At 58.0% G+C, this 57,347-nt stretch carries 50 protein-coding genes; 20 read left to right on the plus strand and 30 right to left on the minus strand.

Annotated elements, in window-relative coordinates:
- Positions 1-1,779 (plus strand): acylase (locus tag GBC55_RS15120; RefSeq protein WP_247266923.1); only part of this gene is annotated, 1,779 nt, incomplete at its 5' end.
- A 72-nt stretch (positions 1,780-1,851) separates the two neighbouring features.
- On the opposite strand, the gene GBC55_RS15125 is transcribed toward GBC55_RS15120, so the two are convergent.
- Positions 1,852-2,856: a FecR family protein gene (locus GBC55_RS15125; RefSeq protein WP_162438145.1), complete on the minus strand. Its 1,005-nt coding sequence runs from the start codon at positions 2,854-2,856 to the stop codon at positions 1,852-1,854.
- Between the two features lie 97 nt (positions 2,857-2,953).
- Complete coding sequence (locus GBC55_RS15130; protein WP_162438146.1) at positions 2,954-7,777, minus strand: DUF6543 domain-containing protein; 4,824 nt, start codon at positions 7,775-7,777, stop codon at positions 2,954-2,956.
- Positions 7,778-7,974: 197 nt separating this feature from the next.
- Here GBC55_RS15130 and GBC55_RS15135 point away from each other — a divergent pair, with 197 nt between their 5' ends.
- Positions 7,975-9,015, plus strand: a complete 1,041-nt coding sequence (locus GBC55_RS15135; RefSeq protein WP_162438147.1) for an Ldh family oxidoreductase — start codon at positions 7,975-7,977, stop codon at positions 9,013-9,015.
- Positions 9,016-9,118: 103 nt separating this feature from the next.
- Here the strand turns inward: GBC55_RS15135 and GBC55_RS15140 are convergent, their stop codons facing one another.
- Positions 9,119-9,436, minus strand: coding sequence for a DUF883 family protein (locus tag GBC55_RS15140; protein WP_162438148.1), 318 nt, complete (start codon positions 9,434-9,436; stop codon positions 9,119-9,121).
- A gap of 164 nt (positions 9,437-9,600) precedes the next feature.
- Here GBC55_RS15140 and GBC55_RS15145 point away from each other — a divergent pair, with 164 nt between their 5' ends.
- Positions 9,601-9,852, plus strand: a complete 252-nt coding sequence (locus GBC55_RS15145) for a hypothetical protein (RefSeq protein WP_162438149.1) — start codon at positions 9,601-9,603, stop codon at positions 9,850-9,852.
- Positions 9,853-9,913: 61 nt separating this feature from the next.
- Here the strand turns inward: GBC55_RS15145 and GBC55_RS15150 are convergent, their stop codons facing one another.
- A complete protein-coding gene (locus tag GBC55_RS15150; RefSeq protein ID WP_162438150.1) occupies positions 9,914-10,831 on the minus strand; it encodes a LysR family transcriptional regulator in 918 nt (305 codons plus the stop codon).
- 85 nt (positions 10,832-10,916) lie between these two features.
- On the opposite strand from GBC55_RS15150, the gene GBC55_RS15155 reads away from it, so the two are divergent.
- On the plus strand, positions 10,917-11,840 hold the full coding sequence (locus GBC55_RS15155; RefSeq protein WP_162438151.1) for a carbon-nitrogen hydrolase family protein: 924 nt from the start codon (positions 10,917-10,919) through the stop codon (positions 11,838-11,840).
- 55 nt (positions 11,841-11,895) lie between these two features.
- On the opposite strand, the gene GBC55_RS15160 is transcribed toward GBC55_RS15155, so the two are convergent.
- The 4 genes from GBC55_RS15160 to GBC55_RS15175 form a co-directional block, all read right to left on the minus strand.
- The gene (locus GBC55_RS15160; protein ID WP_162438152.1) at positions 11,896-12,441 is read right to left on the minus strand and encodes a GNAT family N-acetyltransferase; all 546 of its coding nucleotides are present in this window, start codon (positions 12,439-12,441) and stop codon (positions 11,896-11,898) included.
- A 25-nt stretch (positions 12,442-12,466) separates the two neighbouring features.
- Positions 12,467-12,940 (minus strand): LEA type 2 family protein, encoded by a 474-nt coding sequence (locus GBC55_RS15165; RefSeq protein ID WP_162438153.1) that lies wholly within the window; start codon positions 12,938-12,940, stop codon positions 12,467-12,469.
- 58 nt (positions 12,941-12,998) lie between these two features.
- Positions 12,999-14,471, minus strand: coding sequence for a nucleobase:cation symporter-2 family protein (locus GBC55_RS15170; protein WP_162438154.1), 1,473 nt, complete (start codon positions 14,469-14,471; stop codon positions 12,999-13,001).
- Positions 14,472-14,763: 292 nt separating this feature from the next.
- Positions 14,764-15,672 carry a LysR family transcriptional regulator gene (locus GBC55_RS15175; RefSeq protein WP_162438155.1) on the minus strand — a complete coding sequence of 303 codons (909 nt, stop codon included), beginning with the start codon at positions 15,670-15,672 and terminating at the stop codon, positions 14,764-14,766.
- Between the two features lie 101 nt (positions 15,673-15,773).
- On the opposite strand from GBC55_RS15175, the gene GBC55_RS15180 reads away from it, so the two are divergent.
- Entirely contained in the window at positions 15,774-16,865 is a 1,092-nt protein-coding gene (locus GBC55_RS15180; RefSeq protein ID WP_162438156.1) for a polyamine ABC transporter substrate-binding protein, read from the plus strand.
- A 13-nt stretch (positions 16,866-16,878) separates the two neighbouring features.
- Complete coding sequence (gene speB, locus GBC55_RS15185; RefSeq protein WP_162438157.1) at positions 16,879-17,838, plus strand: agmatinase; 960 nt, start codon at positions 16,879-16,881, stop codon at positions 17,836-17,838.
- A gap of 95 nt (positions 17,839-17,933) precedes the next feature.
- Here the strand turns inward: speB and GBC55_RS15190 are convergent, their stop codons facing one another.
- On the minus strand, positions 17,934-18,983 hold the full coding sequence (locus GBC55_RS15190; protein WP_162438158.1) for an aldo/keto reductase: 1,050 nt from the start codon (positions 18,981-18,983) through the stop codon (positions 17,934-17,936).
- A 146-nt stretch (positions 18,984-19,129) separates the two neighbouring features.
- Between GBC55_RS15190 and zapE the strand changes: the two genes are divergently transcribed.
- From zapE to GBC55_RS15205, 3 genes are all read left to right on the plus strand, one after another.
- Positions 19,130-20,248 carry a cell division protein ZapE gene (gene zapE / locus GBC55_RS15195; RefSeq protein WP_162438159.1) on the plus strand — a complete coding sequence of 373 codons (1,119 nt, stop codon included), beginning with the start codon at positions 19,130-19,132 and terminating at the stop codon, positions 20,246-20,248.
- Between the two features lie 18 nt (positions 20,249-20,266).
- Positions 20,267-20,848, plus strand: coding sequence for a DinB family protein (locus GBC55_RS15200; RefSeq protein WP_162438160.1), 582 nt, complete (start codon positions 20,267-20,269; stop codon positions 20,846-20,848).
- A 95-nt stretch (positions 20,849-20,943) separates the two neighbouring features.
- Positions 20,944-21,435, plus strand: a complete 492-nt coding sequence (locus tag GBC55_RS15205) for a GNAT family N-acetyltransferase (RefSeq protein ID WP_162438161.1) — start codon at positions 20,944-20,946, stop codon at positions 21,433-21,435.
- A 163-nt stretch (positions 21,436-21,598) separates the two neighbouring features.
- Here GBC55_RS15205 and GBC55_RS15210 read toward each other — a convergent pair whose 3' ends face one another.
- From GBC55_RS15210 to GBC55_RS15225, 4 genes are all read right to left on the minus strand, one after another.
- On the minus strand, positions 21,599-21,796 hold the full coding sequence (locus GBC55_RS15210) for a hypothetical protein (protein WP_162438162.1): 198 nt from the start codon (positions 21,794-21,796) through the stop codon (positions 21,599-21,601).
- Between the two features lie 99 nt (positions 21,797-21,895).
- On the minus strand, positions 21,896-24,139 hold the full coding sequence (locus tag GBC55_RS15215; RefSeq protein ID WP_162438163.1) for a TonB-dependent siderophore receptor: 2,244 nt from the start codon (positions 24,137-24,139) through the stop codon (positions 21,896-21,898).
- Between the two features lie 224 nt (positions 24,140-24,363).
- Complete coding sequence (locus tag GBC55_RS15220; RefSeq protein ID WP_162438164.1) at positions 24,364-26,097, minus strand: phosphoethanolamine transferase CptA; 1,734 nt, start codon at positions 26,095-26,097, stop codon at positions 24,364-24,366.
- A gap of 242 nt (positions 26,098-26,339) precedes the next feature.
- A complete protein-coding gene (locus tag GBC55_RS15225; protein WP_162438165.1) occupies positions 26,340-26,531 on the minus strand; it encodes a DUF6026 family protein in 192 nt (63 codons plus the stop codon).
- A 273-nt stretch (positions 26,532-26,804) separates the two neighbouring features.
- On the opposite strand from GBC55_RS15225, the gene gnd reads away from it, so the two are divergent.
- From gnd to GBC55_RS15240, 3 genes are read left to right on the plus strand one after another with little or no spacing between them, the layout of a single operon-like run.
- Positions 26,805-27,785 (plus strand): phosphogluconate dehydrogenase (NAD(+)-dependent, decarboxylating), encoded by a 981-nt coding sequence (gene gnd, locus GBC55_RS15230; RefSeq protein ID WP_162438166.1) that lies wholly within the window; start codon positions 26,805-26,807, stop codon positions 27,783-27,785.
- Positions 27,782-29,305, plus strand: a complete 1,524-nt coding sequence (zwf, locus tag GBC55_RS15235) for a glucose-6-phosphate dehydrogenase (RefSeq protein ID WP_162438167.1) — start codon at positions 27,782-27,784, stop codon at positions 29,303-29,305. The genes gnd and zwf overlap by 4 nt, the downstream gene beginning before the upstream one ends.
- Entirely contained in the window at positions 29,302-30,123 is an 822-nt protein-coding gene (locus tag GBC55_RS15240; RefSeq protein ID WP_162438168.1) for an HAD family hydrolase, read from the plus strand. Before zwf ends, GBC55_RS15240 begins: the two co-directional genes overlap by 4 nt.
- A 143-nt stretch (positions 30,124-30,266) precedes the next feature.
- On the opposite strand, the gene nhaB is transcribed toward GBC55_RS15240, so the two are convergent.
- The 3 genes from nhaB to GBC55_RS15255 form a co-directional block, all read right to left on the minus strand.
- Positions 30,267-31,769 carry a sodium/proton antiporter NhaB gene (nhaB, locus tag GBC55_RS15245; RefSeq protein WP_162438169.1) on the minus strand — a complete coding sequence of 501 codons (1,503 nt, stop codon included), beginning with the start codon at positions 31,767-31,769 and terminating at the stop codon, positions 30,267-30,269.
- 78 nt (positions 31,770-31,847) lie between these two features.
- Positions 31,848-33,137: a hypothetical protein gene (locus GBC55_RS15250; protein WP_162438170.1), complete on the minus strand. Its 1,290-nt coding sequence runs from the start codon at positions 33,135-33,137 to the stop codon at positions 31,848-31,850.
- A 288-nt stretch (positions 33,138-33,425) separates the two neighbouring features.
- Positions 33,426-33,692: a hypothetical protein gene (locus tag GBC55_RS15255; protein WP_162438171.1), complete on the minus strand. Its 267-nt coding sequence runs from the start codon at positions 33,690-33,692 to the stop codon at positions 33,426-33,428.
- A gap of 342 nt (positions 33,693-34,034) precedes the next feature.
- On the opposite strand from GBC55_RS15255, the gene GBC55_RS15260 reads away from it, so the two are divergent.
- Positions 34,035-35,360 (plus strand): sigma-54 dependent transcriptional regulator, encoded by a 1,326-nt coding sequence (locus GBC55_RS15260; RefSeq protein ID WP_162438172.1) that lies wholly within the window; start codon positions 34,035-34,037, stop codon positions 35,358-35,360.
- A 1,026-nt stretch (positions 35,361-36,386) separates the two neighbouring features.
- On the opposite strand, the gene GBC55_RS15265 is transcribed toward GBC55_RS15260, so the two are convergent.
- From GBC55_RS15265 to GBC55_RS15305, 9 genes are all read right to left on the minus strand, one after another.
- Positions 36,387-37,670 (minus strand): transporter, encoded by a 1,284-nt coding sequence (locus GBC55_RS15265; RefSeq protein WP_162438173.1) that lies wholly within the window; start codon positions 37,668-37,670, stop codon positions 36,387-36,389.
- A 46-nt stretch (positions 37,671-37,716) separates the two neighbouring features.
- Entirely contained in the window at positions 37,717-38,502 is a 786-nt protein-coding gene (locus GBC55_RS15270; RefSeq protein WP_162438174.1) for a hypothetical protein, read from the minus strand.
- Positions 38,503-38,535: 33 nt separating this feature from the next.
- Entirely contained in the window at positions 38,536-39,216 is a 681-nt protein-coding gene (locus GBC55_RS15275) for a C39 family peptidase (RefSeq protein WP_162438175.1), read from the minus strand.
- Between the two features lie 62 nt (positions 39,217-39,278).
- On the minus strand, positions 39,279-40,643 hold the full coding sequence (locus GBC55_RS15280) for a heme utilization protein (protein ID WP_162438176.1): 1,365 nt from the start codon (positions 40,641-40,643) through the stop codon (positions 39,279-39,281).
- 55 nt (positions 40,644-40,698) lie between these two features.
- Complete coding sequence (locus GBC55_RS15285) at positions 40,699-41,271, minus strand: adhesin (RefSeq protein WP_162438177.1); 573 nt, start codon at positions 41,269-41,271, stop codon at positions 40,699-40,701.
- 1 nt (position 41,272) lies between these two features.
- Entirely contained in the window at positions 41,273-41,710 is a 438-nt protein-coding gene (locus GBC55_RS15290) for a hypothetical protein (RefSeq protein ID WP_162438178.1), read from the minus strand.
- 331 nt (positions 41,711-42,041) lie between these two features.
- Entirely contained in the window at positions 42,042-42,566 is a 525-nt protein-coding gene (locus GBC55_RS15295; protein ID WP_162438179.1) for an AAA family ATPase, read from the minus strand.
- Entirely contained in the window at positions 42,563-43,126 is a 564-nt protein-coding gene (pnuC, locus tag GBC55_RS15300) for a nicotinamide riboside transporter PnuC (protein WP_162438180.1), read from the minus strand. The genes GBC55_RS15295 and pnuC overlap by 4 nt, the downstream gene beginning before the upstream one ends.
- Positions 43,127-43,355: 229 nt before the next feature.
- A complete protein-coding gene (locus tag GBC55_RS15305; RefSeq protein WP_162438181.1) occupies positions 43,356-44,990 on the minus strand; it encodes a methyl-accepting chemotaxis protein in 1,635 nt (544 codons plus the stop codon).
- 289 nt (positions 44,991-45,279) lie between these two features.
- Between GBC55_RS15305 and GBC55_RS15310 the strand changes: the two genes are divergently transcribed.
- Positions 45,280-46,110: an undecaprenyl-diphosphate phosphatase gene (locus GBC55_RS15310; protein ID WP_162438182.1), complete on the plus strand. Its 831-nt coding sequence runs from the start codon at positions 45,280-45,282 to the stop codon at positions 46,108-46,110.
- Positions 46,107-46,535 (plus strand): DUF1294 domain-containing protein, encoded by a 429-nt coding sequence (locus tag GBC55_RS15315; protein WP_162438183.1) that lies wholly within the window; start codon positions 46,107-46,109, stop codon positions 46,533-46,535. Before GBC55_RS15310 ends, GBC55_RS15315 begins: the two co-directional genes overlap by 4 nt.
- A gap of 15 nt (positions 46,536-46,550) precedes the next feature.
- Here the strand turns inward: GBC55_RS15315 and GBC55_RS15320 are convergent, their stop codons facing one another.
- Both GBC55_RS15320 and GBC55_RS15325 read right to left on the minus strand, forming a co-directional pair.
- Entirely contained in the window at positions 46,551-46,910 is a 360-nt protein-coding gene (locus GBC55_RS15320) for an MmcQ/YjbR family DNA-binding protein (protein WP_162438184.1), read from the minus strand.
- Positions 46,907-47,815 carry a LysR substrate-binding domain-containing protein gene (locus tag GBC55_RS15325; protein WP_162438185.1) on the minus strand — a complete coding sequence of 303 codons (909 nt, stop codon included), beginning with the start codon at positions 47,813-47,815 and terminating at the stop codon, positions 46,907-46,909. Before GBC55_RS15325 ends, GBC55_RS15320 begins: the two co-directional genes overlap by 4 nt.
- 129 nt (positions 47,816-47,944) lie before the next feature.
- Here GBC55_RS15325 and GBC55_RS15330 point away from each other — a divergent pair, with 129 nt between their 5' ends.
- Positions 47,945-48,556: an FMN-dependent NADH-azoreductase gene (locus GBC55_RS15330; RefSeq protein WP_162438186.1), complete on the plus strand. Its 612-nt coding sequence runs from the start codon at positions 47,945-47,947 to the stop codon at positions 48,554-48,556.
- Between the two features lie 177 nt (positions 48,557-48,733).
- Positions 48,734-49,771 (plus strand): dienelactone hydrolase, encoded by a 1,038-nt coding sequence (locus GBC55_RS15335; protein WP_162438187.1) that lies wholly within the window; start codon positions 48,734-48,736, stop codon positions 49,769-49,771.
- Positions 49,772-49,860: 89 nt separating this feature from the next.
- Here the strand turns inward: GBC55_RS15335 and GBC55_RS15340 are convergent, their stop codons facing one another.
- Together GBC55_RS15340 and GBC55_RS15345 are read right to left on the minus strand one after the other, a co-directional pair.
- Complete coding sequence (locus tag GBC55_RS15340; protein ID WP_162438188.1) at positions 49,861-51,048, minus strand: MFS transporter; 1,188 nt, start codon at positions 51,046-51,048, stop codon at positions 49,861-49,863.
- Between the two features lie 215 nt (positions 51,049-51,263).
- Positions 51,264-52,853, minus strand: a complete 1,590-nt coding sequence (locus GBC55_RS15345; protein ID WP_010460520.1) for an ABC-F family ATPase — start codon at positions 52,851-52,853, stop codon at positions 51,264-51,266.
- Between the two features lie 410 nt (positions 52,854-53,263).
- Here GBC55_RS15345 and lpxO point away from each other — a divergent pair, with 410 nt between their 5' ends.
- Positions 53,264-54,163 carry a lipid A hydroxylase LpxO gene (gene lpxO / locus GBC55_RS15350; protein WP_162438189.1) on the plus strand — a complete coding sequence of 300 codons (900 nt, stop codon included), beginning with the start codon at positions 53,264-53,266 and terminating at the stop codon, positions 54,161-54,163.
- Positions 54,164-54,355: 192 nt separating this feature from the next.
- Here the strand turns inward: lpxO and GBC55_RS15355 are convergent, their stop codons facing one another.
- Entirely contained in the window at positions 54,356-55,228 is an 873-nt protein-coding gene (locus GBC55_RS15355; RefSeq protein ID WP_162438190.1) for a Ku protein, read from the minus strand.
- Positions 55,229-55,433: 205 nt separating this feature from the next.
- Between GBC55_RS15355 and GBC55_RS15360 the strand changes: the two genes are divergently transcribed.
- Both GBC55_RS15360 and GBC55_RS15365 read left to right on the plus strand, forming a co-directional pair.
- Complete coding sequence (locus tag GBC55_RS15360) at positions 55,434-55,787, plus strand: hypothetical protein (RefSeq protein WP_162438191.1); 354 nt, start codon at positions 55,434-55,436, stop codon at positions 55,785-55,787.
- Positions 55,788-55,837: 50 nt separating this feature from the next.
- Positions 55,838-56,989 carry a PQQ-dependent sugar dehydrogenase gene (locus GBC55_RS15365; protein WP_162438192.1) on the plus strand — a complete coding sequence of 384 codons (1,152 nt, stop codon included), beginning with the start codon at positions 55,838-55,840 and terminating at the stop codon, positions 56,987-56,989.
- The last annotated feature ends 358 nt before the right edge of the window (positions 56,990-57,347 follow it).

Consider the following 57,347-nt stretch of genomic DNA (forward strand, 5'->3'; position numbering starts at 1 on the left):
CCACCCCAGGCCGTCGCAGCCACCGCCGATTCAGGATCATTCCAGCTAGCCGACTCGCGCCTGCAGCGCTTCGCCCTGGACCGAGGCAGCAACGCCGTCGCCGTCGGCAGCGAACGTTCCTTCAACGGTCGCGGCATGTTGCTGGCCAACCCGCATTTTCCCTGGGTGGGCGGGATGCGTTTCTATCAGATGCATCTGACGATTCCCGGCAAGCTCGACGTGATGGGCGCCGCGCTGCCTGGTCTGCCGATGATCAACATCGGTTTCAACCAGCACCTGGCCTGGACCCACACAGTGGATTCATCCAAACATTTCACTCTGTATCGCCTGCAACTGGACCCCAAGGACCCGACCCGTTACCTGCTCGACGGCCAGTCATTGCCGATGACAAAACAGACCGTGACGGTGAACGCGAAACAAGCCGATGGTCAGGTCCAGCCGATCTCCCATGTGGTTTACAGCTCGCAGTTCGGCCCGATTGTGCAGTGGCCCGGCAAGCTCGACTGGGACACCCAGTTTGCCTATAGCCTGCGCGACGCCAACCTGGAAAACGACCGGGTATTGCAACAGTGGTATGAGATGAACCGGGCGGACAGCCTTGAGGCGTTGCAAGCGTCGGTGCACAAGATCCAGGGCATCCCGTGGGTCAACACCCTGGCGGCGGACGACAAGGGCCAGACGCTCTACATGAACCTGTCGGTCGTGCCCAATGTGAATGCAGAAAAGCTGGCCAGGTGCAGCGATCCACGCGCCGGCTTGCAGATGATTGTGCTTGACGGGTCCAAGAGCGAATGTGCCTGGGACATCGATCCTCAGGCGGCGCAAAAAGGTATCTATGCGTCCGGCCAGTTGCCACAGCTGCTGCGCAAGGACTTCGTGCAGCATTCCAACGATTCGGCATGGATGGCTAACCCGGCGCAACCGCTGACGGGTTTTTCGCCACTCATCAGCCAGGACAGCCAGCCATTGGGGCTGCGCTCACGCTTTGCGCTTGATCGCCTGGGTGCACTGCACAAGGCTGGCCCTATTGTGGCGACGGACCTGCAACGCATGGTGATGGACGATCAGGTATTCCTGGCCACGCAAGTGTTGCCGGACTTGTTGCAGTTCTGCACGGCGGATCTGGGCGCAGACGCAAAGGCGCTCACACCTTTGTGCGCCAGCCTGAGGGCCTGGGACGGCAACGCGAACCTGAACAGTGGCCTGGGTTTTGTTCACTTCCAGAATGTGATGGAAGCGTTGCAGGAAATGCCTGATGTATGGCGAGTGGCGTTCGATCCGCAAGACCCGCAGCACACACCCCGTGGTCTGGCGATTGAGCAGCCTGAAGTGGTGAAGGCCGTTCGGCAGGCGATGTTGGCCTCTGTTGAAAACGTCGACAAACAAGGCCTCAACAAAGACAGCCGTTGGGGGGGCATTCAGGTGGTGAGCAGCGGGGGGCAGCAGACGCCCATCCATGGTGGACCGGGCACTTTGGGTATTTACAACGCCATACAGAGCGTGCCCAGAACCGACGGAAAACGGGAGGTCGTCAGCGGGACGAGTTACCTGCAAGTGGTGACCTTTGACGACAGCGGACCGCGTGCCCAAGGCTTGTTGGCGTTTTCGCTCTCCAGTGATCCGGCCTCGAAGTATTCACGGGACCAGACGCTGGCGTTTTCGAAGAAACAGTTGAGCGTGATGCCGTTTACCGAGCAGCAGATCAAAGCCGATGCGCAGTATCAGGCGCGCACGATCAGTGAGCGGGATGAGGCGGTAGGCAAGGTCGTAAACCAGTAAGATCAAAAGATCGCAGCCTCGCTTCGCTCGACAGCTCCTACAAAGGATCGAGTGAAACGAGGCCGCGAGTTTTCAGCTTTTAGGGGTTTGCTGCGGGAGGGCGTTCAATACCGGATTACCGTCCTTGTTGCGCGTCACGTAGACCGGCAATACCTTGGGCAAGGACGCCACCAGGCCGTTGAGTTCCTTGATGTTGTAGATGCCGCCGATGCGGATCGAACCGGTACTGGGATCAGCCACAATCAGCGGTTTGGCCAGATAGCGGTTGATCAAGGGCAGGGCGTCGGACAGCGTCAGATCATCCAGCACCAGCTTGCCGCTGCGCCAGGCCAATGAGTTGTCATTGTCATAGGTCTGACTGATGCGCGGAATGTAATCGCCGTGTCCGTAGCTCGCCTGCATGGCCGGCCCGAGACGTAGACCATCGCCTGGAAGGTCATCGTTGCTGCTGACCAGCACCGACCCTTCAATCAGGTTCACACGCACCTGATCTTCATACATCCAGACGTTGAATTGGGTGCCCGTCACTCGAATCTTGCCTTGCGCCGCTTTCACTATAAAAGGGTGCGTGGTGTCGTGGCTGACCCTGAAGAATGCTTCGCCTTTTTTCAGGGTCACCCGGCGCTGGTCCTTGTAGTTGCTGAACGTCAGCTCGCTGCCCAGGTTCAATTCCACCTGGCTGCCATCGCCAAGGGTGACATGACGGACCGTATCGCTTGCTTCAATGTGTTGGTACGCGTTCGGCAGCCACCCCATGTTCCAGCCGCTGACGGCTGCCAATGGCAGCGACACCGCGCACACGGCGGCAGCGATGCCGAAGGTACGCCAAGGTGTTGCGGGTTTGATGTGCACCACCGGCGCGGCAATGGTCGACGGACGAGGCAAATCCCCGGCAACGTCCCAGATCTCCAGCATCGCTTCGTACTCGAACGCATGAAGTGGATGCGCATCACGCCATTGTTCGAATGCGACACGCTCTTGCGCCGTACAGTCGTTGGCGTGCAAGCGCATGCACCAATGCGCAGCAGCATCGGTAATGGCGTCGTATTCGGCTTGGGAGAGGGGGCTGTCGGTCATTGACTCATCCTGATTTGCGCCATTCTAACCTTTGAGCTCACTCGTCGAGAACAACCGTCATGGCAATTACCCATCAAACTCGCAAGATTTTAATGATTCAAGGGGTGCTGACGTGCAATTGGCGCCCCAATCGGGTGATTAGCCAGGCAACACTGTCTGCGTTGGCAAGCAGTACCTTCAGCCTGATCAGTGCATTTTTCTTGAATTGCGTACGGGCGCCGCTCAGGTTTACTGTCTTGGTCAAGGTCAGTACCAGCTTTTTTACATCACCCGTGTCTTCTTCAAACGTGTTACCCAGGTCATCGCGGTCTCCGGTAGCGGGATCGTAAAGCGTGAACAGGTCAGTGTAAGGCGTCTTGACCGAGAGCGCGGTTTCTTGAAGTTTGCTTAATTCTTCCTTCAGCCCGCGGGCCGTTGGGCTGGATGTGTCAATAAGGTCGACAAAAGGTCTGCCGGAATCGAGGTAAGTGATGTCCTCCGCGTCCAGCGCAATGTGCGCGACCTCATGTACAAGCGTCGCCGCCCGGGCATGGGCGTTGATCGGGAAATCGGGGTTACTCAGGTAGGGCTGGTAAACGTCGTACGCCGGCTTGAAGAATCTGTTCACCAGGTAAATTTTCCGCTTGATGTCAGACGGGACAGTAAATGCAAAAGTATTTGTTTCGCCCGAAACGGCCCTGCCAACCACAAATCGGCTGGAGGTTTCCTTCGTGAGTGAGGGTTCCAACAGGGTTGCAAATACATTACTTACCGCTTGTTCAAGCAGCTCGACGTGCTCGGGCAGAACGGTGGTGACACCTATGAAATCCTTGATGAGCTGATGCACCGGGGTGACGGTATCGCCAGAATCTTTCAGCATTTGCAGATTACGAAAACTGTTCCAGGCGTAGGTCGTGGCCAGGTCCAGCGCTTCGGTTATCTGACGTGCTTTTTCAGGAAACAGCATCCGGATCTCGGACATTCCGGTAGCGTCGACATTCATCCCGTCCCATACAGTAAACGTGGTCCTTAACCGATCGAAGATACTGAAGCGAGGATGCGTTGTTTTCCTGTCCACTGTCCATTGACCGGACACGTTCCGGTTTACATAAGGTCCCCGTTTTTTATCGCCGCCGATTCTCCAGCGCGTGCCATGTTTTGTGACGGGATACACTTTTCCTTGCGCAGGGCAGTAGTGTTTTTTAGTTGAAGGATGCTCATAAAGCCCAAGCTTGACGTCGTGCGTCAGCGAAACCAAGTCGATGTCGATGCTTTCATGGATGCTCAGGTGCGTGCGTTCGGGCGCGGTGATATTGATGTCTTGCCACTTGAACGGCGTCGTTGAAGGTGTTGATGCCGCCACGACGGGCGCCGAAGACGGTGTCGATTGAACATCCTGTGAGTCGCGTAACGTGGCGAGCTGAGCCATGCCATTGATGAACTCTCTTAATGCCGGTCCCCATCTATGCAATTGCAGATCCTCGGCGGATTGCTTGATGCGCTGATAGCTACGCCACACGGTGAGCGGGTAGGCCAGTTTTCCCGCAAAGAAGTTGAAGGCGGCATGCAGGCCTTCGCCCAGCACGTGCTTGATGGTTGCCCACGCACTTTGCTTTTTGTCATCTGCCTGGAAACCGAGCAAACGGGTCAACACATCAGCCGTGTCGTTAAATAGCCGTTTAAACAAATGACCCTTGATCGGGTTGAAAGCCAGGGTGACGTCGGCAAGGCGCTTGCCGGTGCTGCCTATTTCTTTTTCGAGCAGCGCTCGATCAGTCTGTGGCAGGTTCATCAATACCCAATCGATCAGCCCACCGCCCGATTTCAGTTCGGTCAGCAGCTGTGCCTCGTTTTGATATTCCTTTATGCCGTGCCCGCTGCTGTGAGGCGCGATGAGTATTTGAGTTGCCGCTTTATCACTTGAAGATCCGATCAGATAGACACCCGGCACGGTCATCGCCGGGGTGTTTTCAACACCGACAAGTTCAAGTGGGCGGATGATTGCATGGGCGCCCACGACTGCTGCACGGGCGATAGCATCTGGCAGGTCGGCGATCTGCTGGATCAGCTCGAATCCGGTTTGACTGAGTTTTCCTTGCAGTTTTTGTTCATGTGCGTAGTGCATCAACTGCCAAGGCACTTGCGTGTAAAACCGCTTGCGGCGATCCGCCGAATCTGCCTGGGTTTGCGCAAACGCGTCCTTCACTGTTTTTTGCTGATGCTCGCCAAGTTTCAGGTTTTTTATCAGATTTTTTATGTACTGCTCGTTCATACCCGCGGGGACTGCAGTTGAGGTCAGCGACACCAGTTTGAATCGGGTTTTGTCCAGGTCGGTGAAGTGGATCAATGCGAACTCGGTCAGGGTTTGCCTCATGACCTGGGCCGTCTTGGCGTCGTTGATTCGGATCTCTATATCGTCCGGATCGAAGTCGTAAGCGTCCGCCTTGAGTTGTTTTTGCAGGTGTTGCCGTGCGGTGTGTTGCAGCGAGCTGATACCGGATAGGTAGTCCTGGTCGTCAGTGACATTGTTGAGGTATTGCTGAAGCAGTTCGCAATGCAGCTTTTGATCCGCAATGCTTGCTTTGGCCAGCCACGCCGGCAGCTTCTGCCGTGTGTTCAAGCCCTCTGCCATTTGCGTTACGCGCTGCAATCCCGTCTGCGGTGCGCGCAGTGCCACTCGCGCCATAAGCTCGGCGAGTGCTGCAGAGGGAAGCGGTGAAGCCAGTGCGTCAGCGACGCGCGTGGTGTCCAGATGTACAAATGATTGTTGTACGTGCTCCAGAAAGTGCGTATCGATCAGTTGCATCGGCGCCCAGCTGAAGATTTTACCAGGCAGGCGTTCACTGGCACTCAGGTTCTCCAGGAGCGTGTTGCGAAGAACCTTGTCCGCGAGGCGTTTTTCGAGCGCTTTCAGTAACGGTGTCAAACCAGTGAATGCTTCAAATCCGGACGCCGGCGTCCAGAGTACGGTTTTGCCCGACTTTGCCGGATCAAGGCCTCCCTTTTCCGTCAGTGCAAAACAACTGGCCAGTTTCAACGGGACCGTGGCGTCGCCGACGTTCAACGCCAGGGAAAATACGTCGGGCACAAAGCCGTTCAGTTTGGCGCGCTGTGAGCGCACCGGTTTATCAAGCACCGCTTTAATGATCGCCTGCTCAGCGGCACCCAGATTACGCGTGACGGTGCGCAGGTCCAGTTCACTGCGTAATGCGGTCGACAGCGTTTGGGTGAAGCTCGATTTGAGTGTTGCAATTGACGTCGCCACGGCGGCCTCTGCTTCGGCAACCGTGCGGATGGTTGACGCGATAACCGGGTGTGCGTCGAGGTGTTGATCAAGCGTTTTCCTGGCAAGGGCGATTTTTTTCAATTGCGCTTTGGCGGACTCGCCACTCACGGTCGCTGTTTGGGCGTACCAGCGTGAATTCATGTGTTGACTGGCGTGATCTTCAGCGTCCACTGCCAGCAGTCCGTTATCGATTAACCCTCGGACATCCAGCGCCTGATCGAGTAAGACATACGGGTCCAGAGTGCCTTCGCTGTCACGGTAGAGACCCAATGCGTGGGACACGTTATCCCGTTGTTTGCCGAGGATGTCGCTCATCAACTGTTCAAACACCGAACCGGTGATCGGTTGCCCGACAATGTCTCGATCACCCGGCGCCATTGCGATAAAACGACCGCGTTCGGCGAACGACATTAAATTGAGCAGCGCGTCTTCATGCGTCTCGCTTTTCAAGCGTTCCAACAAGGTATTCGTCACTGTGGACACGTCCTGTGTGGGTTCGATGCCCTTGTGCTGCGTGTAGATGAATCCGCGAGAACGGCTGCTACCCAGTATCAGGGTCGACGCCAGGTCTGTGTAGCTATTGGCCGGTGTTGTAACGCGTACAGTTTTTGCGAGAAAGGTGGACTCGGCACTCATATGGCTGGCGCCCGTGAGTGCCTGATACTCCTGTGTCGATAAATCACCTTGTTGTCGCTTGAGTAGAAGACGCGTGTAAAAGGTGTCGCGCAAACACTCGGCAAATAGGGCCAAGCGCGATAGCCCATGGCTCGTTGTGGTGTTCCAGTACGTTTCAAGCAGGTTGTCGAGTTGCGACGTCAAGCTGCTGGCGATCTCTTCTACCGCGATCTGCCATGCCTGGTTATCGCCAGAGGTACTGAAGCTGTGTTCGGGGTTGGAGAACACTCGAACGTCGCCTGCTGGCCAACCCTTGAGGTGGTAATGCAAGAGTGCCTGGCTGAGGGACAGTGACGATGTTTCCCGTAACTTGTCTTTTTCAGCCACGGCAGAGCGGTTACGAACGTAGGTTTGTAGACGGGTCAGGCGTTGATCCAGGGTTGGAAATGACTTGAGCAAAATGTGGCTGGCCTTGAGAGCTTCGTCCAGCATCGACTGCAAGGTGGGCATTTTGAGCAGTTCGCCCATCAAGGTCGTCAGGTTCTGCGCCTGGTTGCGTTCGAGGACAGTCTCTTGATCCTGAAACACCGAACCCTCTATTTCTTGCGTGGTAATACCAGGCGTAATCGTGGCGGGTAGTTCGCTGCGTTGTTCAATGGAGAGAAAACGCATCAGCTCCTGCCTGCCGGTTTCCTGCCCCAGCCACTCCAGCAGTTTGCCTTTGACTTCGTCCATCTTCTTGAACTTGATCAAGCCTTGCCACGGGGTATAGAGCACGACTTCACCGTCGTCTGGCCGACTCATGGCGAAGGCCCCGGCCAACGGCGTGCCCTTCTCACCGTTTTGCATCAGAAGCAAGCGATGAACGAGCATCGGCGAGGTATGGTTTTTGCGCGTGGTATGGGTCGCGAGGTAAACCGTGGAAAGCCATTTGAGATCGTCAAGGGAGAAGCTCAGGGCTTTTTCTTGAGCGCCCGTTTGCTTGGCCGTGGAGGCAAGTTCTGCCTCCTTGAAAAAATACGGCAGTGCTAATGTCGTCATTGTGTCTCCTCGAAGTGCTGCGAGTGCTGAGTCATCGCAGGTCATTGGGTCGAGGGAAAAACGTAGGGCAGGGGGCGATGTTGAGTGCGGTAGATATTGCTGGCACCGATTTGCATGCCCAAAACTTGACAGCAAGGCCGTATGAAAGCGCTTAATCGTCGTGTCGCGCTTTTCTAACAATAAAACCGGAGCTTCAGATGACCGCATCGCCAGAATTGGCCGTTAGTTCGGGCAAACAAACGCTCGATTTCGATTCTCTTGTTGTGTTGCTTGAACAGATTTTCGTCCGTCATGGCACCTCCATGGACGTCGCCCGGACCCTGGCGCAAAACTGTGCCGGTGCCGAACGGGACGGCGCCCACAGCCATGGCGTGTTTCGTATTCCAGGCTACGTATCGACGCTGCGAAGCGGTTGGGTCAATGGGCAGGCGGTGCCTGTGGTGGAAGATGTGGCGTCAGGTTTTGTCCGGGTCGATGCCGACAACGGTTTCGCCCAACCGGCGCTTGCGGCTGCGCGAGCCTTGTTGGTAGAGAAGGCTCGCAGCGCGGGTATCGCGGTGCTGGCCATTCGTAACTCTCATCATTTCGCCGCGTTGTGGCCTGACGTGGAGCCTTTCGCCTATGAAGGGCTGGTGGCGCTGAGCGTGGTCAACAGCATGACCTGTGTGGTGCCGCACGGTGCGGATCGCCCCTTGTTTGGTACTAACCCGATAGCCTTTGCCGCACCTCGGGCCGACGGTGATCCGATTGTTTTCGACCTGGCAACCAGCGCCATCGCCCATGGCGACGTGCAGATCGCCGCGCGTAAGGGTGAACGCTTGCCTGCGGGCATGGGAGTCGACAGCCTCGGTCAGCCGACCCAAGACCCGAAAGCCATACTGGAGGGCGGGGCGTTGCTGCCATTCGGCGGGCACAAAGGTTCAGCGTTGTCGATGATGGTGGAGTTGTTGGCAGCGGCGCTGACCGGCGGGAATTTTTCGTTCGAATTCGATTGGTCGAACCATCCAGGGGCCAAGACGCCCTGGACCGGGCAATTGCTGATTGTGATCGACCCGAGCAAGGCTGCTGGGCAGGGTTTTGCCGAACGCAGCCAGGAACTGGTGCGGCAGATGCACAGTGTGGGGCTCAAGCGGTTGCCGGGAGATCGTCGTCACCATCAGCGGGCGAAATCGGCGGCCAACGGCATTGAACTGGATGTACAGACGTTGAAGGAGTTGCGGGAACTGGCGGGGGGTTGAAGCGTATGGCGCGGGAGTCCGGATCCCACGCCGGTCTCCTGTAGCAGCTGGCGCAGGCTGCGCCAGCTGCTTCAGGGGGAGTGTTGCTACAAGCTGAATGCTATTAACGACGGCCCAACAGCAACCCGACCACCAAACCGAAACCGGCAGAGATCGCTACGGTTTGCCATGGATGACCGCCGATATAGGTTTCGGTGGCATCAACGGCGGGCTTTGTCCGGTCACGAACGTTTGTCACCGAATCCATCGCCTGCTGAAGCTTCTGGGCAATTTGACCACGAAGGGTCTCGGCTTCTTCGCCGACCAGTGATGCGCTGCTTTTAAGCAGTTTGTCGGACTCCTCGATCAGCGCCTGCAACTCGCTGAAGGCTTGATCCTTGATTTGGTCTGCGGCGTTTTGTGCGGCGGTTTTCCGAGCCATTGAGGTACTCCTTACTGATTAATGGGCAGTGAACAATGGAGTCTGCTGCGATGGAAAAAGTTGCAGGGATTTTGCGCTAACCCGTGATCCTTCGGAAAATCCAGCGCAGGAGATTTCTGACTACAGTGTAAGATGTCGCCTATTTTACGCAGCAGGTAAATCCCATGAGCTTCAATCTGGCCGACAAACCCCTTGCCGAGCGCGCCGCGCTTGAAGATGAAAAATCCCGTCTGTTCGACCTTTGGCAAAGCAATCTGGGCAAAGCCAAGGGTGAGGCGGCACGGTTGTTCGGGGAGCGCGCCAAGCGCAAAGGCAAGTGGTCCGAGTGGGTCCGTTCCGAACTCGACGCCATGTCGCCTCCGGAATTCGCGAACATGGTGCGCAGTGAAGTGAACCGGCTGATGGCTGCCAAGTAAACGTGCGCCTGACACAACCCCTGTAGGATCGCGGAAGTCCGTAATGGACAGTGCACCTTCATCATGAGCTGCGCGAAAAGCTCGCGACAATCGCCTCGCGCACTTTCAACACGACCGGATCGAGCTGCGTGCTGGTGCGCCAGCCCAGCTCGATCGGGTAACGCGGCAAGGCCAGAGGGCAGGGCAATAGCGCCAGGCCACTGAGCGCTGCGATGCTCTGCGCGGCGTGAGTCGGAATGGTCGCCACCGCCTGACTGCCTTTAAGCAAAAAGGGGAGTGCCGCAAAGTGCGTCGTGGATGCGCACACCCGGCGAGTCAGCCCCAGCGCTGCCAATCCCTCATCCGTGATCCCGATAAAGCCGCCCGACGACACCAGAATGTGCTCACGGGCGACGAACGCCTCAAGACTGAGGTTGTGCTGTCCCTCGGCAAGACTGGCGGGGTCGACCAGGCACGCATAATCCCCTTCACCCAACACCTGACGACTGAGCAGTCGCTCGGCAAATCCGCCGGCAGTAATGGCCAGATCGATGCTGCGGTCCATCAAGGCCTGCGCGACGATCTGGCTATGAGTCTGACGGAAAATCAGCCGCAGCTTCGGTGCACACCGGGCAATGTCCGAGATCAGGCGTCGACCGTAGGCGATTTCAAAATCATCGGACAAGCCGATGGCAACGGAACGACCCTCGTACTCATGGGCCGCAGGGTCGACCATGGCCAGGCTTTGCCGGCATTTGTTCAACGCATCGCTAATGACGGGCTTCAGCTGATTGGCCCGGAGCGTCGGCGCGAGGCCGCGACCGGTGCGGACGAACAAGGGGTCGCCATACACGTCGCGCAGCCGGCGCAACGCGGCGCTGACGGCCGATTGCGTCACGCCCAGGCGCAGTGCCGCGCGGCTGGCACTGGATTCTTCATGCAATGCTTCGAAGACTTTGAGCAGGTTGAGATCGACAGCAGTGATATTCATAGTGTTCATATCATTCAGCAGTGAGTCGGGCTTTATTCATGATCCTGTCCTGCCGGAAAATGAGCAACACCCCAGCGCTTTTGGAGAGACCGACATGCCCAAGTCAATCGTTGCTGCATTGCAAATCGGCGCTTTGCCCGGTGGCAAAGCCGACACCCTGGAGCAGATTCTTGCCTGGGAAAACGCCATCGTCGAAGCCGGCGCGGCGCTGGTGGTCATGCCCGAAGCCTTGCTGGGCGGTTACCCGAAAGGCGAGGGTTTCGGCACGCAACTGGGTTATCGCCTGCCGGAAGGGCGTGAGGCGTTTGCCCGCTACTTCACCAATGCCATCGACGTGCCCGGCGCCGAAACGGAGGCACTGGCGGGCTTGTCGGCGCGCACGGGCGCGAATCTGGTGATCGGCGTGATTGAGCGAGTCGCCAGCACGTTGTATTGCACCGCACTGTATTTCGACCCCATAGGCGGGTTGGTCGCCAGGCACCGCAAACTGATGCCCACCGGCACCGAGCGATTGATCTGGGGCAAGGGCGATGGCTCGACCTTGCCGGTGATCGACAGCCAGGTCGGGCGAATCGGCGCGGTGGTGTGCTGGGAAAACATGATGCCGCTGTTACGCACCGCGATGTATGCCAAAGGCGTGGAAGTCTGGTGTGCACCGACGGTCGACGAACGGGAGATGTGGCAGGTCAGCATGCGTCATATTGCCCACGAGGGGCGCTGCTTCGTTGTCAGCGCCTGCCAGGTTCAGGATTCGCCAAAAGCCTTGGGACTGGACATCGCCAACTGGCCGGCGGATCGGCCATTGATCTCGGGTGGAAGCATCATCGTTGGCCCCATGGGTGACATTCTCGCAGGCCCGTTGCGGGGTGATGCGGGGTTGCTCACCGCGACGATCGATACCGATGACCTGATTCGTGCCCGATACGATTTCGATGTGGTCGGCCACTACGCGCGCCCGGATGTGTTCGAGTTGACGGTGGATGAGCGGGCGAAACCTGGCGTTCGATTTACCGCATAGCTCCCACATTGGTTTCCACCGGTTCATAAACAACGCGTCGGCCAGCCAGTGAATTTCAACGTCGCTCGAGCCATTCTTCCCGAGTGATTTCCCAGATCTCCTTGGGAAATTCCCCGCCGACAAACAGGCATGTCCCCGTGTCGATCAACCGCATTCCACCCCGTTCCGATAGCTTGCGCGAGCCAATGTTCGGTGCCGCTTTCGGAACGCGCATCACCGGGCGACCCAGCGTTTCAAACCAATACGCCGTCACAGCGGCGCTGGCTTCAGTCATCAAGCCTTGCCCCTGCCATTGGGGCCCGAGCCAGAAGCCGCGGTTGTTGTCCTGCTCGTCCATCAAACTGATGTTCCCGATCAGAAGCTCCGGGGCGGTTTTCAAGCGAATCGACCAGTGCCACTCTTTTCCCGCGGCAATCGCCGGCAATGCGATGTCACGCAGATAAGTCTGGGCGCCGTCTGCCGGATAGGGCCAAGGCACAAACGCGTTGAGGTAACGAACAACCTCCCAGTGCGCGAAGTGTTGCTGGATGTCCGGCGCATCAGCCATTTCCAGCGGTCGCAGGATCAGGCGTTCGGTGTAGAGCGTGGGTGTCGGTTCCATGATGGATGGGGCTCCTTTGTCGGGCCTACCAGGTGCCGGATGTCGTCCCCGGCAGGCTGAGCTTGCCAGTGTCCACGAATCGCATCGTGCCAAACAACCCGCCGGCGAGTTTGCCGCGCAACACATAGGGCAGATTGTTCAGCGACTGGGTTTGACTCAAGCCCAGGGTCTGACGCAGCACCGAGAAGGCTGACACGCTCACCGGCACCGTCAGCACGGTTTCCGAAAACCGAGCGATAGAACCCGACTGATCGCTGACGCCCGACGCCAGTGGCTGGCCATTGACCTCCAGATCCAGCGCGACGCCGTTGTAGTCGACAGGATTCTCGTTAGGGTTTTGCACGCGTATTTTCACCGCGAAGCGCACTTCCATGTCCTGGCTTTGCAGGGGTTCCAGGCCGACGACATTGATGTTCAGCGGATCGCGATTGGGGAACAGGGCGCAGGCGCTCAGGGAGAGCAACAGCAAGGAAAGGATGACGGCGTGGACACTGCGCATAAACAAGCTCTCATGAAGAAAAGGGCTGAACCGCCGCCGGCTCAGCCCTCGAGCCTTTTTAGCGGTTCAACTGTGCGACCGCTGCAGGCGGGGCCGGTTCACCTTTGGCGGGGACCTCCGGGTTTTCCATGACCTGCAGGATCGATGCTTCGGGATCGAAATCATCTTCTTCCAGCTCAAGGAATTCCTCAGGCAGGAAGATATTCAGCACGATAGCGCACAACGCGCCCACGGTGATCGGCGATTCAAAGATGTTGTGCAGCGCCATCGGCAGTTCGCGCAGCACCTCTGGAACGGCCGCAACCCCCAGGCCCATGCCGAGGGAAATCGCCACGATCAGCATGTTGCGCCGATGCAGCCCGGCTTCGGCAAGGATCTTGATTCCGGCCACCGCGACGGTGCCGAACATCACCAGTTCCGCGCCGCCCAGTACTGGTTTCGGCATCAGTTGCAGCACCGCGCCGATCATCGGGAACAGGCCCAGAATTACCAGCAGGCCGGCAATGAAAAATGCCACATAACGGCTGGCGACGCCGGTGAGCTGGATCACCCCATTGTTCTGGGCGAACGTGACCATCGGCATGCTGTTGAACACGGCCGCCATGGCGGAGTTGAGGCCGTCGGCGAGGAGGCCGGACTTGATACGGCGGATGTAGATCGGGCCTTTGACCGGTTGCCGGGAGATCATCGAGTTGGCCGTCAGGTCGCCAGCAGCTTCCAGCGGCGACACCAGGAAGATCACCGCCACGGGCACGAACGCCACCCAATCGAAGTTGAAACCGTACTTGAACGGCACCGGTACGCTCATCAACGGCACATCGGGCATGCTGGCGAAACTCACGTCACCCATTGCCCAGGCCACGACATAGCCGAGGGTCAGGCCGATGACAATCGCGCCCAGGCGCAGGAACGGCACATCGACCCGGTTCAACACCACAATCGTGCCCAGCACCAATGCCGCGAGTGCCAGGTGATGAGCTCCGCCGAGGTCCGGTGCACCGAAGCCGCCGGCGATATCCGTCATCGCCACCTTGATCAACGACAGGCCCATGAGCGTGATGATGGTGCCGGTCACAACCGGGGTGATGAGCATGCGCAGCTTGCCGATGAACTGGCTCAGTACGACTTCGATGAAGGCGGCGAAAAAGCACACGCCAAAGATCGTCGAGAGGATTTCGTCGGTGCCACCACCACGGGCCTTGACCATGAAACCGGCACTGAGAATCACGCTGATGAACGAGAAACTGGTGCCTTGCAGGCACAGAAGCCCTGAGCCCACCGGCCCGAAACGCCGTGCCTGGACGAACGTCCCCAGGCCCGACACGAACAGCGCCATGCTGATCAGGTAGGGCACTTCACTTTGCAGGCCCAAGGCGCTGCCCATGATCAAAGTCGGGGTGATGATGCCGACGAAACTCGCCAGCACGTGCTGCAGCGCGGCGAAAATGGTCGCGGTGAGATGCGGGCGGTCGTTGAGGCCGTAAATCAGGTCGTTGTTTCGTGCAGGTGGGGCTTTTTCAGAGGCGGTCATGGTTGTATGCGTGCCAACAGGCGGGCCGGGTCAGAAAATGGAGGCGCAGGATGCCAGAAAGCAGCAGAAACAGTAACCAGGCGTTTCGAAGATCTGCAGCTGGGCACGCTCTCCGAGCTAAATGAGTTTATTGTGGCGAGCGAGCTTGCTCGCGCTCGACTGCGCAGCAGTCGCAAATCCAGCCAATCATGTGTTACTGAAAAAATGCAGGGGGCCGCTTCGCAGCCCAGCGGGACGGTGCGACGTTTCGACAAGCTCCCTCGCCACAGGTATTTAAGTTGCCTCAGCCCCCTCAACAGGCACCACTGCACTCACCAAACGCCGCCACCAAATCCTCCTCAAACGCCTGTTGCGCATCCCCCGGTACCTGGGCGCGGTGGCGGGCCAGTTGAAACGCCACGTCGAAACTCATTTCACCCTCACGCACCGTTCGCAGCAGTCCCTTGTCCTCCCAGCTGCGGGCATAGTGACTCGGCAGATAACCCACGTGTTTGCCGGAGAGGATGAAGGCGAGGGTGCCTTCCACCTGCTCCGACCGCGCCGAACAGTGCTGGCCCTGGGACGGTTCATCATTGCGCAGGAAGCGGTAGGGGTGGTCCACGTGATCACTGGCCTTCAACACCGCGTCCTCAGCGTCACCGGTAAACAGCGGATGGCCAGGTGCGCAGTACAGGTGCTGGGTTTCGCTGAACAGTTCGCGGTAATCAAACGCGGTTTGTGCCATTGAGAAATAGCCGATAGCAAGGTCCAGCCGCTGTTGCAGCAGCAGTCGCTCCATTTCGCCCGGCATCGCGGTCATCAGTTCGATGCGCACCGATTCGTCACGCTCACGAAAGCGCCGGATGGCCTCTGCCACCTTTTGCAGTACGGATGGGGCAACCGCTTCTGATATTCCCAGGCGGACTTCACCGATCAGGCGCCCGGCCACGCCATTGGATTGATGGCGGAACGCCTCGATGGATTGAAAGAGCCCGCGTGTCGCACTGAGCAGTTGTTCGCCCTTGGGCGTTACCTTGAACCCCCCTTTACCGCGACTGCACAACCGATAGCCGAGGCGGGTTTCGAGCTTGGCCATTTGCTGGCTGATGCTCGACTGGCTCAAGCCCAGATCACCCTGAGCAGCGCTGAAACCGCCACATTCGACCACACGAACAAACAGCCGCAGCAGGTGCAGGTCGAGATCATGCAGTTGACCGAGCATTAAACATTACCCCTCGATAATGTCAGGTTAACAAACCTGATATTTCGCCAATGTATCCGACGTTGCATCCTGCGGTCACTTCCTCTGGTCAGGTGTTCGTCATGGCTCCCACGTTCAAGCGCTGTCTACCGGTACTTTTTCTTGCCATGGCTGCCTCGGTGCAGGCGCAGGAACAAGTGGTCAATCTTTACAGCTGGGCGGATTACGTGGCGCCGGAAACGCTGCAGCGGTTCGAAAAAGAAACCGGCATACACGTGCGCTACGACACGTTCGACGCGCCGGAAGTGCTCGAAACCAAACTGCTCACCGGCGGCAGCGGCTATGACGTGGTGGTGCCGTCGTCCAGTGTTCTGGCGCGCGGACTCGCGGCAGGAGCGTTGAAAGTGATTCCTCATGAGGGGCTAAAGGGCTACGCCAATCTTGATCCGGATCTGTTGGAGAAACTGGCGGCGGTCGACCCTGGCAATCAGTACGGCGTTCCCTACACCTGGGGCACGCTGGGACTTGGGATGAATGTCGAAGCGGTGCAGCAGCGCTTGCCGAACGTGCCACTCAACAGCCTGGACCTGCTGTTCAAACCGGAGTACGCCAGCAAATTGAAAGACTGTGGTATTGCCATCATCGACTCGCCCCAGGAAGTGATTGGCCTGGCGTTGCACTACCTGGGTAAAGATCCCTACAGCACCGACAAGTCCGATCTCGACGCGGCGCAGGCCTTGTTGCACACACTGCAGCCTTCGGTGCTGTACGTGGCCAGCGGACGGCAGATCAATGATCTGGCCAACGGCAGCGTCTGCCTGGCGCTGTCGTACAACGGTGACGCCAGCATGGCGGCCGACCAGGCGCGAAAAGCCAACAAACCCTACGAAATCGCCTACCGGATTCCCAAGGAAGGCACCCTCGTGTGGCAGGACAATCTGGCGATCCCCAAGGACGCTCCGCACCCGGAAGCAGCCCGCCTGTTTATCGAATTCATGCTGCGCCCGGACTCCGTCGCGGCGCTGACCAACACGCTGTTCTTCGCCACCGCCAACCAGGCAGCGACGCCATTGGTGGATGAAGCGGTGCGCAACGACCCTGATATCTACCCACCGGCGGATGTCCGTGACCGGCTGTACGCCGACCGGACCATGAGCCTCAAAGACATGCGTCAGCGCACCCGCTTGTGGACCACTTTCCGTAGCCGCCAATAATAAGGAGCTTTAAATGGACGCCCCCGTGCAAAACGATCAGGCCATGACTCGCGACAGTCTTTATGGCACTGCTGCAGAAAGTACCTACGCCGGCATCACCAGTTTCATGCGTCGTCGCTACAGCCGCGACTTGCGCGGTGTCGACGTTGCCGTGAGCGGTGTGCCTTTCGACACCGCCACCAGTAATCGTCCCGGTGCGCGTTTCGGACCGCGCGGCATTCGTGCTGCCTCTGCCGGGATTGCCTGGGAGCGTCACTGGCCGTGGACCTTCGATCCGTTCGATCATTTGGCGGTGGTCGACTTCGGCGATTGCGACTTCGATTACGGTTCACCGCACTCGGTACCGGAAAGCATCGAGGCGCATGCCAACCACATTATCGAGTCCGGCAGCGCGATGCTGACGTTTGGGGGCGATCACTTCATCACCTATCCGCTGCTCAAGGCCCATGCCCGCAAACATGGGCCACTGTCGTTAATTCACTTCGACGCCCACAGCGACACCTGGCCAGACGAGGAGGGCAAGCGCGTCGACCACGGCACCATGTTCTGGCACGCCGCCAAGGAAGGCCTGGTCGATCCGTCGCGCTCGGTGCAGATTGGTTTGCGCACCACGAACGACGATCACATGGGCTTTGAAGTGCTGGATGCCCGACAAGTGCATCGCCGCGGCTGTGAAGCCATCGTCGAGGCGATCCGCGCCCGGGTGGGCGATCATCCGGTATACCTGACATTCGACATCGATTGCCTCGATCCGGCCTTTGCGCCGGGCACGGGAACGCCGGTGTGCGGTGGCTTGAGCACGGTGCAGGCGCTGGAAATTCTGGGTGGTTTGCGCGGCATCAACCTGGTGGGGATGGACGTGGTGGAGGTGGCCCCGGCTTATGACAGTGCGGAAATCACATCGCTCGCCGCTGCAACGTTGGCGATGGAGATGCTGTGTTTGTATGCGGCCAGGCATAAGGTTGATCGGTAAACCAGTAAGCGCGAGGACAGTAAAGATCCAAATGTGGGGGCGACGGTGCGACGATTCGGCTTGCTCGCACCGCTGCTCCCTAATTTTGATCCGTATCAGGCCACCGGAATCTTCGGCAGGTCCAGAATGTCCCCGCTGAACCGTGAAAACGATCCCGTCAGCGTCTCATGGGGAACCCCTTTGGGCACATCACTGACAGCCTCCAGACGCGACATCTGATCGGCGCTCAGTTGCACTTTCAATGCGCCCAGCGTCGCATCCAGTTGCTCGCGGGTGCGTGACCCCAGGATAGGAATCAGCGTGGTGGTCGATTGCCGCGCTTTTTCCCGCAGCCAGGCAATGGCCACATGCGTCGGGCTCGCCGACAACTCTTCGGCAACGGCCAGCAGGGTGTCGAGCAGATGGGTTTCACGGACGCTTTTCTCGGCGTGGATCAGCATGCCCAGTTTGGCGGCGCGATTGTCGCCGTCGTTGCTGCGGTACTTGCCGGTCAGGAAACCGCCACCCAGTGGCGACCATAACGTGGCGGCCAGGCCCAGTGCTTCGGCCATGGGCAGTTGCTCGCGTTCGGCGGTGCGTTCCGCCAGGCTGTATTCGATCTGGAGGGCGACGATCGGGGCAAAGCCGCGCACTTCCGCCAGCAGATCAGCCCGGGCGATGCGCCACGCCGGAAAGTTCGACAGCCCGGCGTAATGAATCTTGCCGGCGCGTACCAGATCGTCAAAACCGCGCAGTATTTCTTCCATCGGCGTCACGCCGTCGCTCATGTGGGCCCAGAACAGATCAAGGTGATCGGTTTTCAGGCGGGTCAGGCTTTCCTCGACGGCCCGGACCATGTTCTTGCGGTTGTTACCGGTGTAGGAAATGCCCGCCGACGGTGTAGTCCCCAGGGTGAATTTAGTGGCGATGACCAGGTGATCCCGTTCCGCCGCAATAAACTCGCTGAGCATGCCTTCCGACTGGCCCCCTTGATACCCGTTGGCGGTGTCGATGAAGTTGCCGCCGGCCTCCAGGTAACCATCGAAAATACGTTTGGCTTCGTCACGTTCTGCCCCGTGCCCCCAACCCGTGCCAAAGTTACCGGCGCCCAGCGCCAATTCCGACACCCGAAGACCGGTTTTGCGGCCGAACACTTTGTAATGCATGGGGAGTACTCCTGAAGAAAAGGCAGGGGAATGCGTTATAGATGTCAATCAACATGTATTAAATATGATGCCAGTAATATATTTCGTCAAGACACTTTTTCAACGGGATAAAAAACTGGTGGAGTGGTCATGGCATACTGCCGCCCATGAATCCGGACTCCCCCCTCAGCGCCTGGCAACACGCCATAGAACAGAAAGGTTTCGTCCAGGACGAAGCCCAGGAACATGCCGTCTGGGCGCTGCAGAAATGCTACGAAGCCTTGCATGAAGGCCGCTCGCCGATCACCGGTGTTTACCTCTGGGGCCCGGTGGGGCGCGGCAAGACCTGGTTGATGGATCAGTTCTATCAAAGCCTGCGGGTGCCTGCCCGACGCCAACACTTTCATCATTTCATGGGTTGGGTGCATCAGCGGTCATTTCAGCTGAGTGGCACCGCCGACCCGCTTAAAGCACTCGCCCGCGAACTGAGCGAGGAGGTGCGCGTGCTGTGCTTCGATGAGCTGTTCGTCAATGACATCGGTGACGCGATTATTCTCGGTAGGCTGTTCCAGGTGATGTTCGAACAGGGCGTGGTGGTGGTCTGCACCTCCAACCAGCCGCCGGATCAGTTGTACGCGGACGGTTTTAACCGCGATCGGTTCATGCCAGCCATTGAAGCGATCAAGCAGCACATGCAGGTGATTGCCGTGGACGGCGCGCAAGATCATCGCTTGCACCCGGGCACGGGCCTGCAGCGCTACTGGGTCGCAACGCCCGGCCAGCCCGGCGCTTTGGGCGAAGTGTTCAAACAGTTGAGCAGCGGTCAGCCAGTCTCGAGCGAGCCAGTCCAGGTCGGTTACCGGTCACTCGAGGTGGTTCAGGCCAGCCCGACCGTGCTCTGGGCGCGTTACGCGGACTTGTGTGAACAGCCTTTTGCAGCCATGGATTTCATGGTCCTGTGCGACACCTTCAAGGCTATTCTGTTAAGTGATGTGCCGAACCTCAGCGCGCAAAAGCGCGCCGGACGCATCGCGCGCGGCACTGAAGACGGTGTCGAGCGAGTGGAGGCGGGCGACCGCGAACTACCGCAACTGTCGGTGCATGACGACGGTGTCCGGCGTTTCATTGCGCTGGTGGACGAGTGCTACGACCGCAAGGTGCCGCTGTACCTTGAAGCCCAAGTGCCCATGGAGTCGCTGTACACCGAGGGTTATCTGGAGTTTCCGTTCCGCCGTACGCTCAGTCGTCTACAGGAAATGCAGTTGCAACGTTTTGCCGAGGCTTGACAGCCGGGAGGCGTGAGCATGACTCAACCACTGTCCCACCATTTGCTGACCATGGCTTATCAGAACGCCTGGGCGAACCATCGACTGGCCAAGGCATGGGGGCAGCTGAATCCTGCCGAGCTGAGCGCGCCGCGGGTCGGTTTTTTCCCCAGCCTCAGTGCGACCCTCAACCACATCCTGACCTGCGACTGGTTTTACGTTGACGCACTGGAGCGGGAGTTGCGCGGCGATGATCCGCACCTCGATTGCTGTGTGTTTTTCAAGGAGGACGAGCCCTGTACGACAGCCGAAAGCCTTAAACGCGAGCAAGAGCTGGTGGACCGGCGGCTGATCGCTTACTGCGAGCAAATGCGCGACGCCGAGTTGGGCAAGATTGTGACTATCGCGCGTGAAACGCCTCAACATGAAAGCCGATTACGCCTGTTGTCGCACCTGTTTGAACATCAGATTCATCATCGTGGGCAGGTGCATGGAATGCTCAGTGGCACCTCAGTTGAGCCGCCGCAACTGGACGAGTTTTTCTGCGTGGGCGAGGCGCATTTGCGGGCTGATGATTTCGCCGAACTGGGATGGACCGAGGCTTTGATCTGGGGCCATTGAAGTGAAAGGCCACTCTCCGGTTGCAGCACCGCCGCCGCCCTTGATAGGGTCAGTTTCCGTTGTTCAAGTTGTTTAACGTGTCATCGAGGGTGGAAATGGAATCCGCAGAAATTCTTGTGCTTCAGGCCAGCTATAACAATCCGGTGCATGCCGAGGCGATCCGCCTGGTGCTGAATCACTATGCCGAGGACCCGATGGGAGGAGGCTACTCGTTGCCCGCCGATGTGCTGGCGCAAGTTCCCGCTGAACTGGCCAAACGCCCCCACGCATTCAGCGTGCTGGCCTTCGTTGGTGGTGAGCCGGCGGGACTGGTCAACTGTTTTGAAGGTTTTTCGACGTTCGCCTGCCGGCCGCTGGTCAACGTGCACGATGTCGCCGTGGTGAAGAAGTTTCGCGGGTTGGGGCTGAGTCAGAAGATGCTGCAGAAGGTCGAGGATATTGCGCGCCAACGCGGCTGCTGCAAGATCACGCTGGAGGTGCTGGAAGGTAACGCTGTAGCCCAGGCGTCCTATGGCAAGTTCGGTTTTGCCGCAGGCATGTTCGACCCGGCTCATGGTCGGATGCTGTTCTGGACCAAGCCGTTGTAAAAGTCGGGCAGCGCCTGATGTGGTGAGCGGGGCTTATTGTGGCGAGGGAGCTTGCTCCCGCTGGACTGCGCAGCAGGCCCAAATCGGGGGCTGCTTCGCAACCCAGCGGGAGCAAGCTCTCTCGCCACAAAAGCTCCTTGGCTCCAGGTTTATGCTTCGCCTGCTACGGCTTGTAGTGCTCCGTGACTTGAGCCGTTTGATCATCAGGTACCACTTGCGTAGTTCGCTGATCCTGATTCGCCTCCTGGCTCAGTCGCAGGCTTTCGTAGTAATAGCGCATTCGTTCCGCGCCACCCTCAGCCAACGCCGCTGTCGAGCCCAACATCATCAAACTTGCAACGATCAGGGTTGTACATTTCATGGTGTGCCTCCCACTACAGATTTCGGGTGCCCTTTCATCCATGAAGCAATGTTGAAAGGGCATTATCCGCCGAATCCGTCATTTGGGAATTACCGCCGGTTACAACGTCCAGTCCAGACTCAAGGTGACTGTGCGCGGGTCGCCCCAATAGTTGCCGTTATAGAACCCAACGTTCTCGTAGTACTTCTTGTCGAACAGATTGTTGACGTTCAACGAGGCCGACAGGTGCTTGTCGAACTCGTAGCGCGACATCAGGTTGACCAGGGTGTAGGCGTCCTGACGGATATTGGTGCGCTCGGTGATGATGTTGCCCGCAGCGTTACGTCCGACTGGGCGGCTCGCGGCGCGGTAGATGTCGCTCTGCCAATTCACCGCACCGCCTACGGTCAGTGCCTGCCAGTCGCCCGGCAAGTGATAAGCCGTGGAGAGCCGGAACATGTTCAACGGCGCGGTGGTGTTGGTTCGGTTTTTCTCGCCGTTGACCGAGTGGGTATAGGTGTAGCCGGCTGTCATGTTCCAGTCCGTCATGACTTCGCCCGACAGTTCAGCTTCGAAGCCCCGAACCTTGGTGCCTTTACCGTCAGCCTTGAAGAACTCTTCGCCTGTCACCGGGTCCGGTGGCACCGAGTCGTCCAGCTCGGCGACGTTGTCCTGATCGCTCCAGAACAGCGCCGTGGCGAGGTTCAACTGCTCCTGGAGCAAACTGCCCTTGAGCCCCAGTTCATAGTTGCTGCCGACCACCGGTTCCAGGTACTTGCGGTTGGCGTCTCGATTGGACTGCGGCTTGAAAATGTCCGTGTAACTGACGTAGGCGGTGTATTCCGGGGTGAGGTCGTATAGGAGGCCCGCGTAGGGCGTCCACATGTCATTGTGTTGCTGGCTGGTTTTTTCCGATCCGGTCAGTTGCAGACTGTCGTCGTCATAACTGTTGGCTGTTTTCGAGGATTTCCAGCTGCCATAACGGCTGCCGAGCACCGCGTGCAAATCGTTCGTCAGGCTCAGGCGAGTGGCCAGGTAGCCCGCTTTCTGGCGCGTACTGTCTGTCGAGCCCGTCACGCCCGTGACGGTATCGGGGAATTTCCCGATGTTGCCCATGTACTTCCAGTCGGGCACGTTTTCGTAATCGTCAGCGCGGGGTCCGTCGACGGTGTAGGGTTTTTTTTCACTACGTTCTGCCTCGCCATAGCCAATCATCAGCTCATGTTCACGCCCCAACAATGAATAGGGCCCGGCGACGTTGAAGTCATAGGCTTTCATTTTCTGCGTGCCGATCATGTGGCTGACGTTGGCGATCATGCCGCTGCGATCAGCCTCGGGAAAACCGCCGCCGGCGTAGTAGATCTTGCCGTCGGTGTCGCTTTCGCGATGGGTGTACGCAGCTTTGAGGTGCCAGCCAGCACCCAGTTGATGGTCCAGATTGGCGAACGCAGTCTTGTCCTTGATCGGCCAGGAGCTCCAAGACGTCGCCATGTTGGTCGAGCGTCCGAGGTTGGCTTTGCTGCCATCGGCGTTCCAGTAGGGCACCGTGCCCCAGGACGTGCCCTGGACGTGCTTGTTCTGATAGTCGTAACCCACGGCGAGTACCGTGTCGTCAGTCAGGTCCGCTTCGAGAATCCCGTACCCGACTTCCCGTTGCTGCTGGTACTTGTCGCGGAACGAATCACTGTCGCGGTAGGCCAGCACGCTGCGCCCACGCAGGCGACCATCGAACGCCAGCGGACCGCCGACATCCACGTAACTGTAGTAATCGTCATAGCTGCCGGCGCTGACGCCGGTCTTGGCTTCCCACTGCGCCGTCGGGCGTTTGCGCACCATGTTGATGGTCGCCGACGGGTCGCCCGCGCCGGTGGTCAGGCCCGTCGCGCCGCGGACCACTTCGATGCGGTCATAAATGATGGTGTCGGAATCGGACTTCATGTAACTGAAGGTATTCAACATCCCGTCGACCTGGAAATTGGTGATCGAGTAGCCGCGGGAGGAGTAGTTGACCCGGTCCGAGTCATTGTGCTGAACCACGATACCGGTGGTCTGGCTCATGGCTTCGGACAGTGTGCCGAGTTTGAAATCGTCCATCTGCTGACGCGTCACCACGGATACCGATTGCGGTGTTTCCTTGATCGACAGGTTCAAGCGGGTGGCACTGCTCATGGCACCGGTGGTGTAGGAATGGGTGTTTTCGGTGGTGTTGCCCAGCCCCTGTGCGGTGATGCTGGTGGAGGTCAATTCGAGGGTGCCGGTGACGGGTTCCTTTTCCAGATCGGTTTCAGCCAGCAGCTCCGGGCTCAGTGCAAGGCTGCACAGGCCGAGGGTAAAAGTCATGGAACGGGTGATGGGCGCGAACATCGCAGCCGACTCCTTGTCGTTGAGGGAAAATTTCCGTTTGCTCAAAGACGAAGGAGGGCGGTGAGATTTAGTCTTAAACGAGAATAAATATCATTTTAAGGGGTGACTGTTGGAGCAAAGCTTGCTCGCGATAGGGGCGGCACCTTCAGCTACGTTGTCGGCTGACCCTATGCAATCGCGAGCAAGCGCTGCTCCCACAGGTGTTTTTCACAGGTATTGCTGGGTTATTTCTGCACGACTTCCGCCACTTTGGGCTTCATCAGGCTGAAGTCGATCAAGGCACGCTGTTGACGCTCGTAAGGGTTACCGATCATCAACGGACGAGCCTTGAAGCTGTCGCTGACCAGACTCTTGGTGCGATCCAGTTCATCGAAATTCAAACCAGCCATGTCCGCCCAGGTGTGGATCAGGTGTGAGCTGCTATATGGACGGCTCAAATCCTGGGCAAAGTTCCAGTCGTGGGTTTCCCGCCATTTTGGCGAGGCCCAGGCCATGAACGGGATGGTGTACATCGGCGCCGTCGGTTTGCTTTCGTTACGACCCAAGGTGTTGTGGCCAGCGGAGTCGAATACGTCTTCACCGTGGTCCGAAAGATAAAGCAAGAAGCCGTTCGGATCGGTTTTGGCGTAATCCTTGATCAGGCTCGACACCACGAAATCGTTGTACAGCACCGCGTTGTCGTAGCTGTTGTACGTCGATACCTGATCATCGCGGACGCCGGCCGGGACGCCCTGGCGGTCCTTGAACTTGTCGAAGGTCGACGGATAACGGTACTGGTAGCTCATGTGCGTGCCGAGCAGATGCACGACGATCAGCTTGCGCGGCGCAGTATCGGTCAGTGCCTTGTTGAACGGTGCGATCACATCGCCATCGTACTGCGCAGCATTCTGGTTACGGTTGTTGTTCAGGTACACCTGTTCGTCGGCCTGCTCGGAGAAGGTCGTCAACATGGTGTTGCGCTTGGTCATGGTCTGCTGGTTGGTGATCCAGAAGGTCTTGTAACCCGCCTGTTTCATCATGCTGACCAGCGATGGCGTCGACAGGTAAAGCGCCGGATTTTCTTCGTCGGCGAAGGTCAGTACCTGTTGCAGCGCCTCGATGGTGTACGGGCGCGGGGTAATGACGTTATCGAAAACCGCGAGCTGATCCTTGAGTTTGTCCAGTTCCGGGGTGGTTTCCCGCGGGTAACCGTACAGGCTCATGCGCTGGCGGTTGGTGGACTCGCCGATGACCAGCACCAGCGTCGAGGGCTGGTTGGCCGACGCGTCGGTGAGGTTTTTCAGCGGCGGGATCTTGCTGGCGCTGTGCAACATGTCCTGCATGCCCGCCAGGGTGTCGAGGTAGCGGTGATACGCCACCGCCATTTGCCACGGCACTGCAGGCTCAATGCGGGTTTCGAATTTTTCGAAGCCTTCGGCCAGGCTGCCGGTGCGCATAGTCTGCTTGACCAGCGGGTAACCGATCACGGCCACGACAATGACCGTTGCTGCGACCAGCGCGCGGCCACGGGGCATGTATACCGGGCGCAGACGGGTCCAGAGGAAGTACGCGAACAACGTGTGGGCAAGGAACGCCGCGACCATCCACCAGGCGAAATACTGGGTCATGTACTCGCCAGCTTCAGAGATGTTCGACTCGAACATGATGAAGATGACGCTTTGGGAGAATTCCTGCTGATAGATGAAGAAGTAACCCAGGCTCGCCATGGAACAGGCCCATAGCACCACGCCGATAACTGCCGCCATCACCCGTGTCTGACGGGGGAACAGCAACATCGGCGCAAGCCAGATCGCACTCATCACAAAGGCCTGACGGAAACCGGTGAAACCGGAAGTGCCCGTTAGTTGGATCAGTAGTTGCGTAATACCGGAGAAGTACCAGAAGAAAACAAACAGCCAGAGAAATCCGGCCCAATCAAAACCTTTCGCAGTCGGGTTGCTGCGTTCAAACGTCGCCATTCAGCGCTCCAGCCTATTAATTCGGGGTCACTGGCACACAGAGGCGTCAGCGAATGACGGCCACACAGAGCTCAGCGGGCGGCCACAATAAACTGAAGTATCGCTAAAAGGGTGTGAAAAGTTTGTGAGCTGATTCGATATGCCGGGCGTTGCCAGTCATCGATGACAGGAGGGGAGTGGAAGCGAGCGCTGCCGAACTCCCCAAACTGGATGAACAGGAGGTCCCATAAACGGACTCTTGATCAGTTGTGCAGCGCTTTTTTCGTCGTGACCGGCGGCAGGTAATCTGCCGGTAGCGCCTGCTGCAAGCGTTCTTGCAGGTGAGCGACCTGGCGCATGAGCAGCTCGCGTTCTTCGCGCAGCTGACGCAGTTCGTCGCGACGAATAGTCACGTAAAGTGTTTGGGGAGGACGTGCGGTCATTACTGTGTCCATTGCTCACCTCGCGAATGGCATGCATCAACTGTGATTTGGCCGTTTCACGAACGGCGCAAAACACTATCGGCAGCAATTTTGATTTCTTTTGCGCGGGAAGGGAACTTTTTTATTTTTTACGGTCGGTGTGTCTTCTCGACGTTTCCCGACGTTATCAGTCTGGATCGGGCACAATGCCCGGAAACTTCATGCCATCGCTCTGGACTAAGCTTCATTGGTCGCGTTGGGCTATAACCTTTGACACACATTATTTGCAGTAAGGAGCATCAGCACATGCAACTCGGGATTATTGGACTGGGCCGCATGGGCGGTAATATTGCGCGGCGCCTGATGCTCAATGGGCATACCACCGTTGTTTACGACCGCAATACCGCCTTTGTCGACAACCTGGCAGCCGAGGGCTCCAAGGGCGTCATCGACCTGCCGGCACTGGTGGCGGGTCTGGCCAAGCCCCGTGCGGTCTGGATCATGCTGCCGGCCGGCGCGCCGACCGAAGATACCATCGAGACACTGAGCAACTTGCTCGAAGCCGGCGACACCATCATTGATGGTGGCAACACGTTCTATAAGGACGATATCCGCCGGGCGAAAACCTTGTCGGAAAAAGGTCTGCACTACATCGACGTCGGTACATCCGGCGGCGTCTGGGGCCTGGAACGCGGTTACTGCATGATGATCGGCGGTGAAGCCGAGGTGGTTAAACGCCTTGATCCGCTGTTCGAAAGCCTCGCACCTGGCTTGGGCGACATCCCGCGTACCAAGGACCGCAAGTCCGAAGATGACCGTGCCGAGCGCGGTTACATCCATGCCGGCCCCGCAGGCTCGGGGCATTTCGTGAAGATGATCCACAACGGCATCGAGTACGGAATGATGCAGGCCTTCGCCGAAGGCTTCGATATTCTCAAGACCAAGGGCAGCGAAAACCTGCCGGAAGACCAGCGTTTCGACCTGAACGTCGCCGATATTGCCGAAGTCTGGCGTCGTGGCAGTGTGGTGTCGTCCTGGTTGCTCGACCTGACCGCCGATGCCCTGGCCAGCGATCCGAAGCTAGACGGCTATTCCGGTTCGGTTGCCGACAGCGGTGAAGGTCGCTGGACCATCGAAGCGGCCATGGAGCAATCGGTGCCCGTGCCGGTGCTGTCGAACTCGCTGTTCTCGCGCTACCGTTCCCGCGGCCAAGGCACTTTTGGCGACAAGATCCTGTCGGCTCAGCGCTTCGGTTTTGGCGGCCACGTAGAGACTTCGAAAAAATGACCCACACGATCCGCAAGAAATCCAAGGCTGAACCAGCACCACCGACCACGCTGTTCCTGTTCGGTGCCCATGGCGATCTGGTCAAGCGTCTGCTGATGCCGGCGCTGTACAACCTGAGTCGCGATGGCCTGCTGGGGGATGGATTGCGGATCATCGGCGTTGACCACAACGCCATCAGTGACGAGGCCTTTGCGCAGAAGCTCGAAGATTTCATTCGAACCGAAGCGGCCACCAAAGTCGGCAAGGGCGATGACGCCCTTGATCCGGCGCTGTGGGCCAAGCTGGCCAAAGGCATCAGCTACGTTCAGGGCGACTTCCTGGACGACAGCACCTATCAAGCCCTGGCGGCGAAAATTGCCGACAGCGGCACCGGCAACGCGGTGTTCTACCTGGCCACCGCGCCACGTTTTTTCAGCGAAGTGGTGCGCAGGCTCGGCGCGGCGAAACTGCTGGAAGAAACCCCCGACGCCTTCCGGCGTGTGGTGATCGAAAAGCCTTTCGGCTCCGACCTGCACACCGCGCAAGCGTTGAACACCTGCCTGCTCAAAGTAATGTCGGAAAACCAGATCTATCGGATCGATCACTACCTGGGCAAGGAAACCGTCCAGAACATTCTGATCAGCCGCTTTTCCAATAGCCTGTTCGAAGCGTTCTGGAACAATCACTACATCGACCACGTACAAATCACCGCCGCCGAAACCGTTGGCGTGGAGACCCGTGGCAGTTTTTATGAACACACCGGCGCCCTGCGTGACATGGTGCCCAATCACCTGTTCCAGTTGTTGGCGATGGTGGCCATGGAGCCGCCGGCGGCGTTCGGAGCCGATGCGGTCCGTGGCGAGAAAGCCAAGGTCGTCGGCGCCATTCGCCCCTGGTCGGTGGAAGACGCCCGCGCCAACTCGGTGCGTGGCCAGTACAGCGCGGGCGAGGTCGACGGCAAGTCGTTGCCCGGTTATCGCCAGGAAGGCAATGTTGCGCCTGACAGCACCACCGAAACGTACGTGGCACTCAAGGTCATGATCGACAACTGGCGTTGGGTCGGTGTGCCGTTCTACCTGCGAACCGGCAAGCGCATGAGCGTACGCGACACCGAGATCGTCATTTGCTTCAAACCTGCGCCTTATGCGCAGTTTCGCGATACCGAAGTCGACGAGCTTCAGCCGACCTACCTGCGCATCCAGATCCAGCCCAATGAAGGCATGTGGTTCGACCTGTTGGCCAAGCGTCCCGGTCCGGCGCTCAACATGGCCAACATCGAGCTGGGTTTTGCCTACAAGGACTTCTTCGAGATGCAGCCGTCGACCGGCTACGAAACGCTGATCTACGATTGCCTGACCGGCGATCAGACCTTGTTCCAGCGTGCGGACAACATCGAAAACGGCTGGCGTGCCGTGCAACCGTTCCTGGATGCCTGGCAACAGGATGCCAGCGTGCAGAGCTACCCTGCAGGTGAAGACGGTCCGCCGGCAGCCGAAGACTTGCTGGTCCGCGACGGTCGCGTCTGGCACAGCCTGGGATGAGTGACGCAACGCAATCTCCCATCCGGTTCCTGCTGTGTGACATGGACGGCACGTTGCTGTTGCCCGATCACAGCTTGAGTCAGCGCACCATCGATGCCGTCCGTTCGTTGCGCGAGGCCGGCATCTATTTCAGTCTCGCCACCGGGCGCCCGCCCAAGGCCATGTTGCAGCAGATCGAAGCCCTGGGCGTTGATCTGCCGACAGCGGCGTTCAATGGCGGCACCCTGGTCAATCCGGACGGCAGTATTCTGGCCGCCTACCATTTGCCGGCGACGGCCGCCTTGACGGCGTTGGCGCTGTTTGCCGATCGGCCGGACATCGAAATCTGGGTGTTCAGTGGCGGTGACTGGTTGTTGAAGGACCCGAACGGACCGATGGTGCCTCACGAGCAAAGCGGATTGGGCTATCCGCCCGTGGTGGTCGACAGTTTTGAACCTTATCTGGAACACATCGACAAGATCGTCGCCACCAGTAACAACACGGATCTGCTGATCGAACTGGAAGCGCTGTTGTTGCCCAAGGTCGAAGGCCAGGCGCAGGTCTCGCGTTCGCAACCGATTTATCTGGACGTGACCGCCATGCAAGCCAACAAGGGCGCAGCGTTGGTGACATTGGCCAGGCATTTGGGCGTGCCGCTTGAACAGACAGCGGCGATGGGCGATGGCGGCAATGATCCTGCAATGTTCCAGCGCGCGGGCTTGTCGATCGCCATGGGCCAGGCGCAAGAAACGGTGCAGCGCCAGGCTGATGTCATCACCGGGAGCAACACCGAAGACGGTGCGGCCCAGGCGATCGAGCGCTACATTCTCCTTCGTTGACCCCTGAACCCATGAAGCCCGGAGTTCCCCTGTAGGAGCTGCCGAAGGCTGCGATCTTTTGATCTTGATCTTCTAAAAGCAGGATCAAAAGATCGCAGCCTGCGGCAGCTCCTACCGTTTGGGGTCAGGCCAGTTTCAGGTGTTTACAACCAGTAACTCACCGCATACCAGCCCAGCGTACCCATCACCACCGTGTACGGCAGCGCCATCCACACCATCCGCCCATACGACAGGCGAATCAGCGGTGCAATCGCTGACGTCAGCAAAAACAGAAACGCCGCCTGACCATTGGGCGTCGCCACGCTTGGCAGGTTGGTGCCGGTGTTGATTGCAATGGCCAATGTCTCGAAATGCTCGCGGGTCATGTGACCGGAAATGAACGCCTGCTTCACTTCGGTGATGTAGATCGTCGCGACGAATACGTTATCGCTGATGGCCGACAGCAAGCCGTTGGCGATAAACAGCATTCCCGGTTGCTGGTCGGCCGGCAGCGCCAGCACCCACTGGATCAGCGGCGTGAACAATTGCTGGTCATGTATCACCGCCACTACGGCGAAGAACACCACCAGCAGCGCCGTGAAGGGCATGGCGTCCTTGAAGGCATTGCCGATGCGGTGCTCGTCGGTGATGCCGGTGAAGGCCGTAATCAGCACGATCACCGCCAAGCCGATCAGGCCGACTTCGGCAATGTGAAACGCCAGGCCGGCGATCAGAATCAGCGCTGCCAATCCCTGAACGATCAGCGCTGCACGCTGGCGTGAGGTGCGTTCGGCATTGTCCTGTGCGGCGTAATCGGCCAACACCGCCCGCACGTTGTCCGGCAAGAGCGTGCCGTAGCCGAACCAGCGCAGTTTCTCCAGCAGCACACAGGTCACGAGGCCTGCCGCCAGCACCGGCAATGAAACCGGGGCAACCTTCAGAAAGAACTCGGCAAAGTGCCAACCCATTTCGTGGCCGATCAGCAGGTTCTGCGGCTCACCGACCAGCGTGCACACACCACCCAGCGCAGTGCCCACCGCGCCGTGCATCAGCAGGCTGCGCAAAAACGCGCGGAATTGCTCGAGGTCTTCGTGATGCAGTTTCGGCAGGTGACGGTCGTCACTGTATTCGCTGTCCTGGCGAGGATCATTGCCTGAGGCCACACGGTGATACACCGAGTAAAAACCGACGGCGGCACTGATGATCACCGCCGTCACGGTCAGGGCATCCAGAAATGCCGACAGGAATGCCGACAGAAAACAGAACATCAGCGCCAACGCGGGCTTGGAGCGAACCCCCAGTAACAACCGTGAGAAGAGAAACAGCAGCAGGTCTTTCATGAAGTAGATACCGGCCACCATGAACATCAGCAGCAGGATCACCGGAAAGTTGTGCACCAGTTCGTCATACAACGCCTGGGGCGTGGTCATCTTCAGCAGCAGCGCTTCGATGAGCAGCAAGCCGCCGGGCATCAGCGGATAGCACTTGAGCGCCATCGCCAAGGTGAAAATGAACTCCAGCACCAGCAGCCAACCTGCGGCAACCGGGCCCACCGTCCACAACACCAGTGCGTTAAGCACCAGAAAGCCGACAATGCTCGCCTTGTACCAGCGGGGCGAGTGCCCAAGAAAATTGTGCGCGAACGCCTGGGCCATTGAACCGGACATCGGCTGCTCCTTGTTTTAAGAAGCGCGCAACTTGCCGTAAGAAGAACGGAATATCAAGGGTAGGAAAAGTCTATCTCGCTAGTTCAAGTAGCGCGCCACGATGGCCCGGTAGTTTCCGTCCAGGGAATACCCCCCTACGACAATCGAGCCATCAGGCTGCGCGGCCAGTGAAGTGGCGGTGTCGAGGCTACGGCCGAAGCGGGTACGGACCCAACCCATGCCGTCGCCGAAGCTGTCATCCAGTTGGCCGTCTGGCAGATGCCGAGCCAGAATAAAATCCGCCTCGACCCCGCCGATTGTCGCTCCGACGGTCAACACGCGACCATCGGGAACGGCGTGAGCGGCAATCCATTGGCAACCGCTGTGGCCTATGTCCAGCAATCGAGGGTGGCCGCCATTGCAATGGCTGACCGGGTGGCCATTGCCTTGTAGTTTCATCGACAGACAGCGCATGGGATCGCGCCGGCTACCCACGCAATACAGATCGCCAGTTGCCTGTTGGACGATATGACTGACTTGCGTGCTGCGTCCCTCTGAATTGAAACTCTTGAAACCCTCGACGGCAAAAGACTCGTCGAGTCGCCCGTCAGGAAGATAACGGGCAACCAGTCCTTCTTCGGGAAAGTTGATCGCGCCACCCACCAGAATCCGTCCGTCCTGTTGCAGTAGCAGGCTGCTGAGCCAGGTATTCATCAGCAAGTGCCTGACCACCACAAAACCGCGACCGTTGAACGTGGCGTCCAGCGAGCCGTCAGTGTTTAGGCGGATCAGCATGCCGGCGTGATCGGCCAGTTCGAAATGATGATTGGCAACTACCAGGATCCGACCGTCCTCCTGCACCTGCACGTCACAGGCTTCAGCGCCCGGCACTCCCGGCGGCAGCCAGGCGTCGCGCAACCCCACGGAAAGATTGCCCGGCAGTTGCACAATGCAGCGTCCATTGTCACCAAACGCCTGAACTGGCGTGCCGTGCTGATCAAAGAGGGCGAGGGCAGGGAGGGTTCGGTTGGCGTTAAGGTAGTGAAGGCCGGCCAGCAAAACATGCCCATTGGGCAAGACCAGGACTTTGCCGGCCATGGCCTCGAATCCGTACTCGAACTGACCAATGACGCTGCCCTGTTTGCCAAACGTCAGGTCGGCAGACCCGTCCTCAAGCAGGCGCGCCAGACCAAAACGGCTACCGCTGGACATCGTGACTTTCGCGGCGACCAATATTCTGCCGCATGCATCAATCGCGACGCCGTTGGCCATGCTTGAGAGGCTACCGGCAAAGTACACCTGTGTTTTGCCTGCCCCGCCAAAGGATGTATCGAGACTTCCGGCGTCGCTGATGGGGGTTGGGTAGGCAAAAGCGGTCTGGCTTGACATGCACGCGTCTCCTTGCGAGTCATCAGGGTCCAGTAGTTGGGCGGCGACTTTGTAAGGAAAACATTCAACGCCTGAATGATCCGGCGCACAACTGACAGAACTAACAGGTGGAGGGTCGCTGTGTGCCAGAACAGTGTCTTTTCGAACCAGTGGCAAGCGTGCCAAGTAGTTGAAGTGTTAAAGCACAAGTAAAGAAGTGCGGCGAAGTGCAGGTAAGCGTTTGAACGTGCTAACTAATTACGCAAAAAAAAGCGGATTGCTGTAAAGCAATCCGCCTTTTTGTAATGTTTAGTGCGGCATTGACCAGGACTGCAGCGTGTAACCTTCCTGGCTCAACTCTTCACGCGCTTGTTTGAGCACGCGTTCAAGTTGCGCCGGGTCGGTGTAGGCGCTGCTGGGGATCTGCTTGCGACCTATACTGGAATTGGTGCGGTCGATGACGGTCAGGCTGAGTTCGCCGTTACCGTCTTGCAGGGCCCAGGCGACGCATTGAAAAGGCTGGAATGCGCGGTCGGCAATCAAAAGAGCTTCGTTGATACGGAGCGGGGCGGTCATGGGATTCTCTCTCTTATGCCCAATCAAGTGATAGGCCGACGGTTGGGCGTCCCGTGCGGCTGGTTACTTGTACTGATGTCCTCAACCGGGGTACGGGTCACACACAACACGCAGAAATTTCGATTTTCTTTTAAAAAGTCCGATAGTCGACCGTTATTGAAAGCTTAATAAAAGGTTGAACTCGTTAGGTAACTAACAGAGTCGTTACTTATAACTGAATAAGCGATAACCCTATAGTCAAACGGTACAAGGCCCCGTCAAATTATTGCTAATGTTACAGCCAGGTCCGCCAAATGACTGTTTTTCCTAATAATTCAACAAATTTGGCGTCAAGGAACAGTCATGATCGAAACGCCTGCCTCACGACGTTTGTTAGTAGTAGATCCCTGCGACGATTGCCATCGTCTATTGCCGGGTTTGCGATCTCTGGGCTGGGAGGTCGACAGCTGCACGCTGGAGAATGCCGGCGACAAAACCTGTGATGTCGGACTGCTGCGTTTGCAACCTTTTCACCTCGATCATCCCGAGGCTGTTAAAGAGTTGATCAGTCGCAGTGGTGCCGAGTGGATCGCCGTGCTCAATCAAGAGGTCCTGCGTTTACAGAATGTAGGGGACTTCGTCTGTGAGTGGTTTTTCGACTTTCATACGTTGCCGTTTGATGTGTCACGGGTCCAGGTGACCCTGGGACGCGCATTCGGTATGGCGCGGCTTCGTGGACAGGGAACGGTGCACATTGATCAGCCTGAACATGAGTTGTTGGGCGACAGCAAACCTATCCGGGAACTTCGCAAATTATTGAGCAAGTTGGCGCCTACGGAATCCCCGGTATTGATTCGTGGCGAGAGCGGGACGGGTAAGGAATTGGTTGCCCGGACGCTGCACCGACAATCCCAACGGCACAGCAAACCTTTTGTCGCGATCAATTGCGGCGCGATTCCTGAACATTTGATCCAGTCAGAATTGTTCGGCCATGAGAAGGGCGCGTTCACCGGTGCCCATCAACGCAAGATCGGGCGTATCGAAGCGGCCAACGGTGGCACTTTGTTTCTTGATGAAATCGGTGATCTGCCGCTTGAGCTGCAAGCCAACCTGTTGCGCTTCCTGCAGGAAAAACATATCGAGCATGTCGGCGGCAGCCAACAGATTCCAGTCGATGTGCGGGTACTGGCGGCGACTCACGTCGACCTCGAAGCCGCGATCGAAAAGAAACGTTTTCGCGAAGATTTGTATTACCGCCTGAACGTGCTGCAAGTCGTCACTGCGCCCCTGCGTGAGCGCCACGGCGACCTGTCGATGCTGGCCAACCATTTCTCCCACTTCTACAGCCATGAAACCGGCCGTCGTCCTCGCAGCTTCAGCGACGACGCATTGATCGCCATGGGCAAGCACGACTGGCCCGGCAACGTTCGCGAGCTGGCCAACCGTGTCCGCCGCGGCCTGGTATTGGCCGAAGGCCGGCAGATCGAGGCGCGAGACCTGGGGCTGATCAGCCAGCATGCCCAGGTTGTACCCATGGGCACGCTGGAAGACTACAAAACCCGCGCCGAACGCCAGGCGTTGTGTGATGTGCTCAATCGCCATAGCGATAATTTGAGCATCGCCGCCAAAGTTCTGGGGATATCCAGGCCTACGTTCTACCGTTTATTGCACAAGCACCAGATTCGTTAATCACAGCATAAAGATCGCAGCCTCGTTTCACTCGACAGCTCCTACACGGCGGCCACATTTAAATGTGATTCGCTGTAGGAGTGGTCGCCACGTCATCGACGCCGCGCTGTCGCGCAAAAAACCGGGTGCTCGCTGCATTGTTAAAATCAATGGTTTAACGTTCGTTCTATAAGAGCACGCTCGCGATGACGGCCTCACAGCCGACTCATATCTCCCAGATACACCCGGATCAAACTGTAGGAGTGAGCCTGCTCGCGATGGCGGCCTGATCGGCGGTGAAATTCTTGCAGGTGTACATATCCATTCCTGGGGTCACGGCAGCTATTGGTTTCGCTCTTACAGCGAGTCACTTTGAAGAGCGGAACGCCGCCCGGCGCAAAGTAACCAAACGCTCTTGCCCCTTTCGTACGGTGCCTCGCCGGGGCTCGGCATACCCTCACTCCGGTCCTGCTCCGTGGGCCCGCCGCGATCGGCCATCCATGGCCGTGCGCGGCTAACCCGGCATCCTTGCCGGGTTGCCCACTGCGCAGAACCTGCGTTCGGCCTTCCCATGGGGCAAGAAGATCAAAAGCAGATCAAAAGCCAAAGCGAGGCGGCCTGCCAGCCGACCTGACTTTCGAAGCACACGCATTCACCTGTGGGAGCCGAGCTTGCTCGCGATGACGGCCTCACAGCCGACTCATATCTCCCAGATACACCCGGATCAAACTGTAGGAGTGAGCCTGCTCGCGATGGCGGCCTGATCGGCGGTGAGATTCTTGCTGGTGTACATGTCCGTTCCTGCGGTAACGGCTTCTATTGGTTTCGCCCTTAGGGCGAGTCACTTGGAAAAACGGAACGCCGCCCGGCCCCAAGTAACCAAACGCTCTTGCCCCTTTCGTACGGTACCTCGCCCAGGCTCGGCATACCCTCGTTCCGGTCCTGCTCCGTGGGCCCGCCGCAATCTTTTGATCTTTCCTCTTGATCCAAACCCAAAAAAAGCCCCGTTGCCATCTCCATGGCACGGGGCTTTTCTGTCACTGCAGATCAGAAGTAGTAAGGGAATTTCAGGCTGAAGGAAAAGTCCGGAGAGTCCTCGGTCAGGCCAATCGCCAGGTTGGGCACGATCGTCAGTTTATCGGTAGCGGCCAGAGTCATGCCGATGTTGAAGTTGGCTGAGTTGTAATCGCTGTTGCTGATTGACTGCCAATCGCCACCGTCCGGTTTGATCTTGCTCTTGCGGGCGAACTGATCGGTGAATGAGAACGACATACTCATCTTCTCGTTCAAGGCGAATGCAATACCGGCGCCGATTTGCCAGGAATCGCCCAGTTTCACATCGCCTTTGACCTTGGAGCCGACCTGCGGGCTGATGTCGCTGAAAGAGTCCTGCATGTTGTAGGTGTACGCCAGGCTGCCGAACAGCACGGCCGGGTCAAAGGTCTTGACCAGCGAGATACCGGGAGTGATCGCCCAGACGCCGTTACCGGTAGGCAAGTCTTCAGGTACCGCGAGGTTGTCGTTGGTCGGATCACTGATCAGCTTAATGCCGTAAGGGTCTTTGCCGGTTGGCGCTTTGATGCGCAGCGTCGCGACCGCGTCGGGCAGGCTGGCCGACTCATCCAGGAACTTGTAAGCCACGCCAACGTTGACATCGCCAATGGTGGGGTCGCGGGTGACGGTTGCGTCCGACGTGACCGGTCCGGCGCCACCTGCGCCTCCCGAGGAGTAAGTCGATTCGCGATAAACCACGGGGACGTTAATGTCGAACTGCCAACGTTGCGCCACGTTGTAACGGGCGGTCAGGTCCAGCGTCCAGTTATCCGCTTTGATGCGGTCGAGGTTGATATTGCCGAGGAAAATCGAGTCCAGTGCCAGGAAGCCATTGAGCGTTAGTGCACGGGTATCGTAGTGGGTGTAGGTCAGGCCGGTCTCGACGCTGAACTTGCCGCCACCAAAGAAGCCGCTGGCTTCGTCATACAGGTTGGAAACGCTGGGCGCTGGCTCCGAGTCATCTTTGAGCGACTGGCCATATGAACTGCCCGTGGTTCCCGGCGCGCCGGCCGCCACCGACTGACCACCCCCCCTGGCCGGATCGGCGGGGGATTTGGTCAGACGTTTGGGCGCCGGGCTCGCAGGTGTTTCTTCGACTTGGCGAACCCGTTGCTCAAGTACCATCAACGCGTTCTGTTGTGCTTCGTAACGCTGTTTCAACTCCATGAGTTCTTGTTTTAGGATTTCGACCTGGGGGTCCGGCGCTGCATACAGCAGTGAGGCTGGAGCCAGGCTACTCAAACAAACAATTGCGTTGAACGTCAACGATCGGTGCATGGGTTAGCCGTCCCTTCTGACTACTTCTGATGAGACTGAGCGTAGATCAGAATCCGGCAGTGCGAAGACCTTTGAGCTGGTCCAGATTGCCGGTCAAAGACCTGCCTGTAGCCACGTTGTCACGCAGTACTACATTGAGGGACGTCAGGTTGCGTACCTGATTACTACTGCCGAGCAACGTTGTGTTCTGCAACAGTCCGCCCTGAGCCAGGCGTTGAACGGTACTGCCCTGATTGTTGTTGGCCACAATGTTCATTTGCACACCGGTACCGGTTGAGGAAACGCTCATTGAGCCCGCGCCATTGTTGCCGGTTAACGTAGTGCCCGAGTCCAATACTTGCCCCTGCGGTTGCACCGTCGGCGCCTCGTTCCCCTTGGTGACATTCAGATCGACATTGTTGTAGGCAATATTGTTGTCGCCGGCTGCACGCACTACTTGAGTCACACCTTCGGTGGTATTCAGGCCAGCGCCGCCGGTGACGGTACCGGTACCTGGCGTTGTGCTTGCGCTACTGCCCGTACTGGCAGTGCTGGCAACTTGCGAAGAGTTTGAGTTGGTGCTTTTTTCGTCGATCATCGACACATAAAATTGTGGCTTGATGGTCGATGCTTTTACTTGCATGGAGGACATTGCCCCGATGACTTCGCCTTTTGCATTTTCCCAAGTACTGGACATGGTGATGCCGAAACTGACAATCCGTCCCGGCATGACATAGCGGCCTCGCAGGTTCGCCAGTTCCTGATCCTTCAATTCAATCGGTTTGAACGTTTGTGCCTGGGTTGGCAGGCTGGCAGCCAGGCAGACGACGGCCAGCCAGATTGACGTATTCATTGGATGCTCCCGGAGCTTCATGCTCCCTTGTTATTAGAAGAAGTCGCTTTTTATAAACCCGAAATCCATCAGGTCTGCGTCTCGCACCGGGCTGAAGGTGTCAATGCGGTTCTTGGCAGTGAGCGGTACGGGGGGATCCAGTAGCGCATTGGACTTGTCATAGCCCTGACCGATAACGGCAAAGATGATGCCGTTCCAGCCTTTGACAAAGTCATCGACTTTGAAACGTTTGTGTCCGAGTACCGGGTCGCCGATGTATACCCAGCCATCATGGACACGTTGCATGACCACGAAGTGTTTGTAGCCGCGTATATCCAGGAGGACCACAACCGGAATCTTGATGTCGGTCAGCGTTTCCGGCGCTACACGGTAGCCACGGGCCCGCATGCCAATACTTTCTACGTAACGCTTCATATCAAGCATGGAAAAACCCTGGACCCGAACAAGATTCTGATCGGACTGTGCCAGCATGCCTGTAATGATCTGTTCTTCATCGACGTCCAGCCAATAGGCTTGACGCAAGATGGTAGCTAGCGCAGCTGCGCCGCAACTGAAGTCGGTTTTCTGTTGCACCAGATCCTCGAATTTGCGCTCGCGCACACTCTGGATTGGCTTGTAGATCACTGCGCCTCCAGGCAGAACGGCAAGCGGCATTTGTGCAGCCTCGATCACGCCGGCTACGCAAAGCAGAAATGCCAAGGCGATAATGCGCATGGTAGGACGCCTTCTGGTTGTGTTGAAAAAGGCCCCCAGAAGGGGGCCTCCACAGACAACAATTAGAACGACTGGTTGGAGATGGCCAGCGAGTTGCTTTGTTGGTTGCCCACACCAGCAGCTACGTTGACGCCCAGGTTGCCGCTGCCGCCGTTAACCGAACCACTCAGGGTTGCGGTGTTGGTCACAGGGTTAGCCCAGCCAGTTGGAGTCAGCACTTGATACGAGTAAGTATTGCTCAAATCAAATGAACTGCTTTCGCTGTAGCTTTTTGCTTTTTCGTACTCGGATTGGGCGGCTTTGCTGCCCGATTTTTCGTACGCAGAAGCAGCCGCTTTGTCGTAGGACTTGTCGTACGATTTTTCGAACGAGGAACTGTTCGAGTTCGAGTGCGACGTGTTGACAGAAGCGTCAAGCGTTGCGTCGAGCGATGCATTCAGCGATGCGCTGGATTCAGAGCTGTGGCTACGTTCGCGGCGGCCTTCAGTCCAGGTAGCGCTTCTGGCCGCTTCTGCAGCTGCGTCCAGGGTGGCGCTCAAGGTAGCGCTCAGAGAAGCGCTTGAAGAACCGTTCGAGTTACTGTTGTGAGAGCCACTGGCATTTGCGCTGCTGGATCCGCTGGCTGCGAAAGCCTTGGAACCGGCCAGGTCGAAGCTCGAAGACGAGCTTTTGCTGCCGCTGGCGTTGGATGCATAGCCGGCAGAAGAACTACCACTCGCCGAATTGGTGACGGTGATGGTATCCAGACGGTATGTCCGATCCGCGTTGTTGTTCACTGTCAGGCCAGGACCTTGCTGGTCGGCAGTGGCGGTAGCGGTTGCATTGCCCAGTGGAGCATTGGCATTAGCAATGGCCATGGTGTTTTTCTGTTGGTTCAGGTCGCCGCCGGCAATGTTGACACCCATGTTGCCGCTGCCGCCGTTACCCGATGCGCTCATCACAGCAGAGGATTGGCTACCGAAGTTGTTGACGACGTTGTTGTTGCTGGTTTGAGTAACAGTCGATGTTGCGGCGGCAGTGCCGAACACGAAACTGTTATCGAGGCTGGAGTCCGACGCAGCGTTGGCGATGGCCGCCGCGTTGTCTTGTTGGTTGCCATTACCTGCCGCCACGTTGACGCCGACGTTGCCGCTGGTGCCTGTCGCCGAGCTGTTCATTTCAGCGTTGTTGATGGTCCCTTCGTTGCGGATGCGGTTATCGGTGCTGCTTTGGTTATCCCAAGCATTGGCCGTTGCATACACAGGGATCATTGTTGGTGGTGGTGGAGTTTGTGGGCCGCCGCCACCACCGTGGTGATGGCCATTGTTATGGCCGTTGTTGTGACCATTGTTATGGCCATTATTGTCGTTTTGCCCAGCGTGTACAGCAACAGCCATGACCGCAGCAATTGCGAAAACCAGAGGCTTTAGTGCCATCGAAGGTTTCATGGTGATTCTCCGTACTTATATTAAGGTTAAGTGTTGTTTTTTTACCCTTTTTGGGTCAATCCGCGACCCGTATGCTCAGGGTGTTTCCCATGCGATTTCCCACCCCGGCACTCTGATTCAACTGAATAACCCCGCGACTACCGGTGAAGGCCTGGTCACTCGTAGAGACCTGGCGATAGCCTGTTGCAGAGACAGTTGGATCGGAGTTGTTGATCAACGCTACGTTCTGTTGAAGAAGGACGCTGTCGTCGATCGTTTGCGGCTGAGCACTGACGCTGATGCGCAATGCGTTTGCTTGTTGCGTGCCGGCCCCGGCGCTCTGGTTAACGCCCAGCGCGCCGTTGCCGTTACTGAAAGAGTTGCCCCCGATGCTGGACGTCGCATCCATCAAGGGGCTGCTTGGGGTGCCCAGGGCTTGGCGAATCTGGGTGGTGGCGCTAGCACCGTGACCGATAGCGATGGCCCGGGCGTTGGCTTGTTGCTGCTGATCGCCGGCCGCCTGGTTGACGGTGAGGTTGCCTTGATATCGAGAACCCGAGTCGTCGATGTCGGCTTTGTTGATCACCGGAGATTGGGCAAAGGTTGATGCACTGCAAAACATAGCGAGAACGAGCAGTGTGCGATTCATCCTAACGGTCTCCCGTTATGATTTTCAGCGTACCCAAGCCTTGCGCCATGCTTGAGTTGACCATGTTGGCGATACCACCTCCCGAGTTGCCCGAACGTCCGGCGGGTTGGTTCGACAGCTGGTTCTGCGTGGAAATGTTCGCGCCCAGGTTATTGGTGTTCTGCGTGACCATGCGGGAAATGCTGGCGCCACTGGCAACGTTGGCGAAGTCGCCGTCACTCAACTCGTTAGTTTGTTTGAGGATCTGCTGCGACGGGTTGGCGTTGACGGTTGTTGGATTCGGATCGGGAATAAGAGGCGGGGTGACCGCATTACGGGTCTGGACATCACGCTTGATGGTAATGATGCCGTTATCCGCCTGCACTGGAAGGCAGACACTTGAGCCGAGTGCGCATCCGATCAACAACAGACCAAACGCGCGTTTATCAAATATCCCCACGGCGGCAATTCCTTCTGTAAGTGAAACACTGCCCTTATCAGCGTTGCGGGGAAGAGAGCAGAAGGTGTGCCGCTTTTTGTTTTTCTATTAAAAACAGAGGGTTGGGGTTTTTCTTCGGGGTTAGCAGAAATAATTTGTAATATCGGTGAGACAGAGGCACGCGAAAACGCCGTCCATGTTGGCGGGAATGCTTGCTACAGGCGCTGATGAGAAGGTGTATCAGTCACGTAACACTTTCGCCTTGGTGTCCCCAAGACGCTTTAGCGCGAGGGTTTGCGCCGAAGGAAGTGTTTCAGGAATGGACACTTTTGACAGGGGCAGACAGCCCCTTTCAGATATCCAGCAGGCGGGTTACTGACTCAAACGCCGCATCCTTGCGCTGTTGCCAGTCACCTTGAAGTATTTGGCAAGGCTGACGGTTCAGGTCAAGCCATTGGAGGCTCGCCTGGAAAAACGCACGGCGTTCGTCCAGCTGCGGTTGGCATCGCTGTCCGTCGTCGTGCCAGTCGACGATTTCAGGGCTTAACAGCAAATGCAGGTCGTAGCGCCGGGCCAGCAAGGCTTGCTCGATCCAGGCCGGGCAATCGCCAAACAAGGTTCGGCTCCAAAGGATGTTGCTCAGTAGATGGGTGTCCAGAATCAACAGGGAAGGGCGCCTGGCGCGCGCCTCATCTTCCCAGGTCAGTTGGCCTTGTGCGATGGGTGTGATGTCGTCGTAGCAGGTATCGCGGGCTTCACGGTCGATGAAATGCCGCACGTATTCACCGACCAACAGCCCGCCAAAGCGCGCCTGGATCTCGCTAGACAGCCAGCTTTTTCCGCTCGATTCAGGCCCGGTCAGGACCAGAACCTTCATGCTCGCAATGCCAGGTCGGCGCGCCATTCGCGCCAGCCTTGAATGGCGATCACAGCGAAAAGACCGTAGAGCCCGGCAGTCAGGTACATGCCTTTGTAGATGAACAGCCCGACGAAAATCACGTCCAGCACGAGCCACAGTGGCCAGCATTGCACGCGTTTCTGTGCCATCCACCATTGGGCCACCAGACTGAAACCAGTCAATGCGGCATCCAGCCAGGGTTGTGCGGCATCGGTCCAGTGCGCCATGGCGGCTCCCAATGCCAGGCTGCCAACAGCGCCCAGCGCCAGACTCAAGGCAATGGTGGAAGCCTCAAGCTGGCTGACCCGCCGTCCCTGCCGCGCCTCACCCCCGCGAGTCCATTGCCACCAGCCATAGAGTTGCAGCGCCGCGTAAATAATCTGCAGCAGCATGTCGGAGTAGAGCTTCACTTCGAAAAATACCCAGCTGTACAGCAACACCATCACCAGGCCGATCGGCCAGCACCAGGGATTCTGTTTGACCGTCAACCAAACGGCGATGACACCGAGGGCGGCGGCAAACAGTTCTAGCCCGGACATGGCGATTCCTTGGGAGTTGGCGAGGGGAGCGGATTGTACCTAGTTTGTGGTGAGTGAGCTTCTGTGAGCTGCGTGTTTTCGTAGCAGGCATACAAACCTGTGGCGAGGGAGCTTGCTCCCGCTCCAGTGCGAAGCGCTGGCCAAAAACTCTTTTTCTTTCGAGAATTGGGGGGCGCTACGCACCCCAGCGCGAGCAAGCTCGCTCGCCACAAGGGTCCGCAGTCAGGCCCTACACCCGAAACTGCTTCAACAAGCTGTTCAGTTCGACACTCAACGCCTTCAACCGAACACTCGCCACGCTCGACTGTTCGGCCGCGAGTGCGGTGCTGTGGGACAAGCCGGCCGCCTGGGTCACGTTCTGATTGATGTCTTCCACCACGTGCGCCTGCTGCAAGGTGGCGCTGGCAATTGAGGCATTGAGCCCGTTCAGGTTGCGTAACGCCTGACCAATCGCACTCAGACTGGCTCCAGCAAGACCCGCCTGTTCGATGGTCAGTTGCGAAGCGCGGCTGCTGTCGCCGATCACTTTGACCGCCGCTTCCGAATGATTTTGCAGGCGCTCGATCATCGACTGAATCTCGGCCGTGGATTTTTGCGTGCGCTGAGCCAGCAGCCGCACCTCATCGGCGACCACTGCAAATCCGCGACCTTGCTCGCCCGCTCGCGCTGCCTCAATGGCCGCGTTGAGGGCCAGCAGGTTGGTCTGCTCGGCAATCGACCGGATCACCTCCAGCACCGAACCGATCTGCGTGCTTTCGGCCGCCAGGGTGCGTATCACTTCCACCGCCTGATCGATGGTGCCCGACAGCTTGTCGATCTGCTGCAGGCTGCTATCAATGTTGATCTGGCCTTGCTGTGCCTGGGACTCGGCATCGCGCATTTCGCTCGCGGCGTGTTCGGCGTTCTTGGCAACGTCCTGAACCCCATACGTCACTTCATTGATGGCGGTGGCCACCAGTTCCATCTGCTGGGATTGCTGTTGACTGCGTTGTTGCGCCTGGGCGGCGTCGTTCCCCAGTTCACTGGAGGAGTCGCCCAAGGCGCTTGCAGAGACCTGCAACTGGCTGATCACCAGGCGCAGTTTGGCGGTAAACGCGTTGAAATGCCGCGCCAGTTGCGTGACCTCATCCTGGCCATGCGTGTCGAGGCTGCGGGTCAGGTCGCTCTCGCCGCTGGCGATATTGGCCATGGCGTTGACGGTTTCCTGCAACGGTCGAACGATGCTGCGTGCAATCAGCATCACCAGCGCCGCCATGATCAATGCAATCAACACTCCCAACGCCAAGGCCTTCCAGACTTGTACGTAGAACTCGTCCTGCATGTCATCGATATAGATGCCTGAACCGATCACCCAGCCCCAGGGTTCGAACAACTTGACGTAGGAGGTCTTTTCCACTGGCTCGCTGGCACCCGGTTTAGGCCAGCGATAGTTGATGCTGCCGGCGCCCTTGGATTTAGCCACGGCGACCATTTCATTAAACAATGCAAAACCGTCCGGATCGCGGATGGCGGCCAGGTTCTGTCCGTCGAGTTTCGGATTGGCCGGGTGCATGACCATGACCGGGGTCAGGTCGTTGATCCAGAAGTAATCGTTCTGGTCGTAACGCAGGCCCCGAACAGCCGTCAGCGCCTGTTTCTGCGCCGCGTCGCGGGTCAGCGTTCCGGCGGTTTCCAGCTCATGGTAATAGCTCAGGATCCCGCTGGCAGTCTGCACCACGTGCTGGGTCTTCTGCGCTTTGGCTTGGTACAGGTCTTCGTGAATCTGCTTGAGCATCAACACGCCTAACGTCATCAACATCATGACGGCCACGATCAGGATCAGCCAAAGACGGCGGCTGATCGACATATTGCGCAAGCTGTTCATAACGCTGTCACTCCGGTTTTGTTCTTGTCATGAAGGATCGCCAGCATCCCGTCACGCTTGATGAGTCTTCTGTAGCGGCTCAAGCCCAATACTCGGCAGCGTAAAAGGGACTTGTCTGATAGGATTTCGGCCCCGCGCGGAAAAACCTGAATCCAGCTTGAATTTTCACGAGATTCTCACGGTTTCGTCTGGAGACTTTTGCGCGGGGTCAACAGCCAGGCTGATTGCAAAAACGTTCTGAAAAAATATTAACGGGGCATGCCCGCGTGCATCGCTTCTTGGGGGATTGATGGATCTTTGGACCGCCTTTCAGGCATTGATACTTGGCGTTGTAGAAGGGCTGACGGAGTTTCTGCCCATTTCCAGTACCGGCCACCAGATTATTGTGGCCGACTTGCTCAACTTCGGTGGTGAGCGCGCCATGGCCTTCAACATCATTATTCAGCTCGGGGCAATCCTGGCGGTGGTGTGGGAGTTTCGCCGCAAGATCCTCGACGTGGTCATCGGGCTGCCGACCCAGCCCAGCGCTCGACGGTTTACCGCCAACCTGTTGATTGCGTTCATGCCGGCGGTGGTATTGGGCGTGATCTTCGCTGACATGATCAAAGAATATCTGTTCAACCCGATCACCGTGGCGACGGCACTGGTTATCGGCGGGGTCATCATGTTGTGGGCCGAGCGTCGCGAGCATGAAGTGCACGCCGAGACGGTCGACGAGATCACCTGGAAAGACGCCTTGAAAGTCGGTTTTGCCCAGTGCCTGGCGATGATTCCGGGTACTTCGCGCTCCGGCTCGACCATTATCGGTGGCTTGCTGTTCGGGCTTTCCCGCAAGACTGCGACGGAGTTCTCGTTCTTCCTGGCGATGCCGACCATGGTCGGTGCGGCCGTTTACTCGGGGTACAAATACCGGCACCTGTTCGTGCCTGCGGATTTCCCGGTGTTTGCCGTCGGCTTCGTCACTGCGTTCATCTTCGCGATGATTGCCGTGCGTGGCTTGCTCAAGTTCATCGCCAGCCACAGCTATGCGGTGTTCGCCTGGTATCGCATCGCATTCGGTCTGCTGATCCTCGCCACCTGGCAATTCGGCTGGGTTGACTGGAGCGCAGCCAAGCCATGAATGACAGCAGCGCACGCAACCGCCCGGAAGGTAACTCTGGGGGCAAGATCCAGAACCTGCGGCTGAAATGGCTGGTGTTTGCGATCGTGTGCGCGCTGCCGTTGGTGGGCTCGCTGTCGATGTGGTTGCAGGGGATCTCGCTGATTCCCCTGTCGGCTTACGGGATCGTCAGCGTGCTGGCGTTCTTCCTTTATTGGAGCGACAAGCGCAAGGCGCGAACCGCCCGTTGGCGCACGCCCGAGAACGTCCTGCACGCGGTAGAGCTGGCAGGCGGTTGGCCGGGCGCTTTGGTGGCGCAGCAAGTGTTTCGCCACAAAACCCGCAAGATTTCCTATCAGGTCCTGTTCTGGGCCATCGTGTTGCTGCATCAGGTGTTCTGGATTGACCAGTTGTTCCTCGGCGCTCATGTGTTTGCGCTCTTCTAAGCGTAAGCGCGTGCACTAAAGCAGCAGGCCGATCTGGGTGCGTTTGGGCAACTTGCTCACCACCAGTTGGTGGGAACGTTGCAGCAAGCCTTGCAGCTCATCGGCGCCCAGCGGGTAGGGCGTCTCCATGATGATCCATTGGGCCCGCGCCAGATAAGGTGCCGGGTGTATGCCCGGTCGATCGCAGTGCCCCAGAAACAGATCTTTATCGACCTTGAAGGCCAGCGAGTCTCCTCTCAAGCCCTGCAGGGCAAACATCTTGTTTCCCGCAATCGAAAACACCCGCACGCCACCCCATTTGTAATCCTCCCGCGCACCGGGCAGGGCGAGGCAAAATCGTGCGACATCCTCTTCGCTCATCCGTCGAGCTTTCATATCAGTCGGTCCCCACACGCGTCGAATGATTCGATCAAATGGTCCATCCAGGCGCGAACGGCCGGCATTACGCCGCGTCGATGAGGGTAGACCGCCTGTAGCCAGCCGCCAGGCAGCGACCAGCCCGGCAACAGTCGAACCAGCGAGCCCTCTTTGAGTTCCTGTTCGCAAAACATCATCGGTAGCAGGGTAAAACCCTGGCCGGCGAGGGTGCAAACCTTGCGCACGATGAAATCATCGATGCCCAGGCGCGGTTCCAGGGTGAGTTCGTGGCTTTTACCATGCTCGTCAAGCAGTCGAATATGCATCATTCGGTCGGCTTCGATGGCGCCCAGGACTGGCAGGCTTTTAAGATCGTCAGGGTGGCTGATCTCACGTCCCATCAGGAACTCAGGGCTGGCCACCAGCACCGTTTGCGCCTGGCGCAGACGGCGGGTGACCAGCTGCGGGTCTTCATCGCCCAGTTCGCGCACGCGCAACGCCACGTCGATGCCTTCGGTCACCAGGTCGACGCGGCGGTTCAGCAGCATGACTTCGAGCTGCACCTGTGGAAATCGCTCAAGGAAGCTACTGATCACCCCCGGAAGGATTTCGTGCGCCAGGCCGACCGGGCAAGACACTCGCAGGCGTCCGCGAGGTTCACTGGACATACTGGCCACGGCTTCGTCGGCCATTTCGGCCTCCAGCAACATCGCCTGACAGTGGCGCAAGTAGCGTTCACCCACGGCGGTCAGATTGAGCTGGCGGGTGGTGCGTTGCAGCAATCGCGCGCCCAGGCGTTCTTCCAGTTCGGCAATGCGTCGTGATAACCGCGACTTGGGAATCCCCAGCAAACGTCCCGCAGCGGCGAAGCCACCGGCTTCGACCACTTTGGCAAAATAGTAGAGATCGTTGAGGTCTTGCATGGCGATATCCGATTGTTCTATCAGTGAGACGAATAATCGCATTATCGACGACTACTCGGCTATTGGTTTCATCGGTAGGATTCTCTCCATCAGGTCGCCCTTGGCGATCCTCACCTTGGAGATCTTCTTATGAAACTTTTGCATATCGATTCGAGCATTCTGGGTGACAACTCGGCTTCCCGTCAGTTGAGCAGCGAAGTCGTGAAGGCCTGGCAAGTAGCCGATTCCAGCGCCGTGGTGACCTACCGTGACCTGGCCGCTGATGCCATCAGCCATTTTTCTTCCACCACGCTGGTTGCCGCCGGTACGACTGCCGAACTGCGCAACGCCGCACAACAGCACGAAGCTGACCTGAGCGCGCAGACGCTGGCTGAATTCCTCGCCGCCGACGCTGTGGTGGTTGCTGCACCGATGTACAACTTCACGATTCCGACCCAACTGAAGGCCTGGATCGACCGCATCGCAGTTGCCGGCCAGACCTTTCGCTACACCGAAGCCGGTCCTGAAGGTCTTTGTGGCGGCAAGAAACTGGTCATCGTCTCGACAGCCGGTGGTTTACACGCCGGTCAAGCGAGCGGTGTGGCTCACGAAGAATACTTGAAGCTGCTGTTCGGCTTCCTCGGCATCACCGATATCGAGTTCGTCCGTGCCGAAGGCCTGGCCTATGGTGACGAAATGCGCACCAAAGCGATGAACGATGCACACGCGCACATCAGCGAGCAGTTGTTCGCGGCCGCGTAAGGCTTGCGTAAAGACGCCAAAACAGCTTGAGGCAACACCCTGAAAACTCTGTATTCTGGTAGCGCAAGCTCCAGGTGCGGAGTTTTTTGTTTCTGGCTATGTCGGGTAATTATCGGACATGGCCCGGCTTATGCACTTAAGCAGTATCGTCTTTGATCAAGTAACAGGTGGCGTTCCATGGTGCGTCTTTGTGCAACATTACTGATCTGCCTGTTCAGCAGCCTGAATTCAGTGCACGCCGCGCCTGCGCCTCATCCCCACTGGAGCGTCGGCTTCCACGAGATGAGTTTTCTCGATCCGCTGGACCTGCAACCCATGCGGGCCATTGCGTTCTATCCCTCCAGCGACAAGGAGCACACCAGCAAGCTTGAGGGCTACAGCGTCGAAGCAGGCGAAGATACGCGGGTCGCCATTGGCCGTTTCCCGATGCTGATGCTTTCCCACGGTAATACGGGCACTCCGCTGGCCTTGCATGACCTCATGACTTCATTGGCGCGCAAGGGTTTTGTGGTGGTGGCAGTGATCCATCCCGGTGACAACTCCAAAGATCACAGCCGCCTGGGCACGTTGAGTAACCTTTATGGCCGGCCGATCCAGATATCCGAAGCGATCACCGCAACCCTCGGCGATCCCATGCTGGCGCCGTTCGTCAATGCCGATCAGGTGGGTGTAATTGGCTATTCGGCGGGCGGCGAGACAGCGTTGATCCTCTCCGGTGCAACCCCTGATCTGGATCGCCTGCGCCGTTATTGCCAGGAACGTCCGGAGGATCGCGATGCCTGCAACACCAAGGGCGAACTGATTGTTGATCGTGACGATTTGCAACCGGTAGCCGATCCCCGTGTGCATGCCTTGCTGCTGATGGCGCCACTGAGCCTCAAGTTCGGTCGCCATACCCTGGCCGATGTGCACGTGCCGGTGCTGCTTTACAGCGGTGACGGCGACAAACTGGTGGCCTTCGACAAAAATGCCGCAGCGCTGGCGCGCAAACTGCCCATTGCGCCGGACTTCAAGTTGCTGGCAGGGGCAGGGCACTTCGTGTTCATGGCGCCCTGCAATGAAGAACAGATCAAGGCCATGCCGGCACTGTGTACCGATGCTGATGGCGTGGATCGTGAGGACATTCACCGCAACATGATTTCCGAGGCGGGGCGGTTCTTCTCCCATGCGCTGGGCAAATCGACCCGTGCCGGTATGCAAACTGCCGATCAATAAGCGACCACGGCCCGCATGACTTTGTACCGAAGAAACTGTAGGTTTTGGGTCAAGCAAATTAATGCGCAGCGTTTCAGTATGAGTGTCAATCAGGCCATCGCGCGGCGTTTCAACAGGAGCGTCAAGCCCAGACCGGTCACCGACAGCAATGCGGCGGTAAAGAAAATCCACGAATAGCCCAGATTCAACGCCACCGCCCCCATCAGCGGCCCGGCAATCGCCAGTGCCAGATCAAAAAACACCGCATACGCACTCAGCCCCGCACCGCGACTGGTGTTCGGCACCTGCTTGATCGCCTCCACGCCCAGCGCCGGGTACACCAGCGACAGGCCGAACCCGGTCAAACCGGCGCCTAACAGGGCATAACCGGTTGAGGGGGCCAGCCACAGCAGCGTCAGACCCGCCGTTTCGATGCACATGCAGGCAATCGCCGAGGTGAACCCACCAAAACGGTTGATGCTCGAAATAAACAGTATCCGCGCCAGAATGAAACAGACACCAAACACGGTCAGGCAATACGCCGCACCGGCCCAGCCTCGGTTAACGTAATACAGGGCAATAAAGGTCGTCAGCGTGCCGTATCCGATGGACGCCAGGCTCAGGCTCGCACCGTACGGCGCAATTCGCCCGAAGACTGCCCAAAACGGCAGACGCTCGCCACGAATGACTGGCACAGAAGGTTTGTTGCGAATCAGCAACAGTGCGCCCGCGGCCATTAACGACAAGGCGATCCCCAGGCTGGCGAACCCCAGCTCGCTGACCATCACCACGCCCAGCGGTGCGCCAATGGCGATGGCGCCATAGGACGCGATTCCGTTCCAGGAAATCGAACGCGCGGTGTGTTCCGCGCCGACCTGTCCCATGCACCAGCTGATGGTGCCGACGCCGATCAAGCCTTGAGCGATACCCAGCAACAAACGACCGACGATCAGGATCAGCAGGCTCAGGAGCGGCATGCTTTGCAGCAGCGTTGACAGCAGGGTCAGCGCGCCGCTCAACACAATCCCCGACAAGCCGTAGACGATCGCCCGTTTGGTGCCGACGGTGTCCGACATGCGCCCGGCCATGGGCCGGCTGAGGAGGGTGGCGAGGTATTGGCAACCGATGGTCAACCCCGCCACGATGGCGCTGAACCCCAGTTGATCGTGGACATAACCGGGCAACACCGCGATCGGTAGGCCGATGCAGAGGAATGCAATAAAGGTATAGAAAACGATAGAGACGATCTGCAGGGTGATCGCCATGGAGCTTTGTGGTGGCAGTTGCTGCACAGACATGAGGTCTCGTTCGCGGGCGGCGGTGGGAGAACTGCATCATGGCGCGGGCGGAAAATAAAAGAAAGCAGGCTAACGAAAATCAAAAGATCGCAGCCTTCGGCAGCTCCTACCCTGAGATGCGTACCCTGCAGGAGCTGCCGAAGGCTGCGATCTTTTGATCTTCAGGCAATAAAAAGCCCCGTCACATGGACAGGGCTTTTTAGGCTGGCAGTCGCTTAAAACACAACACCCTGGCTACGCAGGTAGTCGTCATACGTCCCGCTGAAGTCGATCACGCCGCTCGGGCTCAACTCGATGATGCGGGTGGCCAGGGACGATACGAACTCACGGTCGTGGCTGACGAAGATCAGCGTGCCCGGGTAGTTCTCCAGCGCCAGGTTCAGTGCCTCGATGGATTCCATGTCCAAGTGGTTGGTCGGTTCATCCATGATCAGCACGTTCGGCTTTTGCAGGATCAGCTTGCCGAACAGCATGCGACCTTGTTCACCACCGGAGATCACTTTGACCGACTTGAGGATCTCGTCGTTGGAGAACAGCATGCGACCGAGGGTGCCACGAACGATTTGCTCGCCGCCCTGGGTCCATTGGCCCATCCAGTCGAACAGGTTGCAGTCGTCTTCGAAGTCGTGTGCGTGGTCCTGGGCGTAGTAGCCCAGTTCCGCGGCGTCGGTCCACTTCACGGTGCCGGCATCCGGGGTCAGTTCGTTGACCAGGGTGCGCAGCAGGGTGGTTTTACCGATACCGTTCGGGCCGATGATCGCCACGCGCTCGCCCGCTTCAACCTGGAAGCTGAAATCCTTGAACAGCGGCTTGCCGTCGAAGCCTTTGGCCATGCGCTCGACGATGACCGCCTGACGGTGCAGCTTCTTGGTTTGTTCGAAACGGATGAACGGGCTCACACGGCTCGAAGGCTTGACCTCGGCCAACTGGATCTTGTCGATCGCCTTGGCGCGGGAGGTCGCTTGCTTGGCTTTCGAGGCGTTGGCCGAGAAACGGCTGACGAACGATTGCAGTTCCGAAATCTGTGCTTTCTTCTTGGCGTTGTCCGACAGCAATTGCTCGCGGGACTGAGTCGCCACGGTCATGTACTCGTCGTAGTTGCCCGGGAACAGACGCAGCTCGCCGTAATCCAGGTCAGCCATGTGGGTGCACACGCTGTTCAGGAAGTGACGGTCGTGGGAGATGATGATCATCAGGCTGGAGCGCTGGGTCAGGATGTTTTCCAGCCAGCGGATGGTGTTGATGTCCAGGTGGTTGGTCGGTTCGTCGAGCAACAGCACTTCAGGATCGGAGAACAGTGCCTGAGCCAGCAATACGCGCAGTTTCCAGCCAGGAGACACTTCGCTCATCGGGCCGAAGTGCTGCTCGATGCCGATACCCAGGCCCAGCAGCAGTTCACCGGCACGGGATTCGGCGGTGTAGCCGTCCATTTCGGCGAACTCGGTTTCAAGCTCAGCTACGGCCATGCCGTCTTCTTCGGTCATTTCCGGCAGCGAGTAGATGCGGTCGCGCTCGGCCTTCACCTTCCACAGCTCTTCGTGACCCATGATCACGGTGTCGATCACGGTGAATTCTTCGTAGGCGAACTGGTCCTGGCGCAATTTACCCAGACGCACGTTCGGCTCGAGCATGACCTGGCCACCGGATGGCTCGAGATCGCCACCGAGGATTTTCATGAAGGTCGACTTGCCGCAACCGTTGGCGCCGATCAGGCCGTAACGGTTGCCCGCGCCGAATTTGACCGAAACGTTTTCGAATAGCGGCTTGGCGCCGAACTGCATCGTGATGTTAGCTGTAGAGATCAAAGGTTTTTCCTGCGAAGCATTCAGAGTAGCTAGGGTTGCGGCAGTACCGATTCAGTACCCGTTTCCGTTATTCAAACCACGGGACATGCATCCCGGTCAGAAGCGGAAGGTCCATCTGGCAATAAGTGGACAGCAGCATATGGAGCGCTTGGCCCGAGTCTAAGTGCGCTGAGGCGGGGTTCATTCCCGTCATCAACCAAGGGGCGCGCGTAATGTTTGGCGGCGATTGTACTGGTCTGGCTCTTTAAACGATAGGGCGTTGAGGCCGCACGGGTATTTTGGCGGTATCAGCGGACATATTTTCACATCTCAATGCTAACAACTGGTTACAAGGCGTGGCTAAAATGCCCTGTCAGCCTATGCCGACAGGCATGGACTACGTTTGTTCACTTCTGGCGTGTGACGATTCCGTGAAACTCATTATTGCTGCCATCTACGTGCTATCGATTGCCTACGTGCATCTGCGCGGGCGGGTGCGTCACAAGTTGGGGCGCCAGCTGAGCGATCATTCAACGTTTCTGGCGCCGGTCAATTGCTTCCTTTATCTGTGTTCGAAAATCCCCAACAAACCTTACCTCAATCCGGCCGATTTCCCTGATCTGAGTCCTTTGCAGGCGCATTGGGAAGAGATTCGCGAAGAAGGGCGCAACCTGATCAAGGCTGGGGAGATCAAGCGCTCCCAACAATACGACGATGTGGGTTTCAACTCGTTCTTCAAGACTGGCTGGAAACGCTTCTACCTCAAATGGTATGGCGACAGTCATCCTTCAGCGATGAAACTGTGTCCCCGCACGACCGAACTGGTACAGAGCATCGGTTCGATCAAGGCTGCAATGTTCGCGGAGTTGCCACCGGGCGCGAAACTGGTTCGCCATCGCGATCCCTACGCCGGGTCGTATCGTTATCACCTGGGACTGGAAACACCCAATGATGCGGGTTGCTACATCAATGTCGACGGTGAGAACTACCACTGGCGCGATGGCGAAGCGGTGATGTTTGACGAGACGTTCATTCATTACGCCGAAAACACCACCCAGCAGAACCGCATTATTTTGTTCTGCGATGTCGAGCGGCCAATGAAGTATCGCTGGGCCGCTGCGTTCAATGGCTGGTTCAGCCGTAACGTGATGTCGGCTGCGGGCGCGCCGAATGATGCGGGCGACAGAACAGGCGGGATCAACCGGTTGTTTGCCCGGATCTACAAAATTCGACTTCGAGGCAAGGCGCTGAAGAAGCGTAACCGCAAGCTGTATTACCTGGAGAAGTGGGCGGTACTGGGTGGGTTGTTGGCGGTGTTTGTCTTGATCTGACTGATGTGTTGCGGCCCTTGGCCTCATCGCGAGCAAGCTCGGCTCCCACAGTTCACTGTTCTCTACTATTAAAGCTCGGCTCCCACAGCTGACCGGGTTTTAACAGTAGACACCCGTCACCTGTGGGAGCCGAGCTTGCTCGCGATGGCGTCAGTGAAATCACCCACAACCTGATAGCGATGCTTGAATTAATCAGCCACTGGAACGCTTCGTGGCTTTTTTCGCCGTAGCGGTCTTCGCGGCAGGTTTTGATTTCGCCGCAGGCTTGGCCGCCGCTTTCCCACCCAGGCTCCGTTTAAGCAACTCGGTCAAATCGATCACATCCGCTGTCTTGCGCTCTTCCTCGCCCGTCGCTGTTTCCACATCCTCGATCTTGCCTTCATTGGCTTTCTTCTCGACCAACGACATGATCTTGTCCTCGAAGCTGTCGCGATAATCCTCGGGCGACCAGTCTCCGCTCATGTCCTGGACCAGGCGCTTGGCCATGTCGAGTTCACCCTTGGCCAGTTTCGGCTCAGTGACCTCGCTTCCCAATTCAAGGGTGTCGAGGCTGCGTACTTCTTCCGGCCAGCGCAACATCACCAACACCATCGCTGATTCAAGCGGCATCAGCGCCGCCAGATGCTGACGCGTGTGCAGGACCACGTGAGCGAGCGCCACTTTGTTGGTTTTGCTGAGGGTCTCGCGCAGCAATGCGTAGACCTTGCCACCGCGTTTATCGGGCGCCAGGTAGTAGGGCGTGTCGATGTTCTGCAGTGGAATCTGGTCGCTGTCGACAAAGGAAAAAATGTCGATGGTCTGCGTGGACAACGGATGCGCGGACTTGATTTCTTCTTCGCTCAAGACCACATAACGGCCCTTTTCGTATTGCACGCCTTTGACAATGTGCTCCTTGGTCACTTCCTTGCCCGTGACCTTATTAATGCGTTTGTAGCCCACGGGATCCATGCTGCGACTGTCGAGCCAGTCGAAATCCACCCCCTGGGAAGACGTCGCCGAGACCAGCGCTACAGGGATATGCACCAGACCGAAACTGATTGCGCCTTTCCAGATTGCCCGTGCCATGGTCGTCTACTCATGAGTGATGTTCAGGTGACCCGTGACGCTGAGCAAAAGTTTCAGCGCGTTGAAGCCCGGCCGGCCTACGGATCAATCACACCGTCAACTCGTGTTACATGTTCTGAAAGAGGTTTTAGTTAACAAAACAGAACCCCGGGCGTAGCGTGACATCGAAGACCCTATCTACGAACACGTCGAGAGGTTCACCTCAATGAACACGATTGCGTTTGGCGCCACGTTGCTGTTGTTGAGCGGCGTGCTGGGCAATGGCGCCCAGGCCGACGTCGCATTGTCCTCGTCACCGCTGCTGTTGGCCCAAAGCCCTACGGGTACGTCCAGCAATCCTTACAACAGCCCGATTCGCCGGGCCAACCCCAATAGCATGCAAGGCACACAGCCTGCCGCACCGGTCATTCGCGGGCCCAACACCGTGCCCGTGCCGCGTCCTCCGACACTGGATAACGGTGGTATCGGTAATGGTTATCCGAATAGAACCGTGCCCGGCAGCCCACCCAAATTCATACCCAATCCACCGCATCGGGATGCCGATACCAGCAATCGCTGAACGGCCGGGCTGAGGTATTGCCAGTTTTTTTACGACATAAGGAATTGTGCATGTTGCGAAAAACCCTCCTGGCGACATTTTGCGCCAGCGCGATACTCACCACCGCATCGCCTGTCATGGCGGCGCCGACCCAGGAACTGAAGAGCGAGCAAGGCACACTCGAAGTCACGACCATCACTCAAGGGCTGGATCATCCCTGGGCACTGGCTTTTCTTCCGGATCGGCAAGGCATGCTGGTGACCGAGCGACCCGGCAACCTGCGGGTCGTCGCCGCCGATGGCAAACTTTCGTCCCCTATTAATGGCGTTCCGAAAGTCTGGGCCAAGGGGCAGGGCGGCTTGCTGGATGTGGTGCTGTCACCTGACTTCAAGCAAGACCGCACGGTCTACCTGTCGTATGCAGAAGGCGGGGGTGAGGGTGACAAGGCCGGGACGGCGGTTGGTCGCGGTCAACTCTCCGAGGACCTGACTACCCTGAAGAACTTCAAAGTGATCTTCCGCCAGGAGCCAAAGCTGTCGGTGGGCAACCACTTTGGTTCGCGACTGGTGTTCGACCGTGACGGTTATTTGTTCATCACCCTGGGTGAGAACAACGACCGGGCAACGGCCCAGGACCTCGATAAACTGCAAGGCAAAGTGGTGCGAATCTACCCGGATGGCAAGGTGCCGGACGACAACCCCTTTGTCGGGCAATCTGGCGTTCGCCCGGAAATCTGGTCCTATGGCCAGCGCAATCCGCAAGGCGCTGCGCTCAATCCCTGGACGGGCGTCCTGTGGGAGAACGAGCATGGGCCACGGGGCGGTGACGAGATCAACATCATCGAGCGCGGCAAGAATTACGGCTGGCCGATGGCAACCCACGGTATCAACTATTCAGGCCAGCCGATTCCGGAATCCAAGGGCAAGGCCACTGAAGGCACCGTGGCGCCACACCATGTCTGGGAGAAATCCCCGGGTCTCAGCGGTATGGCGTTCTACGACGCCGACCGTTTCAAGGTCTGGCAGCACAACGTGTTTATCGGAGCGCTGGTGACTCAGGAGCTGATCCGCCTGCAATTCGATGGCGACCGGGTCGTTCACGAAGAACGGTTGATGGGGGAGCTTAACAAACGCATTCGTGATGTGCGGCAGGGGCCCGACGGTTATCTGTACGTACTGACCGATGAAAGCGATGGAGCGCTGTATAAGGTTGGATTGAAGTAACCCTGCATAACGAACTTTGTAGCAGCAGGCGTCCGGCTGAGGTGTGGCGAGGGGATTTATCCCCGCTGGGTCGCGCAGCGGCCCCAAAACTATACGACTGCTTCGCAATCGAACGGGGATAAATCCCCTCGCCACAGGCTTCGCCAGCTGCTACTAGGTTTTGCGTTTAACGGAGATTGAATTGGCCATTGACTTGCCATTAGCGGGCAGCTAATTTCCGTACATGACTTTTACCGTATTGCGTTGCCAGCCAAGCATTATTACCGCCATTCCTTATTTGGCGGGCTAGCTCACGACTGCAGCACCCAACCCGCCCTAGAGGCGGGTTTTTACTTTCTGTCTCCTGGGTTTTGAATCA

It is taken from the genome of Pseudomonas sp. TNT3 (genome assembly GCF_010095445.2).
In the GTDB taxonomy this organism is placed as follows: domain Bacteria; phylum Pseudomonadota; class Gammaproteobacteria; order Pseudomonadales; family Pseudomonadaceae; genus Aquipseudomonas.

Bases quoted from the DNA above. Each gene is read 5' to 3' on its own strand.
- GBC55_RS15125 (WP_162438145.1), bottom strand. From the start codon at position 2,856: ATGACCGACAGCCCCCTCTCCCAAGCCGAATACGACGCCATTACCGAT.
- GBC55_RS15130 (WP_162438146.1), bottom strand. From the start codon at position 7,777: ATGACGACATTAGCACTGCCGTATTTTTTCAAGGAGGCAGAACTTGCC.
- GBC55_RS15135 (WP_162438147.1), top strand. From the start codon at position 7,975: ATGACCGCATCGCCAGAATTGGCCGTTAGTTCGGGCAAACAAACGCTC.
- GBC55_RS15140 (WP_162438148.1), bottom strand. From the start codon at position 9,436: ATGGCTCGGAAAACCGCCGCACAAAACGCCGCAGACCAAATCAAGGAT.
- GBC55_RS15145 (WP_162438149.1), top strand. From the start codon at position 9,601: ATGAGCTTCAATCTGGCCGACAAACCCCTTGCCGAGCGCGCCGCGCTT.
- GBC55_RS15150 (WP_162438150.1), bottom strand. From the start codon at position 10,831: ATGAACACTATGAATATCACTGCTGTCGATCTCAACCTGCTCAAAGTC.
- GBC55_RS15155 (WP_162438151.1), top strand. From the start codon at position 10,917: ATGCCCAAGTCAATCGTTGCTGCATTGCAAATCGGCGCTTTGCCCGGT.
- GBC55_RS15160 (WP_162438152.1), bottom strand. From the start codon at position 12,441: ATGGAACCGACACCCACGCTCTACACCGAACGCCTGATCCTGCGACCG.
- GBC55_RS15165 (WP_162438153.1), bottom strand. From the start codon at position 12,940: ATGCGCAGTGTCCACGCCGTCATCCTTTCCTTGCTGTTGCTCTCCCTG.
- GBC55_RS15170 (WP_162438154.1), bottom strand. From the start codon at position 14,471: ATGACCGCCTCTGAAAAAGCCCCACCTGCACGAAACAACGACCTGATT.
- GBC55_RS15175 (WP_162438155.1), bottom strand. From the start codon at position 15,672: ATGCTCGGTCAACTGCATGATCTCGACCTGCACCTGCTGCGGCTGTTT.
- GBC55_RS15180 (WP_162438156.1), top strand. From the start codon at position 15,774: ATGGCTCCCACGTTCAAGCGCTGTCTACCGGTACTTTTTCTTGCCATG.
- speB (WP_162438157.1), top strand. From the start codon at position 16,879: ATGGACGCCCCCGTGCAAAACGATCAGGCCATGACTCGCGACAGTCTT.
- GBC55_RS15190 (WP_162438158.1), bottom strand. From the start codon at position 18,983: ATGCATTACAAAGTGTTCGGCCGCAAAACCGGTCTTCGGGTGTCGGAA.
- zapE (WP_162438159.1), top strand. From the start codon at position 19,130: ATGAATCCGGACTCCCCCCTCAGCGCCTGGCAACACGCCATAGAACAG.
- GBC55_RS15200 (WP_162438160.1), top strand. From the start codon at position 20,267: ATGACTCAACCACTGTCCCACCATTTGCTGACCATGGCTTATCAGAAC.
- GBC55_RS15205 (WP_162438161.1), top strand. From the start codon at position 20,944: ATGGAATCCGCAGAAATTCTTGTGCTTCAGGCCAGCTATAACAATCCG.
- GBC55_RS15210 (WP_162438162.1), bottom strand. From the start codon at position 21,796: ATGAAATGTACAACCCTGATCGTTGCAAGTTTGATGATGTTGGGCTCG.
- GBC55_RS15215 (WP_162438163.1), bottom strand. From the start codon at position 24,139: ATGTTCGCGCCCATCACCCGTTCCATGACTTTTACCCTCGGCCTGTGC.
- GBC55_RS15220 (WP_162438164.1), bottom strand. From the start codon at position 26,097: ATGGCGACGTTTGAACGCAGCAACCCGACTGCGAAAGGTTTTGATTGG.
- GBC55_RS15225 (WP_162438165.1), bottom strand. From the start codon at position 26,531: ATGGACACAGTAATGACCGCACGTCCTCCCCAAACACTTTACGTGACT.
- gnd (WP_162438166.1), top strand. From the start codon at position 26,805: ATGCAACTCGGGATTATTGGACTGGGCCGCATGGGCGGTAATATTGCG.
- zwf (WP_162438167.1), top strand. From the start codon at position 27,782: ATGACCCACACGATCCGCAAGAAATCCAAGGCTGAACCAGCACCACCG.
- GBC55_RS15240 (WP_162438168.1), top strand. From the start codon at position 29,302: ATGAGTGACGCAACGCAATCTCCCATCCGGTTCCTGCTGTGTGACATG.
- nhaB (WP_162438169.1), bottom strand. From the start codon at position 31,769: ATGTCCGGTTCAATGGCCCAGGCGTTCGCGCACAATTTTCTTGGGCAC.
- GBC55_RS15250 (WP_162438170.1), bottom strand. From the start codon at position 33,137: ATGTCAAGCCAGACCGCTTTTGCCTACCCAACCCCCATCAGCGACGCC.
- GBC55_RS15255 (WP_162438171.1), bottom strand. From the start codon at position 33,692: ATGACCGCCCCGCTCCGTATCAACGAAGCTCTTTTGATTGCCGACCGC.
- GBC55_RS15260 (WP_162438172.1), top strand. From the start codon at position 34,035: ATGATCGAAACGCCTGCCTCACGACGTTTGTTAGTAGTAGATCCCTGC.
- GBC55_RS15265 (WP_162438173.1), bottom strand. From the start codon at position 37,670: ATGCACCGATCGTTGACGTTCAACGCAATTGTTTGTTTGAGTAGCCTG.
- GBC55_RS15270 (WP_162438174.1), bottom strand. From the start codon at position 38,502: ATGAATACGTCAATCTGGCTGGCCGTCGTCTGCCTGGCTGCCAGCCTG.
- GBC55_RS15275 (WP_162438175.1), bottom strand. From the start codon at position 39,216: ATGCGCATTATCGCCTTGGCATTTCTGCTTTGCGTAGCCGGCGTGATC.
- GBC55_RS15280 (WP_162438176.1), bottom strand. From the start codon at position 40,643: ATGAAACCTTCGATGGCACTAAAGCCTCTGGTTTTCGCAATTGCTGCG.
- GBC55_RS15285 (WP_162438177.1), bottom strand. From the start codon at position 41,271: ATGAATCGCACACTGCTCGTTCTCGCTATGTTTTGCAGTGCATCAACC.
- GBC55_RS15295 (WP_162438179.1), bottom strand. From the start codon at position 42,566: ATGAAGGTTCTGGTCCTGACCGGGCCTGAATCGAGCGGAAAAAGCTGG.
- pnuC (WP_162438180.1), bottom strand. From the start codon at position 43,126: ATGTCCGGGCTAGAACTGTTTGCCGCCGCCCTCGGTGTCATCGCCGTT.
- GBC55_RS15305 (WP_162438181.1), bottom strand. From the start codon at position 44,990: ATGAACAGCTTGCGCAATATGTCGATCAGCCGCCGTCTTTGGCTGATC.
- GBC55_RS15310 (WP_162438182.1), top strand. From the start codon at position 45,280: ATGGATCTTTGGACCGCCTTTCAGGCATTGATACTTGGCGTTGTAGAA.
- GBC55_RS15315 (WP_162438183.1), top strand. From the start codon at position 46,107: ATGAATGACAGCAGCGCACGCAACCGCCCGGAAGGTAACTCTGGGGGC.
- GBC55_RS15320 (WP_162438184.1), bottom strand. From the start codon at position 46,910: ATGAAAGCTCGACGGATGAGCGAAGAGGATGTCGCACGATTTTGCCTC.
- GBC55_RS15325 (WP_162438185.1), bottom strand. From the start codon at position 47,815: ATGCAAGACCTCAACGATCTCTACTATTTTGCCAAAGTGGTCGAAGCC.
- GBC55_RS15330 (WP_162438186.1), top strand. From the start codon at position 47,945: ATGAAACTTTTGCATATCGATTCGAGCATTCTGGGTGACAACTCGGCT.
- GBC55_RS15335 (WP_162438187.1), top strand. From the start codon at position 48,734: ATGGTGCGTCTTTGTGCAACATTACTGATCTGCCTGTTCAGCAGCCTG.
- GBC55_RS15340 (WP_162438188.1), bottom strand. From the start codon at position 51,048: ATGTCTGTGCAGCAACTGCCACCACAAAGCTCCATGGCGATCACCCTG.
- GBC55_RS15355 (WP_162438190.1), bottom strand. From the start codon at position 55,228: ATGGCACGGGCAATCTGGAAAGGCGCAATCAGTTTCGGTCTGGTGCAT.
- GBC55_RS15360 (WP_162438191.1), top strand. From the start codon at position 55,434: ATGAACACGATTGCGTTTGGCGCCACGTTGCTGTTGTTGAGCGGCGTG.
- GBC55_RS15365 (WP_162438192.1), top strand. From the start codon at position 55,838: ATGTTGCGAAAAACCCTCCTGGCGACATTTTGCGCCAGCGCGATACTC.